The organism is Kitasatospora sp. NPDC059577, from assembly GCF_042735475.1.
In the GTDB taxonomy this organism is placed as follows: Bacteria; Actinomycetota; Actinomycetes; order Streptomycetales; family Streptomycetaceae; genus Kitasatospora.
Genome location: NZ_JBHWBZ010000031.1, coordinates 1 through 56,880, shown reverse-complemented (window position 1 = coordinate 56,880; position 56,880 = coordinate 1). Strand labels below are relative to the sequence as shown.

At 75.7% G+C, this 56,880-nt stretch carries 46 protein-coding genes and 1 pseudogene (1 of these 47 only partly in view); 26 read left to right on the top strand and 21 right to left on the bottom strand.

Going from position 1 to position 56,880, the window contains the following annotated elements; genetic code table 11:
* From ACFV0O_RS23490 to ACFV0O_RS23480, 3 genes are all read right to left on the bottom strand, one after another.
* Positions 1-98: the start of an RICIN domain-containing protein gene (locus ACFV0O_RS23490; RefSeq protein WP_380344960.1), read on the bottom strand. Its footprint begins 451 nt before the window's first position; the window shows 98 of its 549 coding nt (coding positions 1-98); it begins with the start codon at positions 96-98; its stop codon lies off the left edge, out of view.
* A gap of 80 nt (positions 99-178) precedes the next feature.
* The gene (locus tag ACFV0O_RS23485) at positions 179-949 is read right to left on the bottom strand and encodes a dienelactone hydrolase family protein (protein ID WP_380344959.1); all 771 of its coding nucleotides are present in this window, start codon (positions 947-949) and stop codon (positions 179-181) included.
* Positions 950-1,042: 93 nt separating this feature from the next.
* Positions 1,043-2,284 carry an MFS transporter gene (locus ACFV0O_RS23480; protein WP_380344958.1) on the bottom strand — a complete coding sequence of 414 codons (1,242 nt, stop codon included), beginning with the start codon at positions 2,282-2,284 and terminating at the stop codon, positions 1,043-1,045.
* 243 nt (positions 2,285-2,527) lie between these two features.
* On the opposite strand from ACFV0O_RS23480, the gene ACFV0O_RS23475 reads away from it, so the two are divergent.
* The 6 genes from ACFV0O_RS23475 (at position 2,528) to ACFV0O_RS23450 (ending at position 8,294) form a co-directional block, all read left to right on the top strand.
* Positions 2,528-3,712: an ROK family transcriptional regulator gene (locus tag ACFV0O_RS23475; protein ID WP_380344956.1), complete on the top strand. Its 1,185-nt coding sequence runs from the start codon at positions 2,528-2,530 to the stop codon at positions 3,710-3,712.
* Positions 3,713-3,835: 123 nt separating this feature from the next.
* Positions 3,836-4,252, top strand: coding sequence for a molybdopterin-binding protein (locus tag ACFV0O_RS23470; protein ID WP_380344955.1), 417 nt, complete (start codon positions 3,836-3,838; stop codon positions 4,250-4,252).
* 23 nt (positions 4,253-4,275) lie between these two features.
* Complete coding sequence (locus ACFV0O_RS23465; protein WP_380344953.1) at positions 4,276-4,986, top strand: glycerophosphodiester phosphodiesterase; 711 nt, start codon at positions 4,276-4,278, stop codon at positions 4,984-4,986.
* Complete coding sequence (locus tag ACFV0O_RS23460) at positions 4,983-6,143, top strand: winged helix DNA-binding domain-containing protein (RefSeq protein ID WP_380344952.1); 1,161 nt, start codon at positions 4,983-4,985, stop codon at positions 6,141-6,143. The genes ACFV0O_RS23465 and ACFV0O_RS23460 overlap by 4 nt, the downstream gene beginning before the upstream one ends.
* 85 nt (positions 6,144-6,228) lie before the next feature.
* The gene (locus tag ACFV0O_RS23455; RefSeq protein WP_380344951.1) at positions 6,229-7,311 is read left to right on the top strand and encodes an AI-2E family transporter; all 1,083 of its coding nucleotides are present in this window, start codon (positions 6,229-6,231) and stop codon (positions 7,309-7,311) included.
* A 71-nt stretch (positions 7,312-7,382) separates the two neighbouring features.
* A complete protein-coding gene (locus ACFV0O_RS23450; RefSeq protein WP_380344950.1) occupies positions 7,383-8,294 on the top strand; it encodes a virginiamycin B lyase in 912 nt (303 codons plus the stop codon).
* A 108-nt stretch (positions 8,295-8,402) separates the two neighbouring features.
* Here the strand turns inward: ACFV0O_RS23450 and ACFV0O_RS23445 are convergent, their stop codons facing one another.
* From ACFV0O_RS23445 to ACFV0O_RS23435, 3 genes are read right to left on the bottom strand one after another with little or no spacing between them, the layout of a single operon-like run.
* Positions 8,403-8,960 carry a GAF domain-containing protein gene (locus ACFV0O_RS23445; protein WP_360254482.1) on the bottom strand — a complete coding sequence of 186 codons (558 nt, stop codon included), beginning with the start codon at positions 8,958-8,960 and terminating at the stop codon, positions 8,403-8,405.
* Positions 8,944-9,816, bottom strand: a complete 873-nt coding sequence (locus ACFV0O_RS23440; RefSeq protein ID WP_380344949.1) for a S8 family serine peptidase — start codon at positions 9,814-9,816, stop codon at positions 8,944-8,946. Before ACFV0O_RS23440 ends, ACFV0O_RS23445 begins: the two co-directional genes overlap by 17 nt.
* Positions 9,813-12,929 carry an adenylate/guanylate cyclase domain-containing protein gene (locus ACFV0O_RS23435; RefSeq protein WP_380344947.1) on the bottom strand — a complete coding sequence of 1,039 codons (3,117 nt, stop codon included), beginning with the start codon at positions 12,927-12,929 and terminating at the stop codon, positions 9,813-9,815. Before ACFV0O_RS23435 ends, ACFV0O_RS23440 begins: the two co-directional genes overlap by 4 nt.
* A 385-nt stretch (positions 12,930-13,314) precedes the next feature.
* Here ACFV0O_RS23435 and ACFV0O_RS23430 point away from each other — a divergent pair, with 385 nt between their 5' ends.
* From ACFV0O_RS23430 to lanKC, 3 genes are all read left to right on the top strand, one after another.
* Positions 13,315-13,488 carry a hypothetical protein gene (locus ACFV0O_RS23430; RefSeq protein WP_380344945.1) on the top strand — a complete coding sequence of 58 codons (174 nt, stop codon included), beginning with the start codon at positions 13,315-13,317 and terminating at the stop codon, positions 13,486-13,488.
* A 162-nt stretch (positions 13,489-13,650) separates the two neighbouring features.
* On the top strand, positions 13,651-14,871 hold the full coding sequence (locus tag ACFV0O_RS23425) for an MFS transporter (protein WP_380344943.1): 1,221 nt from the start codon (positions 13,651-13,653) through the stop codon (positions 14,869-14,871).
* Between the two features lie 48 nt (positions 14,872-14,919).
* Positions 14,920-17,451 carry a class III lanthionine synthetase LanKC gene (gene lanKC, locus ACFV0O_RS23420; RefSeq protein ID WP_380344941.1) on the top strand — a complete coding sequence of 844 codons (2,532 nt, stop codon included), beginning with the start codon at positions 14,920-14,922 and terminating at the stop codon, positions 17,449-17,451.
* A gap of 160 nt (positions 17,452-17,611) precedes the next feature.
* Here lanKC and ACFV0O_RS23415 read toward each other — a convergent pair whose 3' ends face one another.
* Positions 17,612-19,453, bottom strand: coding sequence for a BTAD domain-containing putative transcriptional regulator (locus ACFV0O_RS23415; RefSeq protein WP_380344939.1), 1,842 nt, complete (start codon positions 19,451-19,453; stop codon positions 17,612-17,614).
* 756 nt (positions 19,454-20,209) lie between these two features.
* On the opposite strand from ACFV0O_RS23415, the gene ctaD reads away from it, so the two are divergent.
* The 6 genes from ctaD (at position 20,210) to ACFV0O_RS23385 (ending at position 24,744) form a co-directional block, all read left to right on the top strand.
* Positions 20,210-21,967: a cytochrome c oxidase subunit I gene (gene ctaD / locus ACFV0O_RS23410; RefSeq protein WP_380345000.1), complete on the top strand. Its 1,758-nt coding sequence runs from the start codon at positions 20,210-20,212 to the stop codon at positions 21,965-21,967.
* A gap of 98 nt (positions 21,968-22,065) precedes the next feature.
* A complete protein-coding gene (locus ACFV0O_RS23405; protein ID WP_380344937.1) occupies positions 22,066-22,599 on the top strand; it encodes a hypothetical protein in 534 nt (177 codons plus the stop codon).
* A 107-nt stretch (positions 22,600-22,706) separates the two neighbouring features.
* Entirely contained in the window at positions 22,707-23,426 is a 720-nt protein-coding gene (locus tag ACFV0O_RS23400) for a response regulator (protein WP_380344935.1), read from the top strand.
* Between the two features lie 103 nt (positions 23,427-23,529).
* The gene (locus tag ACFV0O_RS23395) at positions 23,530-23,934 is read left to right on the top strand and encodes a pyridoxamine 5'-phosphate oxidase family protein (protein ID WP_360254464.1); all 405 of its coding nucleotides are present in this window, start codon (positions 23,530-23,532) and stop codon (positions 23,932-23,934) included.
* A gap of 140 nt (positions 23,935-24,074) precedes the next feature.
* Positions 24,075-24,485 (top strand): hydroxyphenylacetyl-CoA thioesterase PaaI, encoded by a 411-nt coding sequence (gene paaI, locus ACFV0O_RS23390; protein WP_380344932.1) that lies wholly within the window; start codon positions 24,075-24,077, stop codon positions 24,483-24,485.
* Between the two features lie 100 nt (positions 24,486-24,585).
* Positions 24,586-24,744 carry a hypothetical protein gene (locus tag ACFV0O_RS23385; RefSeq protein ID WP_380344931.1) on the top strand — a complete coding sequence of 53 codons (159 nt, stop codon included), beginning with the start codon at positions 24,586-24,588 and terminating at the stop codon, positions 24,742-24,744.
* Positions 24,745-25,421: 677 nt separating this feature from the next.
* Here the strand turns inward: ACFV0O_RS23385 and ACFV0O_RS23380 are convergent.
* The 9 genes from ACFV0O_RS23380 to ACFV0O_RS23340 form a co-directional block, all read right to left on the bottom strand.
* Positions 25,422-26,372 carry an SDR family NAD(P)-dependent oxidoreductase gene (locus ACFV0O_RS23380; protein WP_380344930.1) on the bottom strand — a complete coding sequence of 317 codons (951 nt, stop codon included), beginning with the start codon at positions 26,370-26,372 and terminating at the stop codon, positions 25,422-25,424.
* The gene (locus ACFV0O_RS23375; protein WP_380344928.1) at positions 26,369-27,709 is read right to left on the bottom strand and encodes an MFS transporter; all 1,341 of its coding nucleotides are present in this window, start codon (positions 27,707-27,709) and stop codon (positions 26,369-26,371) included. Before ACFV0O_RS23375 ends, ACFV0O_RS23380 begins: the two co-directional genes overlap by 4 nt.
* Positions 27,706-28,932, bottom strand: a complete 1,227-nt coding sequence (locus ACFV0O_RS23370; RefSeq protein WP_380344926.1) for an AMP-binding protein — start codon at positions 28,930-28,932, stop codon at positions 27,706-27,708. Before ACFV0O_RS23370 ends, ACFV0O_RS23375 begins: the two co-directional genes overlap by 4 nt.
* Positions 28,929-29,978 (bottom strand): RimK family alpha-L-glutamate ligase, encoded by a 1,050-nt coding sequence (locus ACFV0O_RS23365; RefSeq protein WP_380344924.1) that lies wholly within the window; start codon positions 29,976-29,978, stop codon positions 28,929-28,931. The genes ACFV0O_RS23370 and ACFV0O_RS23365 overlap by 4 nt, the downstream gene beginning before the upstream one ends.
* A complete protein-coding gene (locus tag ACFV0O_RS23360) occupies positions 29,975-31,432 on the bottom strand; it encodes a KamA family radical SAM protein (RefSeq protein ID WP_380344922.1) in 1,458 nt (485 codons plus the stop codon). Before ACFV0O_RS23360 ends, ACFV0O_RS23365 begins: the two co-directional genes overlap by 4 nt.
* 6 nt (positions 31,433-31,438) lie before the next feature.
* The gene (locus tag ACFV0O_RS23355; protein ID WP_380344920.1) at positions 31,439-33,145 is read right to left on the bottom strand and encodes a class I adenylate-forming enzyme family protein; all 1,707 of its coding nucleotides are present in this window, start codon (positions 33,143-33,145) and stop codon (positions 31,439-31,441) included.
* 196 nt (positions 33,146-33,341) lie between these two features.
* Complete coding sequence (locus tag ACFV0O_RS23350) at positions 33,342-34,796, bottom strand: flavin monoamine oxidase family protein (RefSeq protein ID WP_380344918.1); 1,455 nt, start codon at positions 34,794-34,796, stop codon at positions 33,342-33,344.
* Positions 34,793-35,059, bottom strand: a complete 267-nt coding sequence (locus tag ACFV0O_RS23345; RefSeq protein WP_380344916.1) for an acyl carrier protein — start codon at positions 35,057-35,059, stop codon at positions 34,793-34,795. The genes ACFV0O_RS23350 and ACFV0O_RS23345 overlap by 4 nt, the downstream gene beginning before the upstream one ends.
* Positions 35,049-36,605 carry an AMP-binding protein gene (locus ACFV0O_RS23340; protein WP_380344914.1) on the bottom strand — a complete coding sequence of 519 codons (1,557 nt, stop codon included), beginning with the start codon at positions 36,603-36,605 and terminating at the stop codon, positions 35,049-35,051. Before ACFV0O_RS23340 ends, ACFV0O_RS23345 begins: the two co-directional genes overlap by 11 nt.
* 347 nt (positions 36,606-36,952) lie before the next feature.
* Between ACFV0O_RS23340 and ACFV0O_RS23335 the strand changes: the two are divergent.
* The 5 genes and pseudogenes from ACFV0O_RS23335 (at position 36,953) to ACFV0O_RS23315 (ending at position 44,628) form a co-directional block, all read left to right on the top strand.
* A pseudogene (locus ACFV0O_RS23335) lies at positions 36,953-37,683 on the top strand (class I SAM-dependent methyltransferase).
* 404 nt (positions 37,684-38,087) lie between these two features.
* The gene (locus ACFV0O_RS23330; protein WP_380344912.1) at positions 38,088-39,359 is read left to right on the top strand and encodes a cytochrome P450; all 1,272 of its coding nucleotides are present in this window, start codon (positions 38,088-38,090) and stop codon (positions 39,357-39,359) included.
* Positions 39,360-39,489: 130 nt separating this feature from the next.
* On the top strand, positions 39,490-41,490 hold the full coding sequence (locus ACFV0O_RS23325) for an ATP-binding protein (protein ID WP_380344910.1): 2,001 nt from the start codon (positions 39,490-39,492) through the stop codon (positions 41,488-41,490).
* Between the two features lie 167 nt (positions 41,491-41,657).
* Positions 41,658-43,163: an MFS transporter gene (locus ACFV0O_RS23320; protein ID WP_380344909.1), complete on the top strand. Its 1,506-nt coding sequence runs from the start codon at positions 41,658-41,660 to the stop codon at positions 43,161-43,163.
* Between the two features lie 100 nt (positions 43,164-43,263).
* Entirely contained in the window at positions 43,264-44,628 is a 1,365-nt protein-coding gene (locus ACFV0O_RS23315; protein WP_380344907.1) for a carotenoid oxygenase family protein, read from the top strand.
* Between the two features lie 117 nt (positions 44,629-44,745).
* Here ACFV0O_RS23315 and ACFV0O_RS23310 read toward each other — a convergent pair whose 3' ends face one another.
* A complete protein-coding gene (locus ACFV0O_RS23310) occupies positions 44,746-46,443 on the bottom strand; it encodes a GAF domain-containing protein (protein ID WP_380344998.1) in 1,698 nt (565 codons plus the stop codon).
* Positions 46,444-46,773: 330 nt separating this feature from the next.
* On the opposite strand from ACFV0O_RS23310, the gene ACFV0O_RS23305 reads away from it, so the two are divergent.
* Both ACFV0O_RS23305 and ACFV0O_RS23300 read left to right on the top strand, forming a co-directional pair.
* Positions 46,774-47,649 carry a universal stress protein gene (locus tag ACFV0O_RS23305; RefSeq protein ID WP_380344905.1) on the top strand — a complete coding sequence of 292 codons (876 nt, stop codon included), beginning with the start codon at positions 46,774-46,776 and terminating at the stop codon, positions 47,647-47,649.
* Positions 47,650-47,781: 132 nt separating this feature from the next.
* Entirely contained in the window at positions 47,782-48,867 is a 1,086-nt protein-coding gene (locus tag ACFV0O_RS23300; RefSeq protein ID WP_380344904.1) for an Acg family FMN-binding oxidoreductase, read from the top strand.
* Positions 48,868-48,891: 24 nt separating this feature from the next.
* On the opposite strand, the gene ACFV0O_RS23295 is transcribed toward ACFV0O_RS23300, so the two are convergent.
* From ACFV0O_RS23295 to ACFV0O_RS23285, 3 genes are read right to left on the bottom strand one after another with little or no spacing between them, the layout of a single operon-like run.
* On the bottom strand, positions 48,892-49,377 hold the full coding sequence (locus ACFV0O_RS23295; RefSeq protein ID WP_380344902.1) for a copper chaperone PCu(A)C: 486 nt from the start codon (positions 49,375-49,377) through the stop codon (positions 48,892-48,894).
* On the bottom strand, positions 49,374-51,680 hold the full coding sequence (locus ACFV0O_RS23290) for a heavy metal translocating P-type ATPase (protein ID WP_380344901.1): 2,307 nt from the start codon (positions 51,678-51,680) through the stop codon (positions 49,374-49,376). The genes ACFV0O_RS23295 and ACFV0O_RS23290 overlap by 4 nt, the downstream gene beginning before the upstream one ends.
* Positions 51,677-51,868 (bottom strand): hypothetical protein, encoded by a 192-nt coding sequence (locus ACFV0O_RS23285; protein ID WP_380344899.1) that lies wholly within the window; start codon positions 51,866-51,868, stop codon positions 51,677-51,679. The genes ACFV0O_RS23290 and ACFV0O_RS23285 overlap by 4 nt, the downstream gene beginning before the upstream one ends.
* 376 nt (positions 51,869-52,244) lie before the next feature.
* Between ACFV0O_RS23285 and ACFV0O_RS23280 the strand changes: the two genes are divergently transcribed.
* A complete protein-coding gene (locus tag ACFV0O_RS23280) occupies positions 52,245-53,948 on the top strand; it encodes a TROVE domain-containing protein (protein WP_380344897.1) in 1,704 nt (567 codons plus the stop codon).
* On the opposite strand, the gene ACFV0O_RS23275 is transcribed toward ACFV0O_RS23280, so the two are convergent.
* The gene (locus ACFV0O_RS23275) at positions 53,949-54,347 is read right to left on the bottom strand and encodes an NTP pyrophosphohydrolase (RefSeq protein WP_380344895.1); all 399 of its coding nucleotides are present in this window, start codon (positions 54,345-54,347) and stop codon (positions 53,949-53,951) included.
* Positions 54,348-54,492: 145 nt separating this feature from the next.
* Here ACFV0O_RS23275 and ACFV0O_RS23270 point away from each other — a divergent pair, with 145 nt between their 5' ends.
* From ACFV0O_RS23270 to ACFV0O_RS23260, 3 genes are all read left to right on the top strand, one after another.
* Complete coding sequence (locus ACFV0O_RS23270; RefSeq protein WP_380344893.1) at positions 54,493-54,987, top strand: hypothetical protein; 495 nt, start codon at positions 54,493-54,495, stop codon at positions 54,985-54,987.
* An 88-nt stretch (positions 54,988-55,075) separates the two neighbouring features.
* Entirely contained in the window at positions 55,076-55,624 is a 549-nt protein-coding gene (locus ACFV0O_RS23265) for a hypothetical protein (RefSeq protein WP_380344891.1), read from the top strand.
* Complete coding sequence (locus ACFV0O_RS23260) at positions 55,621-56,793, top strand: MAB_1171c family putative transporter (protein WP_380344890.1); 1,173 nt, start codon at positions 55,621-55,623, stop codon at positions 56,791-56,793. The genes ACFV0O_RS23265 and ACFV0O_RS23260 overlap by 4 nt, the downstream gene beginning before the upstream one ends.
* Positions 56,794-56,880 lie beyond the last annotated feature (87 nt).

The following is a 56,880-nucleotide window of genomic DNA, read 5'->3' as shown; positions in this document are numbered from 1 at the left end:
TCGGCGCCGGCCGGGGCGGTCGGCGCGAGCGCCAGGCCGGCTGCGGCGAGGGCGCCGGCGATGGTTCGGAGGCGGGTTCGGTCGGGTACGGCGGTCATGCGTTCCCCCCTGGGAATGGTGAGCGGGTGCCCGTCGGCGGACGGACGTCCGGTGGCGGGCCCGGTGGCGGACGGGCGGTTCAGCGCGGCCCGGCGAGGAACGTCAGCAGGCGTTGCCAGGAGTCCCGGGCCGCGACGGAGTGTTCGACTGCGGACAGTTCGAAAAAGTTGTGCGGCGCGCCCGGATAGGTGACGAACTCGTGCGGACAGCCGGCCTCGGTGAGCGCCGCGTCGAAGGCGTCGACGGCGGCGGGCGGGATGTGTTCGTCGGCGCCGCCCCAGAAGGCGAGCACCGGGGCGGTGAGGCCGGCCGCGAGCTGGGTCGGCCCCGGGGCTCCGTTGACGGCGTCGGGGTAGCCGTAGTAGCCGACCGCGCCGGACAGGCCGAAGCGGGGTGCGGCGGCGCGGAAGGCCTGGCGGCCGCCGAAGCAGAAGCCGAGCGCGACCACGTCGGACGGCCCGGCGGCGCGCAGCCGTTCCAGGGCGGCGGTGAGGTCGGCGTCCAGCCCGTCCGGGGTGAGCGCGAGCAGGTGGGGGAGCAGGTTCGGCAGCTCGCCGAATTCCGGCGGGCGGTTCTCCGGGTCGGCTCCGGCGGTCCGGCCGTAATAGTCCGGGACGAGGGCGGGATGCCCCTGTTCGGCGAGCCGGACGGCCGTCCGCCGGTAGAAGGGGGAGAGCCCCTTGTTGTCCGGCAGGACGAGGACGCCGACGCCGGTCGCGACCTCCGGCCGGGCCAGGAACGCGCCGAATCCGGTGCCGTCGGCCGAGGTCAGGGTGAGCGGTACGGCCTCCGCCAGGGGCTGCCGGGTGGGGGAGAAGGCGGGTGGGGCGGCATCCGGGTCGTAGCACACGGGAATCCCTCTCGCGGATCGCGAAAAACCGCCGGGCGCGGCTGCGCCCGACGGTCGGAGACATTAGCGGGGAATTCCCTGAAGAATCCCCGATCATATCGTGGAGAGATCTTTTCCGGAAGGCTCTTTCGATTCCGGTGCGGTCACGGTTGCGCCGGCGGAATTCCGTTCGGCCAGGCGCAGCGCCCCGGCGCTCAGCACCAGCGCGAAGGCGAGCGCGGTGACCAGGCCGAACGAGACGGTCAGCGAGGTGGCCTGGGCGAGGGCGCCGATGACCGCGGGGGCGATCAGGCCGGAGGTGTAGGTGACGGTGGCGACGCCCGCGATGGCCTGGCTGGCGTTGCTGCCGATCCGGCCGGCGGCCGCGAAGGCGAGCGGGACGATGACCGCGATGCCGATGCCGATCAGGGCGAAGCCGGGGATGGCCAGCGCCGGGCTGTCCGCGGCGACCACCAGCAGGCCGCCGAGGGTGGCGACGGCGCCGCCGATCCGGGTGGTGCGGACGGCGCCGAGGCGGCGGATCGCGGCGTCCCCGGCGAGGCGGCTGACCGCCATGGTGAGCGAGAAGGCGGTGTAGGAGGCGGCGGCGAAGGTGGCCGAGGCGCCGGTGACGTCCCGCAGGTAGATGCCGCTCCAGTCCATCGAGGCGCCCTCGGCGAAGACCGCACAGAAGCCGACCAGTCCGATCACCAGGGAGCTGCGCGGCGGCAGCGCGAACCGCGGAGGCTCCTCCGCGCCCTCGTGGGCCCGCAGGTCGGGCAGGCCGCGGCAGACCGGCTGGGCGAGGGCCAGCAGGACCAGCGCGGTGACGGCCAGCTGCAGCCGGGCGTCGAGGTCGAGGTGGGCGGCGAGGATGCCGAAGCCGGAGGCCAGCAGGCCGCCGGCGCTCCACATCCCGTGCAGGCCGGACATGATCGAGCGGCCGAGCCGTTCCTCGATCTCCACGCCCTGCGCGTTCATCGCGACGTCCGCCATCCCGGCCGTCGCCCCGTAGGCCAGGAGCGCCACGCACAGCACCGGCAGGGAGGGGGCGAGCGCGGGCAGGGCGAGGGCCAGGCACCAGAGCGAGATCAGGCCGCGGACCGCCGCCCGTCCGCCGTGGCGGTGGACGAAGCGGCCGGCCAGCGGCATGGCGAGCGAGGAGCCGATGGCGGGCATGACCAGGGCCAGCCCGAGCTGTCCGGTGGAGAGGTCGAGGCGCTCCTGGATCCACGGGATGCGGGTGACGAAGCTGCCGCTGACGGCGCCGTGCACGCCGAAGACCAGGGCGATGCTCGCCCGGGCCCGGCGTGGGGCGGTCAGCGGTTCCGGGGGTGGTGCGGTGGTGCGGTTCATCGGCGTTTCCCTCCCGGTCGCGCGAGGCGGGCGCGACAGTGCCCTGTGGGTGCCCCTGTCGGCAGTCAAGCGCAGGTGTGTCCGGTCCGTGCGGTGCCTGCGGCGGGTGGTGCGTGTGGTCCGTTCGCCCGGTCCGGGTCTCGTGGTCCGGGTCTCGTGGTCCGGGCGAGCGGTTCGGCCGGACGGTTCAATAAACTATCAGGAAGGGACCCTGATAGAAACACTCTGGAAGGATGAGCTGCCATGACCACCGCGCGTACGGCCACGCCGAGCACCGCCCGGGCGATCAACGACCGGCTGGCGCTCAACCTCCTGCTCGAACAGGGCCCCCTGACCGCGACCGAGCTGCGCGACCTCACCGGCCTCTCCCGGCCGACCGTCGCCGACCTGCTCGAACGCCTCCAACGCACCGGACTGGTGGCCGTCATCGGCGAACGCGGCGAACAGCGGCGCGGCCCCAACGCCCGGGTCTACGGACTGGTCGCCTCCCGCGCGCACATCGCCGCCTTCGACGTCCGCTCCGGCGGCGTCAGCCTGGTCGTCGCCGACCTCGCCGGGCACACCCTCGCCACCGCCGAGGTCCCGGTCGAGGGCGACGGCGGACCCGGCACCGCCGCGGCCATCACCGCCACGCTGCTGGAGACCGCCCGCGGCGCCGGCGTCGAACGGCTGCACACCGTCGCCGTCGGCGCCCCCGGACTGGTCGACCCCGCCACCGGACGGCTGCAGAGCACCGGCAAGCTCCCCGGCTGGCACGCCGAACTCCTCGCCGCCCTGGAGGAGTTGCCCGGCACCGAGGTGATCCTGGAGAACGAGGTCAACCTGGCCGGGCGGGCCGAGTACCGGGTCGGCGCCGCACGCGACCGCGACACCTTCGTGCTGCTGTGGCTCGGCCACAGCGTCGGCGCCGCCGTCATCCTGGACGGGCGGCTGCGCCGCGGCTTCTCCGGCGGCACCGGCGAGATCTGCTTCCTGCCCGTCCCCGGCACCGTCGGACTGCCCAGCGCCGACAGCTGCGAGGGCGGCTTCCACGGTCTGGTCGGCAGCGCGGCGGTCTGCGCGCTGGCCCGCGAGCACGGCCTGCCCGCCGACCCCGCCGGGGACGCCCCCGCCGCCGAGGCCGCCGTCCGGGCGGCCGTCGACGCGGGCGAGGCGGGCGGACGCTTCCTGGACGAGCTGGCCGAACGGATCGCCGTCGGCGCGGCGAGCGTCTGCGTCGTGCTCGACCCCGGCTGCGTGGTGCTCGGCGGCGAGGTCGGCCGGGCCGGCGGCGCCGGGCTGGCCGGGCGGGTGGAGCGCCGGCTCGCCCGGCTCTCCCCGCTGAGCACCGAGGTGCGGGCCGGCACCGCGGGCGGCGGCGCGGTGCTCGCCGGGGCGGTGCTGACCGCCGGGGACGCGGTCCGGCGGGACCTCTTCGGCGAACCCTAGGGTCCGTCCTCGAACCCGCGGCAGCCCTCGCTTTCCCCTCGCCGCGCCCGGTACGGCAGGATGGCCGTCGGGGGTGCGCACTGCCGAGACCCTTGTCCCTCGAACCACCGTCAGGAGTCGCTCATGGGCCAGCCCGAGGTGCCGGCGAACCCGTACCGCATCGGCGAGGCCGCGGCGCTGCTCGGCGTCAGCGCCGACACCATGCGGCGCTGGGTGGACGCCGGGCGGCTCGCCGCCGCGCGGGACGAGCACGGGCACCGGATCATCCCCGGAACCGAGCTCGCCGCCTTCGCCCGCGAGCTGGCGCGGCCGGAGAACGCCGAGGCCGAGGGCCGCCCGTCCTCGGCCCGCAACCGCTTCCCGGGGATCGTCACCGACGTGCTGCTCGGCGACGTCGCCGCGCAGGTGGAGATCCAGGCCGGGCCGTTCCGGGTGGTGTCGCTGATCAGCCGGGAGTCGGCGGAGGAGCTGAACCTGGTCCCCGGCGCACCCGCCACGGCGGTCATCAAGTCCACCAACGTGATGATCGAGCGGCGCTGACGCCCCACCGACCAGAGGAACCCATGAGCACCGACCGCAGCCCCCGGGTGCTGGCCGTCGCCCACCGCGGCGACCCGTACCGCCACCGCGAGAACACCCTGCCCTCCGTCGAGTCCGCGCTCGCCGCCGGCGCCGACGCCGTCGAGGTGGACGTCCAGCTCACCCGCGACAAGGTGCCGGTCCTGCTGCACGACCGCACCCTGGAACGGCTCTGGGGAGACCCGCGCCCGATCGACCGGGTCACCGCCGAGCAGCTGGACGAGCTGCGGCAGGGCCCGCTCGCCGTCCCCACGCTCGCCGAGGCGATCAAGGCGGTCACCGCCGTCGAGGGCCGCCGGCTGCTGATCGACCTGGACGAGCCCGGGCCGGCAGCCGCCACCTGGTCCGTGGTCACCGGACTCGGCGCCGAACGGCAGGTCGCCTTCTGCGGGCCCGTCACCGCGATGCTCGCCGTGCGCGCGCTGACCCCGGACGCCGAGATCGCGCTCACCTGGAAGCAGCCCAGGATGCCCGTCCGCAGCCTGTTGGACGACCTGCGCCCGCGCTACCTCAACCCGCCGTTCGGCCTGGTCACCCCCGAGTTCACCGCCGCCGCCGCGGACGCCGGACTCGCCGTCTCCACCTGGACCGCCGACCGGCGCCGCACCATGCGCCGCCTGCGCGACGCCGGCGTCGCCTCCATCACCACCAACCGGATCGCCCTGCTGCGCGCGGTGCTGGACGGCCGCCGGTGACGGCTCCGGAGCCGGTGCTGGGGCGGCGGGCGCTGGGCCGGGCCCTGCTGGCCCGTCAGCACCTGCTCGCCCGCACCGACCGGACGGCCACCGCGACGATCCACCACCTCGGCGGCCTCCAGGCCCAGGCCGCACCGCAGCCGCCCTACCTCGGGCTGCTCGCCCGGCTCGACGGCTTCACGCCCGAGCGGTTGAGCACCCTGATCGAGCAGCGGGCGGCGGTCCGGATCGCCCTCCAGCGCGGCACCATCCACCTGGTCACCGCCGAGGACTGCCTGACGCTGCGCCCCCTGCTCCAGCCCGTCCTGGACCAGGGGCTGCGCACCACCTACGGCAAACGGCTGACCGGGCTGGACCTGGACGCGCTCGCCGCCGAGGCCCGGGAGCTGGTCGAGGAGCAGCCGCGCACCTTCCAGCAGCTGGGCGCGCTGCTCGCCGCGACCCGCCCGGACCGAGACCCGGCCGCACTCGCCCAGGCGGCCCGCTGCCTGCTGCCGCTGGTGCAGGTGCCGCCGCGCGGCCTGTGGGGGCGCGGCGGGCCGGCCGCGCACACCACCGCCGAGTCCTGGCTCGGCCGCACGCTCGACCCGGCGCCCGCCGTCGAGGACCTGGTGCTGCGCTACCTCGCCGCCTTCGGGCCGGCCACCGCGGCCGACCTCAAGAAGTGGTCCGGCCTCGGTGGGCTCGCCCCGGTGGTGCGGCGGCTCGCGCCGCGGCTGCTGACCTTCCGCGACGAGCAGGGCCGAGTGCTGTACGACCTGCCGCAGGCGCCCCGGCCGGAGGAGGACACCCCGGCACCGGTGCGGCTGGTCGCGCCGTTCGACAACCTGCTGCTCTCGCACGCGGACCGGACCAGGGTGCTGCCGGAGGAGTACCGCGCGCGGGTGATGACGCAGAACGGGATCGTGCTCGGCACCCTGCTGGTGGACGGGCTGGTCGCCGGTTCCTGGCAGCTGACGGCGGAGCAGGAGGTCGTCCTGCGGCCCTTCACGGCGCTGCGGCGGGCCGACCGGCAGGCGGCGGAGGCCGAGGCGGAGCGGGTGCTGGCCTTCGCGGCCGAGCGCGGCGACCGCGGCGGCGACGGGGGCCACGGCGACCGCGACGGGGGCCGGGGCCGGAACGGCGGCGGGACGGTCCGCTTCGAGGCGGTCGAGTAGGGGCACGACGGGCGGACCGTCACATTCTCTGCTGAGCTGGATCGGTTCGGACTCATCGACGATCCCGGCGGAGGTGGCCTTGTCCGTGGAGCGCCCGCCCGGCGGACCGCAGCGGCCCGACGACCGCCGGCCGTACCTGATGCTGCCGCCCGTCCTGCGGCGGGCGGCGGCCTGGTCGGCGGCGGTGATCCTGCTGATCGCCGTCGCCTCGCTGGTGGTGTTCGCGCTGGTCGAGCTGCGGGCCGCGACGGTGCCCTTCATCCTGGCGCTGCTCGGGGCCTCGCTGCTCTACCCGGTGGTTCCGTGGCTGGTGCGGCACGGCGTCGGGCGGGGCCTGGCCGCCGGGCTGACCTGCGCGGTCCTGGTCGTCGCGGGCGGCGGGGTGATCGCCCTGCTGGTCAACTCCCTGGTGCACAGCGCCCCGCAGATCGCCGAGGCGCTGCCCGCGGCCGGGCGGCGGCTGGAGCAGTGGCTGGGGCCGCTCGGGCAGAAGATCCAGCACGCCCTGAACAACGCCAAGGGCGAGACCAACTCGCTGGTCTCGACCCTGACGACCAGCGTGCTGTCCGGACTCGGGCTGCTCACCCAGCTGATCACCGGCGGGGTGCTGGCGCTCGCACTGGTCTTCTTCTTCCTCCGCGACGGGCACCGCACCGGCGACGCCATCCGCTCCTACCTGCCCGGGCGCGGCGCCGAGACCGTCATCGCCTGTGCGGAGCGGGCCTTCGCGGCGATGGCCGGCTTCATGCGCGGCACCACGCTGATCGCCCTGATCGACGCGGGCTTCATCACCATCGGCCTGCTCGCCCTCGGGGTGCCCGGCGCGCCCGGCCTCGGCGCGCTGGTCTTCATGGGCGCCTACATCCCCTTCGTCGGGGCGTTCCTGTCCGGCACGGTGGCGGTCCTGGTCGCCCTCGCCGACGGCGGTCTCGGCACGGCGCTCTGGGCCCTCGGGGTGGTGCTCACCGTCCAGATGATCGAGGGCAACGTCCTGCAGCCGGTCATCCAGAGCCGCACGGTCGAGCTGCACCCGGCGACCATCATGGTCGCCGTGGTGGCCGGCTCCGGCATCGCCGGGATCATCGGCGCCCTGCTCGCGGTGCCGGTCTGCGCGGCGGCCACGGGGGTCATCTCGGTCCTGCGCGGTCTCCCGGGGCGGGACGCGTAATCCGCTTGTGGTGGGGGTGCGGGCATGGCAGCATCTCTAACGCGACAGGAGTCGCGATAGCAAAGGGAGGGGTGTCCGTGGAACTGATCGAGGTGTCCGACCGGGGGGCAGGGCCGTACGGGGTGGCCGTGGGGCCGGACAGCGGCGTGTGGTTCACGCTGGTGCACAGCGGGGAGATCGGGCGGCTGGCAGCGGACGGGACGGTGCGGCACCACGGGCTCGGGGCGCCGGACTGCGGACCGGCGGTGATCGCGGCCGGTCCGGACGGGGCACTGTGGTTCAGCCGGATGCGGGACCACCGGATCGGGCGGATCACGGTGGACGGGCGGGTCGACTCGTTCGCGGTGCCCACGGCGGACGCCGGGCCGTACGGCATCGCCGCCGGGCCGGACGGGGCGCTGTGGTTCACCGAGACGAACGCGGACCGGATCGGGCGGATCACCGTGGACGGCGAGGTGACCGAATACCCGCTGCCGGTCACCGGGGCCTTCCCGGCGCTGATCACGGCCGGTCCGGACGGCGCCCTGTGGTGCACGCTCAACCGGGCGGACGCGGTGGCGCGGATCGGCACGGACGGGGAGGTGACCGTCCACCGGCTGCCGACCCCGGGCACCGCGCCGGTCGGGATCACCGCCGGGGCGGACGGCGCCCTCTGGTACGTCGGCATCGGCGGCGGGCTGGTCGGGCGGATCACCGTCGACGGCGAGGTGAGCGAGCACCCGCTGGCCGACCGGGCCGCCAAGCCGCACGCGATCGCGGCGGCGCCGGACGGCCGACTCTGGTTCACCGAGTGGGGCGCCGGCCGGATCGGGGTGCTCGGCCCGGACGGGCGGCCGGACGGGTACCCGGTCCCGGGCGCCGGCGCCGAGCCGCACGGCATCGCCGTCGCCCCCGACGGCGCGGTGTACGCGGCGCTGGAGCGCGGGCAGCTCCTCCGCCTGGCGCCGGGTCAGGGCCGACGGGCAGCTCCGGGTCAGGGCTGACGGCCGACGGCCCGGCGCCGGGTCACGGCTGGCGGCCGACGGCCCGGCGCCGGTCACCGCTGGCGGCCGACGGCCCGGCGCCGGTCACCGTTGGCGGGCAGCGCCGGGTCACGGCTGACGGCGCAGCAGCTCCTCCAGGTCGGCGAGGAGGCCGAGGGCGGCGGCGCGGTCGGGGGCCGGCTCCGGGGCGGGGGCCCGGTCGGCGAGGACCCGCAGGGCGGCGGCGGCCTGACGGGCGAACATGGCCAGCAGGTCCAGCTCGGGCAGGCTCGCGCGGGCCTGCGGGGCCGGGTCCAGCACCTCCAGGACGCCGAGGACCCGGCTGCCGTGGGTGAGCGGCGCGGCCATCAGGGCGTTCGGGACGTAGGCGGTGGACTCGGCGAAGTCCCGGTCGAAGGTGCGGTTCGCACCCAGGTCGTCGACCACCATCGGCTCGCCCGAGGCGGCGACCCAGCCGGCGATGCCCCGGCCGGCCGGGAAGCGGCGGCCGACCAGGGACTCCTCGCCGCGCCCGGAGACGGCCTGGAAGACCAGCTCCCCGGCCGACTCGTCGAGCAGGCAGACCGAGCCGGCCTGCGCGTCGAAGATCGCCCGGGCGACGTCCACCACGGACTGCAGCAGCTCGCGGGCCAGCGGATCGACGGCGGGGTCAGTGCTGAGCGTCATCGGGCGCCTCCGGGGTGGGGGTGGTCGGGACCTGGACGTTGGCCGCGGTGAGGTAGAGCGCGCTCTTGAGCTGGAAGGTGGTCAGCCGCGGCCGCCGGGACAGGATGCGGGCGCAGAGCCCGGCCACGTAGGGGGTGGCGAAGCTGTTGCCGGTGGTGCGGATGGTGGCGCCGCCGAGCCAGGGCACCCGGACGTTCTGGCCGGGGGCGAAGAACTCCACCGGCGGCGCCGGGTTGTACAGGTGCAGGGCCGGGTCGTCCTCCTGGTGGCTGCCGACCGAGATGACCGAGGAGAAGCGCCACGGGAAGCTCTCCACCGGGGTGTTGTGGGCGGAGGCGACGATCGCGGTGCGGGCGAAGTAGGCGTCGTCGGCGATCGCGTGCAGCTCCTCCAGGAAGCGGGTCCGGGTGGTGGAGAGGCTGAGGTTGACGACGTCGAAGCCCTGCCGGACGGCCCAGCGCAGCCCGGCGATCAGCATGTCGCCGGTGCCGGTGAAGCGCTCGCCGAGGACCCGGACGCTGTAGAGCTCGCAGTCCGGGGCGGTGCGGCGGATGATGCCGGCGCAGGCGGTGCCGTGGCCGCAGGTGTCGCCGGCGGTGTCCGGGCGGACGGTCAGCTCCCGGGTCACCGGGTCCTTGACCACCGCCCAGGACCCCTGCAGCGGGCCGACCAGCGGGTGGTCCGGCTCGACGCCGGAGTCCACCACGCAGACCCGCACGCCCTTGCCGGTGCCCGCGTCGCCGGCGTCGGGGGCCCCGGACGCGACCGCGTCCGCCCCGAGGGCGTCGGCCAGCACCGGGAGGTCGGCGGGGGAGCGGTCGCGCAGGCTCCAGGTGAGGCCGGCCGGGCCGCTCACCGGGTGCCCCCGAGCCGCTCGGCCCGCCGCACGCCGGGCAGGTGGCCCTTGGCGGCGAAGCGGTCCCGGGCGGTGGCGGCGGCCTCGGCGGCCTCGGCGGGGCGGCCGAGCAGCAGCAGGGCGTGCGCGCGGTCGACCGCGGTGAGCGCCTGGAGCAGCAGCGATTCGGTGGCCCCGGCGGCGTCCAGGGCGGCCGCGGTCAGGTCCAGCGCGGGCTGGACCTCGCCCCGGGCGGCGGCGAGCCGGCCGCGCAGCGCGTCCAGCTCGATCGCGAGCACCGGCGGCAGCGCGGCGGCGGCGTCCGCGCCGTCCAGGTGCTGGGCGGCCTCGGCCGGACGGTCGGTGTCCAGCAGGACCCGGGCGGTGGTGAGGGCGAGGCGCGGCAGCGGCGCGGCGGTGCCCTGGTGACGGGCGATCTCGGCGGCGTCGGCCAGCAGGTCCAGGGCCTGGCCGCACTGGCCGGTGGCGGCCGCCGCCTGGGCGGTCAGCGCGGGCAGCGCCACCATCGCCTCGGCCAGCGACAGCTCCCCGGCCAGGCCGTTGGCCTCGGCGAGCAGCAGCTCGGCCTCGTCGGGGCGGTCGCGCAGGGCCAGCAGGACGGCCAGCGGGCCGTTCAGCGCGACCCGGACGGTCCGGCGCCCGGCGCCGTGCTCGGCGAGCAGGGCCCGCAGCCGGAAGGTGGCGTTCGGGACGGGCTCGGGGCCGGCCAGCAGCGAGGCGGCCAGCGCCGCCAGCACGGCGGCCCGGTCCAGCTCGGCGTCGGTGCGCGAGACCCGGTCGAGGGCCTGGTCCAGCAGCTGCTCGGCCTCGGTGTGCCGCCCGGCCAGCAGGTGCTCCTCGGCCAGCCGCAGCAGGGCGCGGGCTCGGCCGAGGTCGTCCCCGGTGTCGGTGAACAGCGGCAGGACGGCGCGCGCGGTGGCGGCGGGCTGGTCCTGGCCGGGCGGCAGGCCGCGGGCGGCCAGGGCGAGCCGGGCGTGCGCGGCGTCCAGCGGGTCGGCGGCCGCGTCGCGCACCTGGGCGAGGACGGGCAGGGCCTCGTCGGCGCGGCCGAGGGCGAGGCGGGCCTCGCCGAGGCGGCGCAGCACGGGGCCGGCGGCGCGCTCGTTGGGGTAGTGCAGCCGGACGGCGCGCTCCAGCAGGTCGGTGGCGGTGGGCAGGTCGGCGCCGGCCAGGGCCCGGGCCCCGGCGGCGCCCAGGGCGGCGGCCGCCCGGGTGCGCAGGGTGTCGGTGCGGGCGTCCAGCAGGCCGAGTTCCAGCCGGTAGCGGTGGGCGCGCTCCAGGTGGCCGCCGACGGCGGCGGGCCCGGTGGAGCGGACGGCCGGCAGGTCGGCGGCCCGTTCGTGGCGCTCGGCGCGGGCCCGCTTGGACATCGACTGGTAGACCGACTCCTGGACCAGGCCGCTGCTGAACCGGTAGCCGGTGCCGGTCGGTTCGACCAGGCGGCGCTCGGCCAGCCGGGCGAGCGCGGCGTGCAGCCGGGGCGGGGTGCCGTCCGCCTCGGCGGGCGGACCGACCGGCAGGCCGTCGATCGGGCCGGTGAAGACGTCGTCCTCGGGATCGGCGAAGGCGTCCTGATCGGAGCCGCCGTGCGCGAGTTCGGCCAGTTCGGCGGCGGTGAAGGCGCGTCCGAGGACGGCGGCGAGGTCCAGCGTGGCGCGCTCGTCGCGCTCCAGCCCGTCGATCTGGGCGCTGAGCAACGCCCGTCCGGTGGGCGGGAGTTCGTCGGCCAGGGCGGGGCCCTCGGCCTCGGTGAGGGCGGCCAGCAGCTCCTCCAGGTGCAGCGGGTTGCCCTCGGCGCGCTCCAGCAACCGGGTCGGAACGGTGTCCTGGTGGGCGCTCAGCTCGGTCAACTGGGCGGCCAACAGTGCCGATTCGTCCCAGGACAGGCCGCCGACCGGCAGCGTCGGCAGCTCCGGGCGGGCGGCCTGGAGCTCGGGCCGCGCCAGACCGAGCAGCAGCACGGGAGCCGAGCCGAGCAGCTCGACCAGCCGCTCGGCGGCGTCCAGCAGGACCGGGCCGGCCCACTGGCAGTCGTCCAGGACGAGGACGGCGGGGCGCTCCACGGTGCGGCCGCGCAGGATCGCGGCCAGCAGCTCCAGCGACCGCCCGGCGCCGATCCCCGGCGCGGTCGCCTCGTCCAGCCGGGCCAGCGCCTCGGCCGGGGCCGCGCCCTCGGGCTCGTCCAGCAGGGTGCGCACCGCCTCGGCGAGCGGCGCCAGCACGCCCTGCTCGCCGAAGCTGCGGCACCGGGCGGTGCCGCAGCGCGCGGTGCGCCGGCCCACCCGCTCGCGCCACTCGCGCACCAGGCGGGTCTTGCCGATCCCGGCCTCGCCCGCCACCAGCAGCAGCTCGGCCCCCGAACCGCCTGCCACCCGGGCCAACGCGGCGTCCAGGGCGGCCAGTTCGCGATCCCGGCCGACCAGCGGAACGTCGAAGCGGCGCAGCAGCTCCGGGTCGTCCTCGTCCAGGCCGACCAGGCGGTAGGCGGTGACCGGCTCGGCCTTGCCCTTGAGCCGCAGCGGGCCGACCTCGTCCACCTGGGCGGCCGGGCCGGCCGCGCGCAGCGTCTGCGGGCCGATCAGCACCTGGCCGGGGGCGGCCTGGGTCTGCAGCCGGGCGGCGATGTTCACGGTCTCGCCGGAGATCAGCGCCTGGCGCGCCGAGGCATCCGAACCCGCCACCACCTGACCGGTGTTGACGCCGATCCGGACGTCCAGCCGGACCCCGAGGGTGGCGTCCAGCTCGGTGTTGAGGTCCTCCAGGTCCTCCAGCATGGCGAGCGCGGCGGCCAGCGCCCGGTGGGCGTCGTCCTCCCGGATCACCGGCACGCCGAAGACGGCCATCACGGCGTCGCCGATGAACTTCTCCAGGGTGCCGCCGTGCGCCTCGATCCGGTGGTGCATCCGCTCGAAGTAGCGCAGGATCACCTCGCGCAGGGTCTCCGGGTCGAGCGCGCCGGACAGCGCGGTGGAGTCGACCAGATCGCAGAAGACCACCGTGACCAGTTTGCGCTCCTCGGCGGCCAGGTCGAGGGCGGCCGCCCGGGGCGTGCCGCAGGAGGGGCAGAACTGGTCGTTCGTGGCGACGAGTTGGGCGCAGAGTGGGCAGGGCATGGGGGCCGTCCTTCGGTCGTCCTCCGCGGTGCGGGGCGTACGGGGCGCGGGCGGTGCGGATGCTCGGGCGCGGGGCTGTCCGGACGCCCGGACAGCCGGGCGCAGGGGGTGTTCGGGTACTCGGGCCAGGGTTGCGGCGGCGGCTTCGGGCCCGGTTCGGGAACGCCCGGCGATCGGTATGGCCGCAGGCCGCGCGGGGTGCTGCGGGGCCGGAGGGCACCCCGCGCCGCCGGGCGGGCGCCGCCGGCGGGGCCCCGGCCTGCGGCCATACCGGTGGCCAACCGCCGCCGAAGCCGGGCGCAGCCGGCCCCTCCCACCATGGTCGGTGCGGCGGGCAGCCGCCCGCCGTCACCGTGACGGCCCACCTGTGGAAGGGAGTTCGACCATGGCTGAGAACATCGACCAGAACGTCGGCGAGAACGGCGAGGAGACCCCGGAGGTCGAGGCGCACGCCGCCAACGTCCTGGACCTGCAGTCGATGAAGGTCCTCGCCGAGGCCTCGGACGGCAACTGCTTCAGCCTGATCAGCTACGTCGGCGGCGCCGAGACCTCGGCCTGACCGACCGGTCGCGGATCGAACCACCGGGCCGGACGCGGGGACGGGCGCACCCTCGCCCCCGGCGGCCGGCCGGCGCAAGGCTTCCGGGGCGGTCCCGTCGACACGGGGCCGCCCCGGCCCGATGTCACCCCGGCCCGATGTCACGCCCTCAGGAGGACGGCCATGGAGCCCACCCCGCTCGCCCGCAACCGGGACTTCCGGCTGCTCTGGGCCGGCGGCCTGCTGGCCTCGCTCGGCTCCCAACTCGCCTCGATCGCCCTGCCGTTGCTCGTCCTTCGGGAGACCGGCTCGGCCGCCCGGGCGGGCGCCATCGGCACCGTCTCGGTCGGTGCGCTGCTGCTCACCATGCTGCCCGGCGGCGTGCTCGCCGACCGGATCGAGCGGCGGCGGCTGATGCGGATCTGCGACGTCGGCAGCCTGCTCGCGGTCTGCGCCCTGGTCGTCGCCGTGCTGCGCGGGCACACCCCGCTGCCGCTGGTGCTGCTGGTCGCCGCCGCCGGGGCGCTGATCTCCAGCGTCTACGGGCCCGCCGCCGGCGCCCTGCTGCGCGCGGTGGTGCCGCGCGACCAGGCCCGGGAGGCCTCGTCCCGGATGCAGGCGCGCGGCGCCGCGGCCCGGCTGGCCGGACCGATCGGCGGCGGCGCCCTGTTCGCCTGGCACCCGGTGCTGCCGTTCCTCGCCGAGGGCGTCGGACTGCTGCTGTCCACGGTCTGCGTGGCCCTGATCCGGACCCGCTCGAAACCCGCCGAGAAGAGCGGATCGGTCTTCAGCAAGCAGGAGTTGACCGCCGGGCTGGCCTTCATCTGGCAGCAGCCCTACCTGCGCACCCTGCTGCTGATCTTCGGCCTGGGGATGAACTTCGCCTTCAGCGCGCTGATGTTCGCCACCTTGGCCGTCGCCTCCGACGGCGGCCGCTCCGGCGTCGGCGGCGGCACCGTGGTCTCCTGCACCGCGGCCGGAGCGCTGGCGGGTGCGCTGCTCGCCCCGAGGCTGGGCGCCCGGGCGCGCGACGGCAGCCTGGTGGCGCTCGCCTGCTGGGCCTCCGCGCTGACGGCGGGCGTGCTGGCGGTGACCCGGGTGCCGCTGGTGATCGGGCTGCTCTGCGCGGCCTGCATGTGCCTGTCCACCGTCGCCAGCATCGGCTTCGTCTCCGGCATGCTGCTCGCCGCGCCGCCGGACCGGATCGGGCGGGTGCAGAGCGCCGCCGGCTTCCTCTCCACCCTGATCCAGCCGTTCGGCCCGCTGGTGGGCGGCACCCTGCTCGGCGCGGTCGGCGGCACCCGGACCTTCGGGCTGCTCGCCCTCGCCATCGCGCTGTGCGCGGCCGTGGTCACCTGGGCGCCGCCGGTGCGGCGCGGACCGGTGCCGGTGCCCGCCGTCTGACCCGCCCCGCACCACCCGCCCCGGAGCGACCGGAAGAGGAGGCGCGCCATGGCCGGCGCCCACGAGACCCAGCTGTACTGCCTCGCCGACCCGATGTACTACGACACCCCGGGCCGACTGCGCGACCGGGCGAGCCGCTACGCGCCGGGGCTCGGCGAACCGCCCGCCGGCTGGCGACGCGAGCAGCGGGGGCTGTGGACGGTGCTGCGGCCCGACGGCGTCCCGCTGCCGGAGCAGGGCTGGAAGCTGCACGTGTCGGCGGTGGAGGACGGCGCCGAGGAGACGCTGGACGTCGTCCACCGGATCTGCGCGCAGCGCCGGGTGGCGTTCAAGTTCCTGCGCAGCGCGGCGGCGCTGCGGGTCGCCAACGGCAAGTTCACCGGGCGCGGGAGCAGCGGCAAGTTCATCACCGCCTACCCCCGGTCGGACGCGGAATTCGCCGCACTGGCCGAGGAGTTGGCACGGGAACTGGACGGCCGCCCCGGACCGTACGTGCTGACCGACCTGCGGATCGGCACCGCCCCGGTGTACGCGCGCTACGGCGCGTTCGTCGAACTCTGGTGCGAGGACGGGGCCGGACGGCTGGTGCCCGCGCTGCGGGACCCCTCCGGCACCCTCGTCCCGGACCCGCGCGAGCCGGTGTTCCGGCTGCCGGAGTGGGTCGAGCCGCCCGAGGTGCTGCGCCCGCACCTGGCCGCGCGGGACGCGGCCGTCGGGGACCTGCCGTACCGGATCCTGGAGGTGCTGCAGTTCTCCGCCGCCGGCGGGATCTACCTCGCCGAGCGCCCGGGCACCGGGGAGCGGGTCGTGCTGCGCGAAGCCCGTCCGCACGCCGGACTGGACGCCGCCGGGGCGGACGCGGTGACCCGGCTGCGGCGCGAACAGTGGGCGCTGGAGCGGCTGGCCGGACTGGACTGCGTGCCCCGGCTGCACGAGGTGCGGACGGTGTGGGAGCACACCTTCCTCGTGCAGGAGCACGTCGAGGGCGTCCAGCTGTTCGACGAGGCGGTCCGGCGTTACCCGCTGGTGCACCAGGACTGCACGGCCGAGCAGCGCGCCGAGTACGCGCAGTGGGTCGACGGGGTGGTCGCCGGGCTGGAGAAGGCGCTCGGCGCGCTGCACGGGCGGGGTGTGCGCTTCGGGGACCTGCACCCGGCCAACGTGCGGCTCCGGCCGGACGGTTCGGTGGTGCTGGTGGACTTCGAGTACGCGGCGGAGGCGGACGACCGGCTGGTGCCCGCGGCCGGCGCGGCCGGGCTGCGGATCCCGCCGGGGCTCGACGGCACCGACGCGGACCGGTACATGCTGTGGGCGACCTGGCTGATGCTGCTGATGCCGGTGCTGGAGCTGGCCGACCGCGACGAGGGGAAGCTCACGGCGCTGGAACGGCGGGCGCGGGAGTGGTTCGGACTCGGGCCGGAGGAGGGGCCGGTGCGTCCAGGGGTGCTGACGGCGCGGACGGAGTCGGTGAGCGAACGGCGGGGCCGGGAGCTGCTGGACGGCCCGTCCTGGACGCGGGCCCGCCGCGAACTGGTCGCGGGCATCCACGCGGGAGCCACCCCCGACCGGCCGGACCGGCTCTTCCCCGGGGACGTCGCCGGGTTCGCCGACGGCGGCACGGGCGTCGCGCACGGCGCCGCCGGCGTGCTGTACGCGCTGCACCGGGCAGGCGCCGACTGGCCGCAGGAGTACGCCGACTGGCTGGTCGCGGCACTGCGCCGGCGCGGGGCCCGGCCGGGCACGGGCGGGCTGTACGACGGCCCGCTCGGCACCGCCGTGGTGCTGGCCCGCACCGGGCGGGCGGAGGCGGCCGCGGAACTGCTGGCGGCGGCCCGCACCGCCCGTCCGGCGCGCCAGGTCGGCCTGTTCGGCGGGCGGGCCGGTGCCGCGCTCGCCCGGCTGCGGCTGGCGGAGGCGCTGGGCGGCCGGCGGGAGGAGGCGGACGCGCTGGCCGACGCCTGCGAGCTGGCGGCGGTGGTCCGCGGCGAGCCGGTGGACGGGCTGGACGCGCCCTCGGCGGCCGGGCTGCTGTACGGGCTGGCGGGCATCGCCCTGCTGCAGCTGCGGCTCTACCGCCGGACCGGCGAGCCGTGGCTGCTGGACGCGGCGCGGCTGGCGCTGGAGCGCGCCGTGGCGCAGTGCGTACGGGTGCCGGACGGGTCGCTGCAGGTGCTGGAGGCCGGACGGCGGCTGGCCTACCTGGACCGGGGGAGCAGCGGGATCGCGCTGGTGCTCCGGGAGTACCTGGAGACGGCCGCACTGCCCGGCGGGCAGGAGTTCCTGGCCGACGTCCGGACGGTCTGCGGGCCCGGGTTCGTCCGGGAACCCGGGCTGTTCCGGGGACGGGTCGGGCTGACCCTGGCGCTGCGGGGGCTGGGCGGCGCGCCGGAGGCCGTGGCCGGGCAGGTGGCGCGGCTGCAGTGGCACCTGGTGGCGCGGCCCGAGGGGCTGCTGGTGCCGGGGATGCGGCTGCGCCGGTTCTCGGCGGACCTGCACACCGGGGCGGCGGGTGTGCTGCTGGGGCTGTGGGGGCTGGAGGAGGAGCGGGGGGACGTGCTGGACCTGCTGACCCTGGGGTGAGGCCGGGGGCTGGGGGGCCGGGCGGCCGGGTGGCCGGGGGGCCAGGCGGCCGGGAAGGCCGGTGACTCGGGGGCTCGGTGGCCCGGCGGCCCGGGGGCAGCCGTCCCCGGGCCCTTCGCGGCTGCCTCCGGCCCCGGCGCGGCGTCAGGAGATCGCGGCGTCAGGAGACCACGGTGAGCGGGTCCGCGGCGTGCTCGCGGGCGTGCAGGTGGGTGAGCCGGGGGAGCGCGTAGAGCGCGGCGTGGGCGGTGACCTCCCCGGTGGGCGAGGTGACGGCCCCGGTGTCGGTGAGCGCCTCCAGGGTGCGCAGGGCCAGCCGCTCGGGGCGGCCGAGGGCGGCGGCCGCCTCGGGGAGGGTGAAGAGCAGGGACAGCGGCAGGGCGGCGAGCCGGGCGAGGGCGAGGCGGCCCTGGTCGGTGAGGTCCCGCCAGCCCGAGTCGAGCCGGTCCCGGACGGTGACGTCCCCGGCCTCCAGCTCGTCCAGGGCGCCCGCCGGGTCCTCCAGCCGGGCCGCGTACTCCGCGAGCGGCAGGTGGCGCAGCACGGCCAGCCGGGTGCCGGCCACCCGGACGGCGAGGGGCAGCAGCCCGCAGGCGTCCACGATCCGGGCGGCGGCCGCGCGGTCGGTGCCGATCCGGCCGGTGCCCACGATGCGGCCGAGCAGTTCCAGGGCCTCGGCGGGAGTGAGCGGCGGGACGGTGGTCCGGTGCACCGAGGCCAGCCCGGCGAGCTGGCTGCGGGAGGTGACCAGGACGGCGCTCGGGCCGTGACCCGGCAGCAGTTCCCGGACCACGGCCTCGTCCGGGGCGTCGTCCAGGACCAGCAGCATCCGGCGGCCGGCGAGCGAGGCGCGCCAGAGGGCGGTGGCCCGGCCGGGGTCGGCGGGGGCGCGATCCGCCGGGGAGGCGCCCGGCCGGGCGGTGAGGGAGGCCAGTTCGGCGAGCACCTCGGGCAGCGCACGCGGGGTGCCGTCGCCGGTGCGCAGCCGCACCAGCAGCCGGCCGTCCGGGAAACGGTCGGCGAGCAGCCGGCCGGCGTGGACGGCGAGCGCGGTCTTGCCGCTGCCGGCCGGCCCGGAGAGCACCGTGACGCGGCCGCTGCCCTCGCCCAACCGGTCGACCAGTTCGCGCAGTTCGGCCGTCCTGCCGGTGAAGTCGGCCGTGTCGGCGGGCAGCAGGTCGCCGTGCGGGGCGGTGCCGCGCTCCGGGCGGGCCGCGGCGGGCCCGGTCCGGCCGCGGGCGAGCAGCTCGCGGTAGCGGGCGGTCAGCGCGGGGCTCGGCTCAAGGCCCAACTCGCGTGCGAGCAGCTGGCGGTGGGTGTCGTAGACGGCGAGCGCCTCGGCCTGGCGGCCGGAGAGGTGGAGGGCGTTCATCCGGGCCGCCTGGAGGCGTTCGCGCAGCGGGTGGCGCTCGGCGAGCTCGGCCAGCTCCTCCACGACGTCCGCGGCGTTGCCCAGCTCCAACTCGGTCTCCGCCCAGTCCTCGTGGACGCCCAGGCAGCGGGCCTCCAACCGGCGTGCCTCGGCCTCGACGGCGGGTGAGGAGCGCAGGTCGGCGAGCGGCGCGCCGTGCCACAGGTCGAGGGCCTGGCGCAGCAGCCGGGCGGCGGGGGCGAGCGCGCCGCCGTCGGCCGCGGCCCGGCCGGCCCTGGCGAGGGCGCGGAACTGCAGCAGGTCGAGCTCGGGTTCGGCCGCCCGGAGCAGGTAGCCGCCGGCCGAGTGGACCAGCCGGTCGGGCCCCTCCTCGCGGCCGAGCAGGGTGCGCAGGGTGCAGATGTAGACCTGGAGGTTCTTGCGGGCGGTGCGCGGCGGCTCCTCCGGCCAGACGGCGTCGGTGAGCAGGTCGACCGGGACGGCCGTGTTGGCGCGGCTCAGCAGGACGGCCAGCACCAGCCGCTGCTTCAGCGGCCCGAGGGCCAGCGGCCGGCCGGCGGCCTCGCCGGTGAGCGGGCCGAGGACGGAGAAGCGCAGCCGGGTGGCGGCGGCGGGCTGGGCCAGGGGCATCGGCGTACCTCCGGGGCGAGGGCGGGGCGTGACCGTCCGGCGAGGGTGAGGGCTGTGCGTGGGCGGGCTGTGCGTGGGCGGGTGCGGTGCGGTGCGGTGCGTATTGCGGTGCGTGGTGCGGTGCGCGGTGCGACCGACGGTTCGACCGCGGTCGTCGCTGCGCGCAGGCTACTTGACGGTCGATCGGGGCTGAAGGGCACGGAATCGGGCCGGTTCGCGCACGCCGTCCTCACAACCGGGGCGTCCGGGGGCCGGACCGGCGGGGTGTTCCGCACCGCGGTGCGGACGGTGTTCCGGCAGGTCGGGCCGGGTGCGCGACGGCGCCGGGGCCCGGTGCGCGGCCGGCGTACGGGCGTTCGCCGGCCGGGTGTTCGGGTGTGCGGGGAGGGCGGTGCTCCGGTGGTTCTCGACCGGGGCTCCGCAGTCGGGCGAGCACGGCCCGAGTGGACGGGCCGACGGCCGGGAGGTCCCGGCTCACCGGTCGGGAAGTCCCGGTCCGGCGCCGGGAACTCGGGTCCAGCGGCCCCGGGCGGGCGGGCCCAAGGGCCCTGGGGCCGGGGGGCGGCCTGTTCGGATCATGGAGCGCCAATCATTCGTACGACGTTCCTAAGGAGTGGGTCCTTGAGCGCCATCCAGGCACAGGGCGACCCCACGCGACCGCCGACGGCCGTACCGGCCGCGGCGGTTCGGGCCAGGAGGCCCGGTTCGGCCCTGGTCAGGCTGTTGACCACCACCGATCACAAGACGATCGGCACCATGTACCTGGTGTCGTCGTTCGCGTTCTTCCTGATCGGCGGCGTCCTCGCCCTGGTCATGCGTGCCGAACTCGCCCGGCCGGGGACCCAGATCCTCTCCAACGAGCAGTTCAACCAGGCCTTCACCATGCACGGCTCGGTGATGCTGCTGCTGTTCGCGATGCCGCTGTTCACGGGCTTCGCGAACTGGATCATGCCGCTGCAGATCGGCTCCCCGGACGTGGCCTTCCCGCGGCTGAACATGCTGTCCTTCTGGCTGTTCATGTTCGGCTCGCTGATCGCCGCCGCCGGCTTCGCCACCCCGCAGGGCGCCGCCGACTTCGGCTGGTTCCTCTACGCGCCGCTGTCCGACGCGGTCCACTCGCCCGGCGTCGGCTCCGACATGTGGATCATGGGCGTGACGCTCTCCGGCTTCGGCAGCATCTTCGGCGCCGTCAACTTCATCACCACGATCATCTGTATGCGCGCCCCGGGCATGACGATGTTCCGGATGTCCATCTTCTGCTGGAACGTGCTGCTCACCTCGGTGCTGGTGCTGATGGTCTTCCCGGTGCTGGCCGCCGCGCTGCTGGCCCTGGAGTGCGACCGCAAGTTCGGCTCGCACGTCTTCGACCCGGCCAACGGCGGGGCGATGCTGTGGCAACACCTGTTCTGGTTCTTCGGGCACCCGGAGGTGTACATCCTGGCGCTGCCGTTCTTCGGCATCGTGTCGGAGGTCATCCCGGTGTTCAGCCGCAAGCCGATGTTCGGCTACGCGGGACTCATCGCCGCGACGGTGGCCATCGCGGGCCTGTCGGTGACGGTGTGGGCGCACCACATGTACGTCACCGGGCAGGTGCTGCTGCCGTTCTTCTCCTTCATGACCTTCCTGATCGCGGTCCCGACCGGTGTGAAGTTCTTCAACTGGGTCGGCACGATGTGGAAGGGCTCGCTGAGCTTCGAGACCCCGATGCTCTGGACGGTCGGCTTCCTGGTCACCTTCCTCTTCGGTGGTCTGACCGGCGTGCTGCTCGCCGCGCCGCCGATCGACTTCCACGTCTCGGACTCGTACTTCGTCGTCGCCCACTTCCACTACACGCTCTTCGGCACCGTGGTGTACGCGATGTTCGCCGGCTTCCACTTCTGGTGGCCGAAGATGACCGGCAAGAAGCTCGACGAGCGGCTCGGCAAGATCACTTTCTGGACGCTGACCGTCGGCTTCCACGCCACCTTCCTGGTGCAGCACTGGCTCGGCGCGGCGGGCATGCCCCGCCGCTACGCCGACTACCTGGCCTCGGAGGGGTTCACCACCCTGAACACCGTCTCGACCATCGGCTCCTTCCTGCTCGGCCTGTCGATCCTGCCGTTCCTCTACAACGTCTGGAAGACCGCCAAGTACGGCGAGAAGGTCACCGAGGACGACCCGTGGGGCTGGGGCCGGTCCCTGGAGTGGGCGACCTCCTGCCCGCCGCCGCGGCACAACTTCGTCAAGCTGCCCCGGATCCGCTCCGAATCCCCGGCCTTCGACCTCCACCACCCGGACATCGCGGCCCGCGACGTCCTGGTGCACAGCGGCAAGCCCGCCGCCCACCTGGGCGACGTGGAGCCGGTGAAGTACGACCGGCCGCTGAGCCGGGCGGACCGGGCGCGGGTGTCCTCGGGCCCCGCCGCCTCCTCGACCGCACCGGCCGCACCGGCCGCACCGACCGTGGCGTCCGGCGCCCCGGCGTCGTCCACCGCGACCGCCGCGACCGACGACCCGCCCCCCTCGGACGGCTGAGGCCGCCCCCCGAACGCCGTCCCCGCCCGCGTCGCTGCCCCCGGGCGGGCGGGGACGGCCCCGCTCCCTCACCCCTTCGTGACCAGGAAGGCCGGGTCGTGAACCACACCGTTCTCGCCATCGGCACCGCTGCCCTCACCGCGAGCGGCTGTGTCTGGTACCTGCCCGCCATCGCCGACCTCCAGGCCGGTGCCGACCGCCCCCGCTCCACCCGGACCGCCGCGGCGGCCTGCGTGCTGTGGTGGGCGGCGCTCGCGCTGGCGGGCGGACTGCTGCTCGTCGTACCGGACTGGCGGCCCGCCGCGCAGATCGCCCTCGCCGGTCTGGTCGGCGGCACGGCGCTGCGGGTGCGGGCGCTCCGGGACCGCCGGCGCGAGGTGCGGGAGACGGCGGCGCGCTGGGCCGCGCTGGACACCGGCCCGGCACCGCGCACCGGCCGGCCGCTCGCCGTCGCCCTCGCCGGCTGGCTGGTGGTCGGCGCCGCCGTCGCCTCGCTGGGCGCGGCGGCGATCCTGCTGTCGGGCGGCGGCGGGGCCGGCCCGCGCGTGGTCCTGGCCGCGGTCAGCGGCGCGGCGGTCGCCCTCGCGTTCCTGCTGATGGGGCTGGGGAACGTCCGCCGTCCGGGGCGCTGAACCCGGCGCAATGGGGCCGTTCGACCCTGGGACCCGGCCGCGCCGCGGGTGATGATGCCCTGGGCCCCGCTGGGAGTGTGCGGGGGTGACGAAGGTGGAGCCGCGTGATGGCGACCAAGACGGAGGGGGCCGGGACCCCGGCCCCGGTCCGGGTGTTCCTGCTGGACGACCACGAGGTGGTGCGCCGCGGGGTGCACGACCTGCTGGACGGCGAGCCGGACCTGGAGGTGGTCGGCGAGGCCGCGACCGCCGAGCAGGCGCTGGTCCGGGTGCCGGCGCTGCGCCCCGACGTCGCCGTGCTGGACGTCCGGCTGGCCGACGGCGACGGCGTGTCGGTCTGCCGTGAACTGCGCTCCCGGATGCCCGACCTCGCCTGTCTGATGCTCACCTCCTTCGACGACGAGGAGGCACTGCTGGACGCCGTGATGGCGGGCGCCGCCGGCTACGTGCTGAAGCAGATCAGCGGCACCGACCTGGTCGCCGCCGTCCGCACCGTCGCCTCCGGCCGCTCGATGCTCGACCCCGGCGCCGCCACCCGCCTGCTCAACCGGCTGCGCAGCGACGCCGAACCCGCCCAGCCGGTCACCACCGGCCCCGGGCTGACCGTGCGCGAACAGGAGGTGCTGGCGCTGATCGGTGAGGGCCTGACCAACCGGCAGATCGGCGAACGCCTCTACCTCGCCGAGAAGACGGTGAAGAACCACGTCTCGCGGCTGCTCGCCAAGCTCGGCGTGGAGCGGCGGGTGCAGGCGGCCCTGATCGCCACCGAGCTGCGCCAGGCGTCCGCTGCCGCGCAGTCCTCCCCGCTGCGCGGTGGCCGGGGCTGACCGGCCCGGGGGCCGGTGGTACCGCGGTGCGGGGCCCTCGGCGGGCTCCGCCGGGACCATCGGCCCTCGTGATCGGACCCGGCCCCGGGTGAGCATCGCTCGCATGAACCACGATCAGGTCCGGGACCCCCGGCACTCCTCGTCCGACCGGCCCGCGCTGCCCGAACTCCGCGAACTCGACCGGAACCGGGCCCTGGAGCTGCTGGGCCGGGCCGACGTCGGACGGGTGGTCTACACCGTCGACGCCCTCCCGGCCGTCCTGCCGGTGCCGTTCCGGCTGGTGCCCGGCGGCGTGCTCGTCTCCGCACCCGCCGAGGCCGGACTGGCCCGGGCGGTCGACGGCGCGGTGATCGCCTTCGAGGCCGACGAGGTGGACGGCCGGGACGGCTCCGGCTGGTTCGTCACCGTCCTCGGCCACGCCCAGGTCCGCCGGGGCACCGCCGACGCGGCGGACACGCTGCGGATCCGGATCCGCCCGGAACTGGTCATCGGCCGCTGCCTGGCGTGAGGCTGCCGGACTGCCGGACTGCCGGACTGCCGGACTGCCGGGCCGCCGGACTGCCGGACTACCGGTCCGACGGCCCGTGACCGGAGGCGGTCCGTCCCCTACGCTGGGCCGGACACCGCCGACGGAGGGACCGCGACGCCATGTTCGACCCCGTGATCGCCGCGCTGTACGAGCGCGACGAGACCAGCCGGACGCTGGGCATCGCCCTGGAGGAGGCGTCCACCGGCCGTGCGGTGATGCGGATGACGGTGGCCGCGACGATGGTGAACGGGCACGGCACCGCGCACGGTGGCTTCCTGTTCCTGCTGGCCGACGCGGCGTTCTCGTACGCCTGCAACAGCCACGGTCCGGTGACCGTCGCCCAGGCCGCGCAGGTGGCCTTCCTGGCCCCGGCGGCCGTCGGGGACGAGCTGGTCGCCGAGGCGGTGGAGCGTTCGCGGGCCGGGCGCAGCGGGATCTACGACGTGACGGTGCGCCGGGTGGACGGCAGGGTGATCGCCGAGTTCCGGGGGCAGAGCGTCGTCATCGGGGGCCGGCCGCAGTCGGGTTGAGCGGCCGAGCAGGCGGAAGCGGCGGCACCCGTCGTCCGCCCACTCGGCGCGGTCGCCGGTCGGGTAGCGCAGGATCGGCATCAGGGTGCGGAAGAGGTTGGTGACCACGACCCGGCCGGGCGTGCCGGGCGTGGTGATCGCCTCGCCGGTGACCTCGTCGAGGAGTTCCACCACCGTGCGGTCGGCGAAGGCCTCGTGGACCCGGACGTCGTCCCCGGGGACGGGCGCGCCCACCAGCCCGGCGTCGTTGGAGGCGTAGCCGACGGAGGCGACGGCCGCCTTCGGGAAGGCGCGGGAGAGCAGCGGGCGCAGGTCGGTGAAGAGCAGGTCCCCGCCGAACAGCAGCAGTTCCACCCCCTCGGCGCTCTCGCCGCGCCCGATCAGGCACTCGGCGACGGCGCTGAGCTTCATCGGCTCGCCGGCCAGCACCTGGACGCCGAAGCCGGTGATCAGGTCGGCGACGTACGGGTTCGGGGCGGCGCCGCCGACGCCGAGGCGGACGTTGTCCACGGGGGCGTGGTGCAGGGCGTTCTCGATGTACAGGAAGCCGCCGTAGAGTTCGCCGGCGGTGAAGAGGTTGGCCACCCGGTGCCCGGGCCGCAGCCCGGCCCGGACGAGTCCGGCGCCGAAGGCGGTCACCGAGTCGGCGTGCTCGGTGCGGGTCCACGGCGAGAACTTGGGGACGCCGGTGGTGCCGCCGGTCTTGTAGACGCCGGCGTCGGTGAGCGGGCCGGTCAGCACCCGGTTGTCGGGCCACGTGTTGGCGGCCCAGAACGCGGCCTGGTCGATCACGGGGAGCAGGTCGAGCCGGTCGACGTCCGGGGGCAGGTCGCGGTAGAGCTCGGCGTAGAACGGCGAGTCGGCGCGGGCGATCCGGATCAGCTCGGCCAGGGGTTTCGCGGGCATGGGCGGACTCCGTGGATGGGGAGGGAGACGTCAGACGGCGGGGGCGGGCTGCCCGAGCCAGGTCCGGGCGAGGGTCTGGACGGCGGAGCCGTCGGGGTCGGCGAGCTTGGCGGCCAGGTAGTCGGCGGCCCACGGGCCGGTGGGCACCCGGAACGGCGGGCGCCGTTCGCGCAGGGTCCGGACCACGACCTCGGCGACCTCCCGGGCCGGCTGGCCGGCCGACTCCCAGCCCTGTCCGCCGACCCAGTCGAGGTAGCCGGCGAAGGTGGGCGCGTACGGGCCGGAGGCGGCGCCGAGGGTGGTCCGGTCGATGTCGGGGAAGACGCCGAACCGGGTGTCCGGGACGAAGCCGGGCACCACCACGGAGACCAGGACGCCGTGCGCCGCCACGACCGGGGCGAGTGCCTCCATGAACCCCTCGACGGCGAACTTGGCCGCGCAGTACGCCTCGTTGAAGGGCTGGCCGACCACGCCGTGCACGCTGCCGAGGGTGACCAGCCGGCCGCCCGAGGCGCGGAGCAGCGGCAGTGCGGCCCGGCTGACCGCGGCGACGCCGAAGAAGTTGACCTCCAGGTTGGCGCGCAGCGCCGCGTCGGTGGACATCTCCACGGTCGGGTCGGAGTTGGACACCCCCGCGTTGTTGACGACGGCGTCGAGCCGCCCGTGCGCCGCCCGCACCGCGTCCAGGCAGGCGGTGACGGAGGCGGGGTCGGTGACGTCCAGTCGGCGGACGTCCAGGGTGACCCCGGCGGCCTCGGCGGCGGCGCGCAGCGGCCCGGCCCGGTCGGGCTCGCGCAGCGTCGCGACGGTGGTGTACCCGGCCCGGGCCGCGGCGACGGCGGTGGCCAGGCCGATGCCGGAGGAGGTGCCGGTGATCAGCAGGACCCGCCCGGCGGGGTCGGTGAGATCGGTAGGGGCAGCGGGGTCGGCGAGGTCGGTGGGGCTGGTGAGGGCAGCGGGGCCGGTGTGCGGGTCGGTCATGCGCCGGCCTCCGGGAGCGCTGCGGGAGCGGACGCGGCGGCCTCGGCGGCCCGCTCGCGTTCGGCCGCGTCGAGCAGCGGCTGGAGGCCGAGGGCCGGGAGGAAGGAGCAGGCGGCGAGCAGGGTGCCGCCGGCCATCACCACCCGGGCGGCGTCCAGGATCCCGAGCGGGCCGGTGAGCAGCGAGACGGCCAGGCCGCCGACCAGCGCGGCGAGCGGGATCACGCCCCAGGTGACGGTGCGGAAGGCGGCGTGCATCACGCCCTGGTTGCGCGCGGACATCCGGGACTGCCGGGCGGGGGCGCTGCACACGTTGATGCAGGACATGAAGAAGCCGTAGCAGCCCATGGTCACCGCGATGACCGGTCCGGCGGGCAGAGCGGGCGCGGCGAGCACGCCGAGTCCGACCAGGCAGTGCAGCAGCAGCGACCAGGCCATCGTGCGGCCCAGGCCGAAGCGCCGGGAGAGCCGGGGCGCGACCAGTGCGCCGGCCAGCGCGCCCACCGCCGCGACCGACATGGCCGCGCCGAAGACACCGACCCGCACGTCCAGGCCGCGGTAGGCCAGGACGGGCAGCACGGTGACGAACACCGGCCCGCCGCAGTTGAGGGTGACGGCGGCCAGCACCACCCGGCGCAGCACCGGGTCGGCCCAGTTGAGCCGGAAGCCCCTGGTCAGCCGCTCCCGGATCGACCCGGCCTCGACCGTCCGCTCGCCCCACGGGCGCATCGAGCGGAAGCAGGCCGCCGAGACGAGGTAGCTGGCCGCGTCGACCAGCAGGGCGGCCACGCCGAGCGCGCCGTAGAGGGCGGCGGCGACGGAGGGCCCGGCGACCTCGGCGACCGAGCCGCTGCCCTCCAGCCGGGAGTAGGCGCGGACCATGCCGTCCTCGGGCACCACGGCGGGGACGGCGACCAGGTAGCCGACGTTGAAGACGATGGTCGCGCCGCTGATGACGGCCACGCAGCCGAACAGCAGCGGGGTGGAGAGCACGTCCAGCGCGTAGGCGAGCGGGATCGCCGCCACGGCGACCAGCCGGACCAGGTCGCAGACCAGCATCGTCCGTCGCTTGTCCCAGCGGTCGACCAGCACCCCGGCGACCGGCCCGAGCAGTGGGATCCCGAGGTACTGGGCCATCGCCACCACACCGACCTGGAGGGCGGAGGCGTGCAGCACGAAGATCATCAGGGTCGGGACGACGAACACGGTGACCTTGTCGCCGACCAGGCTGACGCTCTGTCCGGCCCAGAACACCGAGAAGCTCCGGCCGAGCGGCGCCGGGCGGGCGGGCGGCTGCGTGCCGCTCCGGGCGGCGTCCGCCGCGGGTGCCGCCGTCACGACTCCTCCCGTACGACCAGCGCCGCCGTCTTGCCGGTGCGGCCGTTGCTGACCAGTTCGCCGACCGGTCGCACCCGGAAGGACCCGGGGTCGTGCTGGAAGGCGGTGCTGAGGGTGAAGGTGGCGCCGAACAGCTCCTTGCGCAGCCGCTCGACGTCGGGGGCGGCACCGGGGCCGGCGGCCAGCACCAGCACCTCCACGGAGGCGGCCCGGCCGCCCTGCTCGGTGAGCACCACCTGGGCCCGGGCCACGCCCGGCTCGCGCTCCGCCCGGGCGATCAGCTCGTCCACGTCCAGCCCGAGGCCGCGCACCTGGACGACGCTGTCGCGCCGGCCCAGGACGCGCATCGCCGGTTCCGGCCGGCCGCACGGGCAGGCGGTCAACTCGCCCGCGTCGCCGGTGCGGTAGCGCAGCACCGGGTTGAGCATCTCCGGGTCGAGGGTGGTGAAGTCCAGCAGGCCTCCGGCGTCGGCGTGCACCAGCTGGGACGGCAGCGGGTGGAAGACGTCCGCCGGGCAGTGCGGGGTGTTGGTGCCCACCACCCAGGTCTCGGTGCTGCCGAACATGCCCCAGCGGCGCGCCTGCGGCGCCACCGCCGCCAGGTCCTCCGTCAGCTGTTCCTGCCAGGCCTCGCCGAGCCACAACACCTTGCGCAGCGACGGCAGTTCGACCCCGGCGGCCCGGGCGTGCGCGAACCAGAGCCGCAGCACGCTGGGGGTGCCGCCGATGGCCGTCACCCGGCGCGCGGCCAGGAAGGCCAGCCAGTCGCCGTACTCCTCCCCGGCGACCGAGCCGAGCGCGATGATCCGGCAGCCGGAGAGGTCGGCGAGCGCGGCGGCGAGGAAGTGCGCGCCCCACATCCGCCCGGCGCCCCAGGCGTTGACGAACACGTCGGTGCGGTCGAGCGGCTGCCAGTGGGCGTGCACACCGGCCATGTAGAAGCCGGTGGGGGCGTAGCCGACCTTGGGGGCGCCGGTGCTGCCGCCGCTCTGGAACAGCCAGGTGGCGGAGTGCTCGGCAGCCGGTTCCAGGTGGGCGAGGGCGGTGTTGAGATCGTCCTTGGCGAGGGGCGGCAGTGCGGCGAGCTGCTCCAGGGACCCGGCGTCGAGGTGGCTCGGGTAGCGCGGGGCCAGTGCGGGGACGCTCCGCAGCCGCTCCAGGGTGCGGCGGGCCACGGGCAGCCGGGGCCCGGCGGCCTCGGGGGAGAGGGAGAAGGCGGTCATCGGCGGTCCGTCCGGTGGGCAGGGGAGGGGGTGAGGTCGAGGGTGAGCGGGCGGGCGCCGTCGGCCAGCCACTTCGCGTGGCCGTCCCGGCAGGCGGCGAAGCGGGCCCGGGTGACGTCCCGTTGCAGGGTGCGCTCCGGGTCGGTGAGGTCCGGGGCGATCACGCCGTCCGGCTCCAGCTCGGAGAACCAGTACCGCTCGCCGTCGTACAGGAAGTCGACGCAGAAGAACGGGATCGGCAGCCGCTCGGCGAACCAGGCGGTGGCGGCGGCGAGTTCGAGGGGCACCGGGGGGAACTCCATGGTGCCGCCGCGGCTGGCGTTGGCGACCGGGGAGCCGGGCTCGGGGGTGCGCTTCATCACCGCGTACGGCTGTCCGTCGACCACGTACACCCGGTAGTCGACGGTGCCGTCGCCCAGGTACGGCTGGACCACCAGGGTGGTGTCGCCGCCCTGGGCGAGGCTGGCCAGCCCCCGGACGTCCTCGGGGCCGCGGGCCAGGTTGATCCCGCCGCCGCCGCACCAGCCCGAGGGCTTCACGATGGCCGGGTAGGTCATGGTCCCGAGCGCGACCTCGTAGACGTGCTTGCCGGTGTCGCGCCCGGTCCCGATCCGCACGGTCGGGACGGTCGGCACCGGAGAGCCGGCCAGGAACAGCAGGGTGGCCAGCTTGTCGTTGCCGATCAGCGAGACCTGCGGCGGGAACGGCAGGTAGAAACCGGCCTGTTCGAGCACCGCGTAGAGCGCGTACTGGTTGAAGACGTCCATCGACTGGTACGGCAGCGAGTACAGCGCGGTGATGAAGAGGGTGTCCTCGGGCGTGACGGGCTCGTCGTCCACGTACACCCGGGGGCGCCCCGGCCCGGTGGCGTCGACCGAGACCGCCTCCGGGGCGTGCCGGCTCCAGCGCAGTCCGAGGTCCGCGGCGCACTCGGCGTAGAGGTCCCAGAAGAACCCGTGCCACATCTCGGCCATCCGGGAGGACTCCCGGTCGGGGAAGATCCAGCACATCCGGCGCAGTCCGCCGGTCGGGGGGTGGGCGCTCATCGTGCTCCTCGGGCCGGGTCGGGCGTGCGGGACGGGCCGGCCGGGTGGGCCGGTCCGGCCGGGTGGGGTGCTGCGGACGACCCGGCCCACCAGCGGCGGCCGGACTCGGGAAGGGTGTCCACCGGGTCGTAGTAGGGGTGCCGCCGGTCGAGCGCGGCCTGCGGGCCGTCGCCGTCGCCGTCGGGCGTCGCGTCCAGGCCGGTGCGGTAGTTCTTGGTCCAGTAGGAGATGCCGCGCTCGCGGTCGTACTCCACCGCCTGGTGCACCCAGCGCTTGCCGACGCGCGGGACGTCGCACACCAGGCGCGGGGTGGCGTACCCGGGCAGGTAGCCCATGATCGCCTCCTGGAGGTGCTGCGCCCGGTGCAGCGGGGTCCGCCAGTGCTCCGCGCCCGGGACGAGGTCGCAGAGGTAGAAGTAGTACGGCAGGACGTTCGCCTCGCCCTGCAGGGCGAAGCAGAGGTCCAGCAGGTCCTCCGGGGTGTCGTTGACGCCGCGCATCAGCACGCCCTGGTTGCGGACGTCCCGGACGCCCGCGTCCAGCAGGGCCCGGGCCGCCTCGGCGACCAGCGGGGTGACCGACCGGACGTGGTTGGCGTGGGTGTGCACCGCCAGGTTGACGGCGCGGCCGGCGGCGATCCCGGCGACCTTCGCCACTCCCTCCAGCACCCGGGGCTGCAGCCAGTGCTGCGGCAGGCCCACCACGGCCTTGCTGGCGAGGCGGATGTCGCGCACCGAGCCGAGCTCCAGCAGCCGCAGCAGGAAGGACTCCAGGCGCGGCCAGGGCACGTTGGCGACGTCGCCGCCGGAGACCACCACGTCGCGCACCGAGGGGGTGCGCTTGAGGTAGTCGAGCATCTGCTCCTGCCGGTCGGCGGGGCGCAGCAGCAGCCGGGTCTTGGCCACCTGGGGGGTGGAGGTGCCGACCAGGTCCATCCGGGTGCACTGCCCGCAGTACTGCGGGCAGGTGGCGGTCAGCTCGGCCAGCACCTTGGTGGGGTAGCGGTGGGTCAGGCCCTCGACCGCCCACATGTCCGCCTCGTGCAGCGAGTCCCGCTCGGCCAGCGGGTGGCTGGGCCACCGCGGGTGGCGGTCGGCGCGCACCGGCAGCATGTAGCGGCGCACCGGGTCGGCCAGGAACGCCTCGGTGAAGGCCGTCGGCGTGGTGGGGGCACCGGGTGCCATGGTGTTCAGGACCTGCGGTGGCAGCAGGATCGGCATGGTGGCGAAGTCGGCCTGGTCGGCGACGAGTTCGTCGTAGAACCGGTCGGTGAGCAGGTCGCCGACGACCGCCCGCAGCTGGCGGGCGCTCTTGACGGAGTGGGCGCGCTGCCACTGGGCGTCGCGCCACTGCGCCTCGGTGACCTGCCGCCAGCCGGGCAGCCGGCGCCAGTCGGGCTCGACCAGCGCCGTCCGCGCGTACTGGTAGGGCTGGCGGATCACGGGGTGGTCCATGGTGGTCTACTGGCCGGTGAGGAGGGTGGCGTAGCGGGTGCGCAGCTCGCGCTTGAGCACCTTGCCGGTCGGGCCGAGCGGGAAGTCCGCCGCCGTCCGGGCGATCCGGACGGCGGCGAGCGCCGTCAGCCCGGCCGCGGCCAGCGCCCCGTTGGCTGCGGCCCGCACCGAGTCGGCGTCGGTGTCGGCGGTGTCCTCCTGCAACTGCACCACGGCGATGGGGTGTTGTCCCGTGCCGGGGCCTGCCGGGACGCCGACCACCGAGCAGTCCCGGACCAGGTCCGCGCAGTCGGCCAGCAGCACCTCCTCGATCGGCAGGCTGTAGACCGGGCCGGCGGCGGTGTCGATGACGTCCACCGTGCGGTCGAGGTGGTAGTAGCGGCCGTCGGCGTCGCGGCGGGCGACGTCGCCGGTGAGCCAGTAGCCGGACAGCTCGAAGCTCGCGGTCAGCCGTTCGTCGTTCCAGTAGCCCGGGGTCAGGGAGGGGGAGTCCACGGCGAGCAGCCCGACCGTCCCGTCCGGGACTTCGGAGCCGTCGAGGTCCAGGACGGCGGCCTTGCGGACCACCTCCAGCGGCTTGCCGACACAGCGGTCGTCGCGCGCGCTCTCCGGGGTGGTGACCTGACCGAACAGTGCCATGCCCATCTCCGAGGAGCCCAGTCCGTCGACGAACTGCGAACCGGGCAGGGCGGGTTGCTCGGCCTTCTGCTGCGGCAGCAGCCAGGGGCGGATCAGCCCGGCGGGCCGCTCCCCGAGGGTGACCAGCCGGCGGACGTGCCCGAAGTGCGCGCTGTCGCCGGTGTTGAACCAGGAGTGGACCCGGGCGGCGCCGCGCACCGGCAGCTCCCCGGTGGCCAGTTCGACGAAGGTGCGCGGGAAGGAGGCGACCATGGTCGGCTGGAACGCCTCCATCACCGGCTCCACCACGGTGCGCCGCCAGTCCGACATCACCACGACCGGCAGGCCCAGCAGGACGGCGGTGAGGAAGTAGCTCAGGCCGCCGGCGTGGGTGTGCGGCATCAGCGACATCAGCCGGTCGTACGGCTCGGCGGGGAAGCGCACCATGCGCGGCTGCTTGCCGTCCCAGAACCCGCGGTGCGCCAGCATGGTGGACTTGGGGGTGCCGGTCGTTCCGGAGGAGTGGATCAGCGCCACCACGTCGTCGGCGCCGTGCCGGTACGGGTGATCGGCGGGCAGCTCGACGGCGGCGGCGTCGAAGGCCCGCACCTCGGCGGCGAGCGCGAGGAAGCGCGGACGGCGCCCGGGGTCCTCGCGGTAGGCGGCGGCCAGTCGGGTGGTGTCGTCGGCGACGACCCCGACCACTCCGACGTGGTCCAGGTAACGGACCATCACGTCGTGCCGCATCGCGTCGTTGACCAGCGCGGGGACGGCGCCCAGCGAGGTGAGTGCGAGGAAGTGCAGCAGCGGCTCCAGGCCCTCGGCGATGACGACGGCGACCGGCTCGCCGGGGCGCACACCGTTGGCGTGGTACCAGGCGGCGTAGCGGTCGCGCAGGGCGACCAGGTCGAGCAGGCTGTGGCCGCGCAGCACGACCTCACCGCGGTGGTCGGTGCGGTGGGTGAAGACGAACGGGACGGACCGGTGGGGGTTCGCCGCGACCGCGTGGTCGAGGAAGTTGCCTGCCCCGAGGGCGGGTTCGGTCATCAGCCGCTCCCGGGCGGCGAGGGGCGCGATGGGACTCTGGTCGCTCATGGCGGTCTCCGGACGTGGGGTGCCGGGCGCGGGGTTCTCGTGGAACCGGCGCCTGGGGGAGGGGTGGGGGGAGCTGCCCGCGGGCCCGTCGGGGCGTGCGCGTGCGCGTGCGGGGGTGTGAGGGGGTGCGGGGGTGAGGGAGTGCGGAGGTGCGGAGGCGGGGAGTGGTGCGGAGGTGCCGGTGGGTGCGGTCGGGCTAGCCGCGGTCGAGGACCTCGGCGACCACCCGGTGGCCGGAGCGGATCGCGCCCTCCATCAGCCCGAAGAACGCGGTGCTGGTCTCGGTGCCGGCCCAGTGCACCCGGCGGTGCGGCGCGGTCAGCGTGGGGCCGAGCCGGGTCCAATCCCCGGGCCCCAGCAGCGCGGCGTAACAGCCCCGGCTGAACGGGTCGTCGAGCCAGTCCGTGACGTGGAAGCCGACCGGCTCGGGGAGCATCGGGAACAGCCGCCCGGCTTGGGCGAGGGCCTCGGCGCGCTGCTGCTCCGGGGTGAGCGCGCCGAACCGGTGGGCCTCGGCACCGGTGACGAAGCCGGTCAGGACGCCGATCCCGCCCTCGGGGGAGTCGTCCACGGTGGAGAGCAGCGGACCCCGGGCGTTGACCGACCAGCCGGAGAGGCCGTGGTCGCGCCAGACCGGCGCCGGGTACACCAGGTGGACCTTGACGGCGCAGCCGCGCGCGGTGCGCTCCCCGGCCCGGGGCACCGGCAGGGCGGGCTCGTACGCGATCGCGTCGGCGAGCAGTGGGGGCAGAGCCATCACCGCGACGTCCGCCCGGTACGCGCTCCGGTCGGTGCGGACGGTCACCGCGCGGTCGTTCTGGTGGACGGCCAGGACCGCCTCGCCCAGCCGTACCCGGTCACCCAGCCGCTCGGCCAGCCGCTCGCACAGCCGGTGGGCACCGCCGTCGATCCGGTCCTGCTGGGCGCCTCCGGCGAAGGCGTTGAGGTAGCGCAGACCGCCGCCGGAGCGCAGGTAGAAGGCGAGGTGCAGGACGGAGACGTCGGCGGGGTCGGCGGCGCACATCTCGCCCAGGAAGAGCGGGAAGAAGAGCCTGGCGTCCGGGTGGGAGAGGTGTTGCTCGGCCCACTCGGCGGCGGTCAGGGTGTCCAGCCGTTCGGCGTCCGGGGTCAGCCAGGGGGCCTCCGGCCTTACGGCGGCGGTGAGTTGGGCGAGGCGCTCGAAGAGGTCGCCGAGGGCGACGGCGTTGAGCGGCGGGAACCGGCCGTCCCGGGTGGCGGTGCCGGTGGCCGTGCCGGTGCCGGTCCGGTCCGCCGGGGCGCTGTCGGGGTCGGGATCGGGGTCGCGGTCGAGTGCGAAGCGGCTGGCGCCGAGCATCGTGGTGGGGGTGGTCTTGAGACCCAACTCCGAGGCCAGTGAGAGCAGTTCGGTGTGCCGGTCGCCCAGGTAGGCGGCGCCGCCGTCCACCCAGGCGCCGGGGGCGGCTTCGATGCCGTGGGTGCGTCCGCCGACCCGGTCCCGGGCCTCCAGGACGGTGACGTCGAATCCGCGCGCCGCCAGTCCGGTCGCCGCGGTCAGCCCGGCGAGTCCGGCGCCGACCACCACGGCGGTGCCCCGGCGGTCCTGGCGTCCGTGGCCCTGACGTCCGTCGCCCTCGCGTCTGTGGTCCTCGCGTCTGTGGTCCTCGCTCATGCGACGGTCGCGATGCGGTGCGCCAGGCGGGCCGGAGTGGGGGCGAGCAGGAAGTCGTCGAAGGTCAACTCGACGCCGTGGGTGCGGGCGACCGCGCTCAGCACCCGGGTGGCGACCAGGGAGTCCCCGCCGAGGTCGAAGAAGTCGGAGTCGGCGGTGACGTCCTCGCGTTCCAGGACGCGCCGGAAGACGGCCACCAGGTCGTCCGCCGTGGAACCGGTGCCGGTGTTCGGGCCGGCGGGGGTGGTGAGGTCAGTGCTCATGGGAGGTCTCCTTCGACCTGTCGGGGGAAGCCGCGTAGCGCAGGTGGCAGCCGGCCCGGTCGATCTTTCCGCTCGGGGTGTGCACCAGTCGGGGCACGAGGGTGATCCGGCCCGGTACCAGGTGGCCGGGGACCCGGTCCCGCAGGTAGGACAGCAGTTCGCGGTCCAGCTGCCGGGCCCGGGTGTGCGGGCGCGCCACCACGTACGCCACCAGGGTGGTGCGGCCGGCCGCCGTGGTGCCGGTGACGGCGGCGGCGGTGACCTCGGGGTGGCCGGTGAGGTGCGCCTCGACCTCGGCCGGGTCCACCCGGATGCCGCGGACCTTCAACTCGCCGTCCAGGCGGCCCTGGTGGGTGAGCAGACCGGCCGGGTCGCGGCTCATCCGGTCGCCGGTGCGGAAGAACCGCCCGCCGTCCAGGGTGGTGAACCGCGTCGAGGTCGCCTCGGGCAGGCCGAGGTAGCCGAGCGCGAGGGCCGGCCCGCCGATCAGCAACTCGCCCTGTTCGTCGAGGCGTTCGACGACGTGGGGCAGGGCGCGGCCGATCGGCGCGCGGGTGGTGCCGTCCCAGGTCCGCCCGGGCGCCAGTGGGCCGGCGAGGTCCACGGCGTGGGTGATCTGGGTGGTCTCGGTGCAGCCGTACGTGTTCAGCAGCCGGACCGCTCCGGTGGGCAGCCGGGCCCAGTCGGCCAGTCGGGCCGGTCCGGCGGCCTCCCCGCCGATCACCAACAGGCGCAGGCAGGACGGCAGTCGGTCGCCCGAGTCGACCAGGTGGTGGACCAGTTCGTGCCAGAAGGCGGTCGGCAGGTCCAGCACGGTGATCCGTTCGCGTTCGACCATCCGCAGGAACCGGGGGAACGACCCGCTGTGCGCATCCCGGTCCAGGACGAGGGCCGCGCCCGTGGTGAGGGCCGGGAGGATCTCCTCGAAGCAGGTGTCCCAGTTGAGCGAGGCGAACTGGAGCACCCGGTCCTCGGGGGTGAGGCCGAACAGATCGCCCAGGGCCCGGGCGGTGGTCGCGACGGCCCGGCGGGGTGTCACGACGGGTTTCGGCTGCCCGGTCGAACCCGACGTGAAGAGAATGTAGGCCGGTTGTTCCGGGTCGTTCCCGGCGGGGTTCGCCGGGGGCCGTCCCGGGGGGTCCCCGGTGAATTCGGGTGGTTCTGGTAACTCCCGTAATGGGAGGTCGAGTCGGAGGACGTCACCGGATCGTCCGGACACCGCGGAACGGCACCGTGCGGCCGCCGCCATGGCTTGTCGGCGGGCCGTCGGGAATGCCGGATCGACGGGGCAATAGGTGCCCCCGGCGGCCAGCACGCCGAGAAGTGCGACCACCGTTTCCGGGGTGTGGAGTGCCGGCACGGCGACCGTGCCGGGATCCGGGCCCAGGCGTGTGGCCAGGGCGTTCGCCGACTCCAGGAGCCGGCCGTAACTCAGGGCGTGTCCGTTGTGGACGATCGCCGGACGACGGGGATTTCGACGTGCGATTTCGCTGAACACGTCGATCAGGTCGGGGACGACCCGGAGGGAACCACGATTATTTGACATGCCCGCCCCAAATGGAGCCGAGAAGTGCTCATCCGTGCTCGGCGAACGGCGACTCTACCTTCGAACATGCGTGGCGACAATGGATGTTGAGGGTGTTCTTCCAAGGGGCCGTGACGGAACTGTGAACCACCTGCGGCCGCTGTGGTCGTTCGGGTGAGGACGGTGCCGTAGAAGCGATCTGACGAGATGTCACGAAGTGCCGTTGCGTCAAACCACCGATCACGGAACGTCAGCCGGGCATCCCCGACGCCCTCCCCGTCCGCACCGCCCGCCGGGCCGAACACAAGCGGAGGGCTTGCCCCGGCGTCCGCCGGTTCGCTTCACTACCGCACGGAAGGGGGCGCCACCTGCTCGACTACGACACCGAGGCACGGGCGTACGACGCCTCGCGCGGCGGTGAACCCCGGGCGGCCGCCGCCGCGACGGCCGTCGAACGACTGCTGCCGCAGGGCGTCCGAACACTGCTGGACGTGGCCTGCGGCACCGGCATCGTCACCGCCCGGCTGCGGCGACCCGGCCGCGCCGTCCTCGGGATCGACCGTTCGCCCGGGATGCTGCGGCTCGCGGCGCGGCGCCTCCCGGGCGCGGCGGCCCGCGCGGACGCCACCCGGCTGCCGGTCCGGACCGGCAGTGCGGACGCCGTGGTGCTGGTCCGGCTGCTCCACCTGCTCCCGGCGGCCGGACCGGTCCTGGCGGAGGCCCGCCGAGTGCTGCGCCCCGGCGGGGTGCTGATCACCACCGTCGACAAGGACGCCGCCGCTTCGCCGAACCGAGCGACCTCGCCGAACTCACCGCGCCCCTGCGCCGTCGGCACGCGCCGCGGACGACCGACGATGCCGACCGGCTGACGGGGCAGGCGGCCGCCCTGGGCCTGCGCCCCGCGGGCGGGACCGGATTCACCGGCCTCGGGCAGGGCCGCAGCCCGCGTGCCTGGCGGGAGGCGGTCGAGCGCGGCCGCCTCCCGTGGTGCGCCGACCCGGCCGACGTGACGGCCACCGTCCGGGCGCCGGCCGCCCTGCCCGGCCAGGACGCACCGCGCCCGGACCCGCGCTACCGCCTGCTGTCCTTCCGGACCTGAGCGGGCCCGGCCTCGCCCCGACCGGAGCCGTCCTCGCCCCGAGCGGGCCCGGCTTCGCCCCGAGCGGGACGACGGACCGGCGCCGGCCGTCCTGGGCCACCTCGTGGTCGAGCCCGAGGCGGTCCACGAACTCCACCGAGTCGGCTCCGGCCCGGCCGCCCACGGTGCGCCCGGCCGCCCACGGTGCGCCCGGCCGCCCGCGGTGCGGAAACTCGGCTGGTACGAACGGTCCTTGGTGCGGAAGCAGTGCCTCCGGGGCGCCCGGAGCGTCGGGTTATAGTGCGCACGACAATCGTCAGGGGCGGGCGCCGACCCGCTCCGGCGATGACCTCGTCGGCCGCCCCGACGCAGGAACCGGCACCTCGTCACCGCGGTGCTCCCGCACCCCGAGAGGTCCGCCGCCCATGGCCGAAGCGCGCTTCAGCGTCCTGTCCGAGGAGTTCGACGCCGCACCCGAGCGGTACTTCGGGTGGCTGCGGGAGCACGCGCCGGTGCACCACGAGCCGACGGTGGAGGCCTACTTCGTCTCCCGCTACCGGGACGTCCGGCGGGTGCTGGAGGATCACGAGGCGTTCACCACCGAGACGTTGCAGCAGCGCGCCGAGCCCGTGATGCGCGGGCCCGTCCTCGCCCGGATGACCGGAGCGGAGCACACCGCCAAGCGGAAGATCGTCGTGCGGTCCTTCACCGGACCGGCGCTGCAGGACCAGGTGCGGACGATCCGCGCCAACGCCGCCGAACTGGTCACCCCCTTCCTGCCCACCGGACGGATCGACCTCGTCAACGACTTCGGCAAGCCCTTCGCCGTCCAGGTGATGCTGGACGTCCTCGGCCTGGACAAGGAGGACCGGCCCCGGGTCGCCGCCTGGCTGGCCGGGGTCGGTGAGTTCATCACGAGCGTCGGTCTGACCGACGAACGCCGCCGGCACTGCCTCGCACTCGCCCTGGAGCTGGAGGCCCACCTCGTCCCGGTCATCGAGCAGCGCCGCCGGCACCCGGGCACCGACCTGATATCGACGCTGTGCACGGCCGAGTTCGACGGCGTCGCCATGACCACCCGTGACGTCACCGCGCTGGTCGTCAACGTCCTGGTGGCCGCCGTCGAGCCCGCCGACAAGACCCTCGGCCTGCTCTTCCGGCACCTGATCGACCACCCGGAGCAGCTCGCGCAGGTCCGCCGGGACCCGGCCCTGCTGTCCGCCGCCGTCGCCGAGACCCTGCGCCTCACCCCGCCCGTCCAGCTGGTGCCCCGCCTGGCGCAGCACGACACCGAACTCTCCGGCACCGTCGTCCCCGCGGGCGCCACCGTCTTCTGCATGACCGGTGCGGCCAACCGCGACCCCGAGGCCTTCACGGCCCCGGACGTGTTCGACCTCCACCGGCCGGACCTGGGCACCGCCCGTTCGTTCACCGCCGCTGCCCGGCACCTGGCCTTCGGCACCGGACTCCACCAGTGCGTCGGCGCCGCCTTCGCCCGCGCCGAGATCGAGACCGTCGCGGCGCTGCTGCTCCCGCTGTTCGACCGGGTCCGGCACAGCCCCGGCTCCCGCTACCGGGAGACCGGCCTGTACACCCGCGGCCCCGTCGCCCTGCCGCTGGACTTCACCCCCGTCCACCACGGCGTACCCGGCCACGACGGCGTACCCGGCCACGACGGCGTACCCGGCCAGGTCTGACGCCCGGAGCGGCCCGACGCCCGGCAGGCCCGACACCCGGCCGCGCGGATGACCGGAATCCGGGCCTCGACTCGTGAAACCCGACGGACACCCACAGGTCCGGCACCGACACACGGAGAAGGGAGCCGTCATGGCGTCCGTCCAGGAGAGACTGAGCAACGCACGGGTCCAGGCCTTCATCGGCCGCGACGACGAACTGGAAGGCTTCGCGCGCGCCCTGGCCGGCGATCCGCAGTCCCCGTTCGTGTTCCACGTGGTCGGCCCCGGCGGCATCGGCAAGTCGACGCTGCTGCGACGGATGGCGGACCGCGCCCGGGCGACGGGCCGACCGCTGCTGGAGCTGGACGGCCGCTTCGTGAGCCGGGACCCGGCCGACTTCGAACGGGCCGCCGCGCCGTTCCTGGAGGTGCCCGGGACGGTCCTGTTCGTCGACTCCTTCGAGCACTGCCAGTGGCTGGAGACCTGGCTGTGGCAACGTTTCCTGCCCCGCGCCGCCGACGACACCCTGGTCGTCCTGGCGGGCCGGCTGGCACCGCAGCCTCAGTGGACCGCCGATCCCGCCTGGGCCGGGCTGCTGCAGGTCCGTGAACTGCAGCCGTTCTCCGCGGAGCAGGCGCGGAGCCTGCTGGCCGCGGCGCAGGTCCTGCCGCAGCTGCGTGAGCGGGTGCTGCGCTTCGCCGGGGGCAACCCGCTGGCGCTGTCGCTCGCGGCCGCCGCCAGGGCGTCGGACTGGAGCCGCGAGGACGTCTGGGCGCCCTCGGCCGACGTCCTGCGCACCCTGCTCTCCGGCCTGATCGGCGAGGTGCCGACGGCCGCCCACCGTCGCGCGCTGGAGCTGGCGGCGCAGGCCTACTCGACCTCCGAGGAACTCCTCGCCTCGGTGCTGCCCGAGGAGGACGCCCACCAGCTGTTCGGCTGGCTGCGGGGACTGCCCTTCATGGAGTCCACCCACCGCGGGCTCCACCCGCACGACGCCGCCCGCGAGACCCTGGCCGCCGACCTGCGCTGGCGCGCCCCCAACGCCTTCGTCGCGATGCGCCAACGCCTCGCCGAGGAGTACCTGCGCCTGCTCCGGGAGGCACCCGAGGAGCAGGTCTGGACCGTCACCGACGAGCTCTTCTACCTGTTCCGGGAGGGCGAGATCGTGGCCCGCCTGCGCACCTGGTCCCGCGAGGACGAGGTGCACGACCGGCCGCTGCAGCCGGACGACCTCGACGTGGTGCTGCGCATGGCCGAGCAGACCGAGGGCCCGGCCTCGGCCGAGCTGGTCCGCTACTGGGCGCGGCGTCAGCCGCAGGCCTTCAGCGTCTACCGCCTGGTGAGCACCGGCCGCGTGGTGGCGTTCACCGCCCGCCTCGCCCTGCCCGCCCCCGCCGACCCCGAGGACGTGGCCGCCGACCCGGTCGTGGCCGCGGCGTGGGCGTACACCGAGGCCACCGCGCCGGTGCGCCCCGGCGAGCACATCGGCATCAGCCGCTTCACGGTCTACCCCGAGCGGTACCAGGTGCCCTCCCGGGTCATCGACCTGAGCAGTTCCCGCGCCCAGGCCGAGTCCGCCCGGGCCCGCGCCCGTGCCTACGGCTTCGCGGTCTGGCAGGACGCCGACGCGTGGGCCGAGCGGGTCAGGGGCAGCCTCACCGACACCGGCGCGCGGCCGCGGGTCGGCGATCGCACCTACGGCGTGTTCGGGGTCGACTGGCGTCACGTCCCCGTCGAGACCTGGCTGCGGCACTTCATCTCGGCCACGGCCGTGCCCGTGCAGGAGGCGCCGTCGGCGGTCTCCCGCAGCGCCTTCGAGCAGGCCGTGCGGGAGGCCCTGGCGCACTGGCGCGACCCCGGGGCGTTCGCCGCCTGCGCGCTGCTGCGGGCCCGGCTGGCGGCCGACTCGGCCGATCCCGTCGAGGACCTGCGGGCGCTGCTGCGCGAGGCCGTGGACGATCTCGCCCGGGACCCGCGCGGCGCGCGCGCCCGGGAGGCCCTGACAGCGGGTTACTTCTCCGGCGCGCCCACCCAGGAGGCGGCCGCCCGCCGGATGGGCCTCCCGTACGGGACCTACCGGCGACACCTGCGCCAGGGCCTGGACCTGCTCTGCGAAGCGCTCTGGCAGCGCGAGCTGCACGGCGCCGACTAGGCACACGGGGCCCGGGGCCCGGCACGCGGGGCCCGGGGCCGGGCACCGGGCCGGGCGTGCCGCCGGCCGTGCCCGACGGCGCGGTGGACAGGTGTGGACAGCGGTGGACAGTGCCCGTCCCCGTCAGCCCTGGCAGGTGGACAGCGCCCGCCCGGAAGCTGTGCGGCATGAACCTCGTACGGACACCGAAGGGGTCGGCGACCGGCCGTTCCCCGCGACCGGGAGCGGCGCTCGCGGCACTCGCCGCAGCCCAGTTCACGGTCATGCTCGCCACCTCGATCGTGAACGTCGCACTGCCCCAGATCCGCGCCGGGACCGGGCTGTCGGACGGCGCGGTCACCTGGGTGGTCAACGCGTACGGCCTGGCGTTCGGCGCGCTGCTGCCGGCCGGCGGACGGGCGGCGGACCTGCTCGGACGCCGCCGGGTGCTGATCGCCGGGGTCGGGCTGTTCGCGGCCGCCTCGCTGGCGGCGGGACTGGCCGCCACCCCGGAGGTGCTGATCACCGCCCGGGCCCTCCAGGGCCTCGCCGCGGCGGCGATCGCCCCGGCCGCGCTCGCCCTCGCCCTGGCGCAGGACCCGTCCGGGCCGGGGCGCGGCCGGGCCCTGGGGGTGTGGGGCGCGGTCTCCGGCGCGGGCGGCGCGGGTGGCGTGCTGCTGGGCGGGGTGCTCACCGAGGCGTGGGGCTGGTCCTGGATCTTCCACGCGGTCGCCCTCGGGTCGGCGCTGGTCCTCGCCGCCGTGGTCGTCCTCGTGCCGGCGGACGCCGGACCGGCGGCCGACCGGGGCGCAGGGCGGTTCGACCTGGCCGGCACCCTCACCGGGACACTCGCCCTGACCTGCCTGGTCTGGGGCCTGACCACCGCACGGAGCGAGGGCTGGGGCGACGGCCGGGTCGTGGGCGCGCTGGCCGCCGCGGGCGTCCTGCTCGTGGCCTTCGCCGTGATCGAGCGCCGCCGGCCGAACGCGCTGATACCGCCGAGACTGCTCACCACCGGGCGGGTGGCCACCGGCAACCTCCTGATGGCCCTGCTGGGCTCCGTGTGGATCGCCCTGTTCTTCTTCCTGCCGCTCTACCAGCAGCAGGTCCTCGGATCGGGGCCGCTCGCCACCGGGGCGAGTCAACTCCCGCTCGCCGGGGCCAACATGCTCGGCGCCTCGCTGGCGCCGCGGATCGCCCGGCGGTTCGGCGCCACCACGACCGCGGCCGCCGCGCTGCTCACCGAGGCCGCCGGCCTGCTGTGGCTGTCCCGGATCGGCGCCGAGGGCAGCTACGCCACCGACGTCCTCGGCCCCAGCCTCCTGATCGGCCTGGGCCTCGGCACCGCCTTCGTCCAGCTCACCGCGCTGGCCGTGGAGGGCGTCCCGCCCCGGGACGCCGGGCTGGCCGGCGGACTGGTCAACACCACCCGCCAGGTGGGCGGCGCGATCGGCCTGGCCGTCCTGACCACCCTCGCCGGGTCCGTCACCGCCCACGCGGCCGTTCACGGGTCCCACCCGGAGGCGCTCACCGCCGGCTACCGCGCCGCCTTCGCGGTCTCGGCCGCCGTGCTGACGGCCACCGCGCTGCTCGCGCCGCTGCTCGTCCGGTGCGCCGGCGGGAAAGCGGTCGCGGACGCCGCCCCGTCGCTGCCCGATCACCGCGAACCCCGGGTCGGACGGACCGCCGCCTGACCCGGCCGACCTCACCGGCTCGCACCGCACCCCGCCGACCCGCACCCCACTGCCCGGAACCCGTCCGGACAACCGTCACATCCATCGAGAGGAAGCCGCCATGACGGCCCAGAAGCCTTACCTGACCGGCCACTACACCCCCGTCGTCGACGAGGTCACCGCCACCGGGCTGACCGTCGAGGGCACCCTGCCCCCCGAGCTCACCGGCCGGCTCGTCCGTAACAGCCACAACCCGAAGCCCGGTGTCACGCCGACGCACTGGTTCAAGGGCAGCGGCATGGTCTACGGCCTGCGCCTGCGCGACGGACGCGCCGAGTGGTACCGCAACCGCTGGGTGCGCACCCCCGCCCTGGACGGCGCCCCGTACATGACGGAGCACGGCCCGGACCTGACCGCCAGCGCCGCCGGTACCCACGTCATCGAGCACGGCGGGCGCCTGCTGGCGCTGTGCGAGGCCAACCTCCCCTTCGAGCTGACGCCCGAACTGGAGACCGTCGGGGCCTACGACTTCGGCGGGAAGCTGCGCACCGCGATGACCGCCCACCCCAAGGTCGACCCCGTCACCGGCGAGCTGCACTTCTTCGGCTCCTCGCCCGTCCCGCCGTTCCTCACCTACCACGTCGCCGACGCCAAGGGCCGGATCGTCGACAGCGTGGAGGTGCCCGGGGCGAGCGCCTCGCTCAAGCACGACTTCGCGATCACCCGCGGCCACGTGGTGTTCGTCGAGGGTTCCGTCACCTTCGACCCCACCGAGCACTCGGGGATCCCGTACGGCTGGAAGGACGAGCAGCCGTCCCGGATCGGCGTGATGCCGCGCGGCGCGGACGGCGCCCGGAACATCCGGTGGTTCTCCATCGAGCCGGGCAACATGCTGCACGTCTCCAACGCCTACGAGGACGCGCGCGGCCGGATCGTCCTGGAGGGCCCGACCGTCGACCGCGAGGGCTTCGCCCTGTCCTGGAACTGGTGGACCGGGGCGCCGGGGCGCGGCAGCGAACCCGTCTCCCGTTCCTACACCCGCCGTTGGGTCATCGACCCGGTGGCCGGCACCGTCGACGAGCGGATCATCGACGACCTGCCGGTGGAGTTCCCGACCCTCAACGAGGAGTACCTGGGCGCCGAGAACCGCTACCAGTACGCCGTCTCCTTCCCCGACGAGACGGGTCAGGGCAGCTACGGCGTCGTCAAGTACGACCGGGTCACCGGCGCCCGTCGCATCCGCCGGATCGGCGACGCCCGGATGCCCAGCGAGGCCCTGTTCGTCCCGGCCGCCGACGCCACCGGCGAGGACGACGGCTACCTGCTCACCGTCGTGACGGACCTCAAGCAGGACGCCTCCCAGCTCGTCGTCCTGGACGCCGCCGGCCTCGACCAGGTGGCCACCGTCCACCTGCCGCACCGGGTGAGCGCGGGCCTCCACGGGTCCTGGATCCCGGACGACGGCCCGGGCGCCCTGCGGGCCTGACCCTGCGCCGTCCGGCCTCCACCCGGTGGCCGGACGGCTCCCGGGTTTCCGCCCGGGACGCCCGGCCGGCTTCCCCAGCCCCGCCGCCGGGGCGGGCCTCGGCCACCGGGGCGGGCCTCAGGATCCGACCGGAGCCTCCCAGGACAGCCGGGTGCCGCCGCCCTCCGCCGGGCCGACCGTGAAGGACCCGCCGACCCGCTCGGCCCGCTCGGCGAGGTTGCGCAAACCGCTGCGCCGCCCGCCCTCGGGCACCCCCACGCCGTCGTCGGCGACGGTGAGCACCACCCGCCCGGCGAGGGCGCGCAGCGTCACCTCGACCCGGGAGGCGTGCGCGTGCCGGGCGGCGTTGCTGAGCGCCTCGGCGAGGACGGCGACCACGTGCTCGGCCAGTTCCGGCGGCACGTCGGTGTCCAGCAGGCCCTCCATGCTCAGCCGGGGCGCGAAGCCGAGCGTGCCCTGCGCCTCGGTGACCGCCCTGGTCGCCCGGGCGCGCAGCCCGCGGTCGGGCTCGCTGTGGGCGCGGAGGCCGAAGATGGTCGAGCGGATGATCTTGATGGTCTCGTCCAGGTCCGCCACCGCCCGGGCCACCCGGTCCGCAGCGGCCGGACTCTCGATCAGCCGGCCCGCGCTCTGCAGCGTCATACCGGTCGCGAACAGCCGCTGGATCGCCAGGTCGTGCAGGTCCCGGGCGATCCGGTCGCGGTCCTCCAACAGGTTCAACTGCTCGGCGTCACGCCGCCGTTCGGCCAGCTCCAGGGCCAGCGCGGCCTGATCGGCGAAGCCCAGCAGCGGGCCCGTCTCCTCCGGCCCGAAGGCCGGCTGCCCCTGCGCCCGGGCCAGCAGCAGCACACCCCGCCCGTACCCGGCACCGGTGCCCAGCGGCACCGCCACCGCCGCACCCAGCCCGTCGAAACGGCCCGCCGGACCGGCCGGGAACCGGGCGTCGCCGGCCAGCTCGTCACTGGTGACCGGCGAACCGGAGGCGTACGCGGCACCGGACAGCGTGCCGTCCACCGGCACCGTCACCCCCAGCCGCGCCGACGGCGCGCCGCCCAGCGCGACCTCCACGGCCAGCTCCTCGGCCCGCTCCTCCGGCCCCGCCAGCGCCACCGAGACGTCCGCCAGCTCGGCGCCGGATATCTCCCGGGCCCGCCGGGCGATCAGCTCGACGACCTCCAGCCGCGGCGCGCCGGACAGCAGACTGCGGGTGATCTCGGTGCTCGCCCGCAGCCAGCGCTGGCGCAGCTGCGCCTCCTCGTACAGCCGGGCGTTGTCGATCGCCACCCCGGCCGCGACCGCCAGGGTGGCGATCACCGCCTCGTCGTCCTCGTCGAAGTCCAGCCCGCCGCGCTTGTCGGTCAGGTAGAGGTTGCCGAACACCTCGCCGTGCACCCGCACCGGCACCCCGAGGAAGGTGTGCATCGGCGGGTGGTTCGCCGGGAAGCCGGCCGAGGCCGGGTGGTCCGACAGCACCGGGCAGCGCAACGGCTGCGGCTCGCGGATCAGCTCCCCGAGGATGCCCCGGCCGGACGGCGGCGGGCCGATCTCGGCCATCTCCTCGTCGGTCAGACCCACGGTCAGGAACTGCGACAGCGAGTGCCCGTCCGGCCCGATCACCCCCAGCGCCCCGTACCGGGCGTCCACCAGGTCCGCGGCCGCCTCGACGATCCGGTGCAGCGCCTGCGCCAGGTCCAGCTCACGCCCGACCGCGAGCACCGCCTCCAGCAGGCTGTGCACCCGGTTCTGCGTCCCGCGCGCCGCGTCGATCCGCCACTGGAGTTCCTCCAGCAGCTCGTCCAGGCGCAGCCGGGGCATCCGCGCGCCGCCGTCCGCTCCGCCCACCGTCGTCCTCCTCGTCGTCCCGCTCGTGTCCCGCCCCGGCGGGCCCCCGCCCCCGACCCGGCCCGGTCGGCGTCCGACCAGCGGGATTGCCCTGTTCACGGTAGTGGCAGGGTGTCGCCGGAGTGTACGGCGGGGTCGGTCGTAGGCTCCGCGGGCGGGCCTTTCGTCCCGTCGCCGAGGGTCCTGCGGCCTCTGTCGCGGCGCCGGACGCGGCTGCCAGGGTGGGGGAGGAGCGGACGGGGCGTCAGGACACCCCGCCGCCAGCGCCGAACCACCGAGTGCCGACACCGTGGAGGAACGCTCATGACCGAGCGAAGCGAGCTGACGTCGACCGTGCTGGCCGGGGTCGACGGGTCGCCGCAGAGCGCCGCCGCCGCCCACTGGGCCGCCGAGGAGGCGGTGCGCCGCGGCGGGACCCTGCGGCTGGTGCACGCCTGGCCGTGGCTGACCGACGGCGTGTCCACCTTCGCCGAGCCGGACGACCTGCCGGACGCCGTCCAGCGGACCCTGGCCGAGGCGGCCGAGGACATCCGCGGGCGCCACCCGGAGCTGGACGTGCGGACCGACGCGGTACTGGACGCGCCGGTCGACGGCCTGGTCGCCGCCGCCGCGGACGCGGGGCTGCTGGTGCTCGGCTCGCGCGGCCGCGGCGGCTTCACCGGACTGCTGCTCGGTTCGGTCAGCCGGTCGGTGGCCGGCCGCAGCGCCGTGCCGGTGGTCGTGGTGCGCGACACCGGGGAGAGCGCGCCGGGCACGGCCGAGGTGGTGGTCGGCGTCGACGCGCACGACCCGGAGGAGGAGGTGCTCGACTTCGCCTTCCACGAGGCGGTCCTGCGCGGCGCCCGGCTCCGGGCGGTGCACGGCTGGGAGCTCCCGCCGCTGTTCGGCTACGCGGGCGGGGCCGTCCCGGCGGGCGAGATCGGCCAGTTGGAGGCGCTGGAGACCAAGCTGCTCTCGCTCGCCCTGGCCGGGCCGCGCGAGCAGTACCCGGGCGTGGACGTGGTCGAGGAGGTCCGGCTGGGCGAGGCCCGCGCGCTGGTCGAGGCCTCCGCCGGGGCCTCGCTGGTGGTGATCGGCCGGCGCCGCCGCCCGATCGACGTCGGCCCCCGGCTCGGCCGGGTCGCGCACGCGGTGCTGCACCACGCCGGGGCGCCGGTCGCGGTCGTCCCGCACGGGTGAGGTGACCAAGGCCCCGGCGGGCGGGAGCCGTCCGGCCCTGTCGCCCGCCCGGGCCGGGCGCGCAGGCTCGGAGGTAGTGAGGACCACGCGGTCGCGCGAGTGGACCGCTCTCCGGCGAAGGAGTGGATCGTCATGACGCGCACCCCGGCACCGACCCCGACGCTCACCCCGGCGGACCTGCGGCTGCTCGCCGCCGCCGGCGGGGCGGCGCCGTCGCTGCACAACAGCCAGCCGTGGCGCTTCGCGCCGACGCCGGACGGGCACGGGCTCGCCGTGTACGCCGACCCCGGCCGGGCCGTGCCGCTGGCCGACCCGGTCGGGGCCGCCCGGCACGTCGCGGTGGGCGCGGCCGTGTTCAACCTGCGGGTGGCCGCCGGCCGGCTCGGCCGCGAGCCGGTGGTCCGGCTCCTCCCGGACGCCGCCGAGCCGGCCCTGCTCGCCGTGCTCGACCTCCCCCCGGCGAGCCCGGCCCGCGCGAGCGCCCCCTTCGGCCGGGACCTCTACCCCGCCGTGGCCGCCCGGCACTCCAGCCGCGAGCCCTTCGCCCAGCGCGACGTGCCCGAGGCCGTGCTCGGCGAGCTGATCACCGCCGCCCGCGAGGAGGGCGTGACGCTGGCCGCCCTGGAGGAGGACGGCGTGCGGAGGGTGCTGGCCCTGACCGCGGAGGCCGAGCGCCGCAACGCCGCCGACCCGGCCCGGACCGCCGAGTCCCGGGCCTGGCTGCGGCCGGACGGCGCCGCCTCCGTCGACGGCATCCCGCGGTCCGCGCTCGGCCCGCAGGACCACGACGCCCGGGTGCCGATGCGCGAGTTCGCCGGGCGGCCGCCGCAGGGGCCCGCGCAGCCCTCCCGCCGTTTCGAGGCGCTGCCGCAGCTGTGCACCCTCACCACCCCGGGTGACGGCCCGCTGGACTGGCTGCGCACCGGCCAGGCGCTGCAGCGGGTCTGGCTGCTGGCCACCGTGCACGGTGTGCGGTTGACGGTCTGGCACCAGGCCGTCGAGTGGCCGGACACCCGCTGGGCGCTGCGCGACCCGGACGAGGGGCCGGGCCACGTCCAGCTGGTGCTGCGGATCGGCTACGGCACGCCCGGCGCGGCCACGCCCCGCCGCCCGGTCGCGGAGACGCTGGGCGCGCTCGGCGATCCGGCCGGGGCCGTCCCGGAGACGTCGCCGGGGGTGGCCACGGCACCGCCGACCGGGCCGGTCGCCGCGTACTGAACGTCGTGCCCTGAACGCCGCGGCTCAGCGCGGCCGGTCCGCTGCCGCCAGCACCCGGGCGCTGAGCCGGAGTTCGGGGCTGTGGCGGAAGGTGAGGGTGAACCCCACCCACTGGCCGGCCCGCAGCGGCGGCGGGTCGGCGATCATCAGGTCCGCGTCCTCCGGGGACATCACCAGTTCGCCGCGGCCCGGGACGGGCAGCGCCGGGGCCGGCTCCCAGCGGCCCGCCGCGCCCTGGTGGAGGTGCCGCTTCAAGGTGACCTTCCCGCCGAACTCCCATTCGGCGCCGATGAGTTCGTCCGGTACGTCGCCCGGGTTGCGGATCGTGAAGAAGGCCGCCGTGGCCGGGGCGGCGCCCGCCGCCGGCAGCAGCACCCAGCCCGGTGCGGCCTCCACCGGGCGGGTTCGGCCGGCCCCGCCGACCGCCGTCCAGCCGGTGAGCAGGACCAGCGCCAGCGCCGCCGCGGCGACCGGTGGGCCGGCGACCTTCAGCCGTTCGAACACGCTCACCGCCGCCCGCCCTTCCGGCCGTCGAAGCCCGTGCCGCGCCCCGGGGCGCCCCGGCCGGGCTGCCAGGTGCGCAGCCGCAGGCTGTTGCCCACCACGAGCAGCGAGCTGAGCGACATCGCGACCGCCGCCAGCATCGGGTTGAGCAGCCCGACCGCGGCCAGCGGGATCAGCACCAGGTTGTACCCGAAGGCCCACAGCAGGTTGGCCCGGATCGTCGCGAGGGTCCGGCGCGCCAGCCGTACGGCGTCCACCACCGCCTCGACGTCACCGCGCACCAGGGTCAGCCCGGCCGCGCCGATCGCGGCGTCGCTGCCCGAGGCCAGCGCCACCCCGAGGTCGGCCGAGGCCAGGGCGACCGCGTCGTTGACGCCGTCGCCGACCACCGCCACCGTCCGCCCGGCGGCGCGCAGGTCGGCCACCACCTCGGCCTTGCGCTCCGGCGAGGCCGAGTCGTGCACCCGCTCGATGCCCAGCTCCTGCGCCACCGCCCGGGCGGCGCCCGGGCCGTCCCCGGTCAGCAGGACGGTGTCCAGGCCCATCCCGCGCAGCCGGTGCAGCGCCCGCCAACTGCCGGGGCGCAGCGTGTCGCCGACCGCCAGCACGGCCGCCGGTTCCCCGTCCAGCTCGACCGCGACGGCCGTACGGCCCGCGTCCCCGGCCCGTGCCACGGCCTCGGCCAGCACCGGCGGCAGCACGGCGCCGTCCGGACGGACCACCCGGACGGCCCGGCCCTCGACCGTTCCGGACACCCCGAGCCCGGCGACGGCCGCGAAGCCGTCCACCGGCGGCAGGGTGCCGCAGCGTTCCCGGGCCGCCGCCGCGACGGCCCGCCCGATCGGGTGCTCGGAGCGGTGCTCGACCGCGCCCGCGAGCCGCAGCGCCTCCCGCGTCCCGGCGCCGTCGGACGCGTCGGTCCGGTCGGGCCCGGCGCCGCCGGCGGCGGTCACCTCGGCCAGCTCCATCCGGCCGGTCGTCAGCGTCCCGGTCTTGTCCATCACCACGGTGTCCACCCGGCGCAGGCTCTCCAGCACCTCCGGGCCGCGCACCAGCACGCCCAGCTCCGCGCCCCGCCCGGTCGCCGCCAGCAGCGCCGTCGGCGTCGCGAGGCCGAGCGCGCACGGGCAGGCCACCACCAGCACCGCGACGGCCGCCGTCACCGCCGCCTGCGGGGCCGCGCCCGCGCCCAGCCAGAAGCCCAGCACGGAGGCCGCGACCGTCAGCACGCAGGGCACGAACACCCCGGCCACCGCGTCCGCCAGCCGCTGCGCCCGGGCCTTGCCGGCCTGCGCGTCCGCCACCAGGGCGGTGATCCGGGCCAGCCGGGTGTCCGCGCCGACGGCCGTCGCCCGGACCACCAGCGCGCCGCCGACGTTCACCGTCGAGCCCGCCACCCGGTCCCCGGGGCCGACCTCGACCGGCACGCTCTCCCCGGTCAGCAGGCTCAGGTCGAGCGCCGAACCGCCCTCCACCACCACCCCGTCGGTGGCCACCCGCTCACCCGGGCGCACCACGAACTCCTGCCCGGGCAGCAGCAGTTCGGCCGGCACCAGACGCTCCTCGCCGTCCGCCCCGCGCAGGCACACCTGCTTGGCGCCCAGCTCGGCCAGCGCCCGCAGCGCGGAACCGCTGCGCCGCCGTACCCGGCCCTCCAGCAGCCGCCCGGCCAGCACGAACAGCGGCACCCCGACCGCCGCCTCCAGGTACACGTGCGCCGCGCCACCGCCGTCCGCGGTCAGCGAGAACGGCATCCGCATGCCCGGATCCCCGGCCCCGCCGAACACCAGCGCGTACGCCGACCACCCGAAGGAGGCCACCACCCCCAGGCTGACCAGGGTGTCCATGGTCGCCGCCGCGTGCCGCAGCCCCTGCCACGCCCGCCGGTGGAACGCGGCCGAACCCCAGGTGACCACCGGGACGGCCAGTCCGAAGCACACCCACTGCCAGGCGGTGAACTGCAGCGCGGGCACCATCGACAGCACCAGCACCGGGACGGCGAGCAGCGCGGTCACCAGCAGCCGCAGGCGCTCGTCCGGCTCCTCCGCCGCCACCGCCCCGACCGGCACCCCCTCGGGCACCGGCTCGGCGGTGTACCCGGCCCGTTCGACCGCCGCCACCAGCTCGGCGACCGGCACCCCGGCCGGGTGCAGCACCCGGGCCCGGCCGGTCGCCAGGTTCACCCCGGCCGTCACCCCGTCGATCCGGCCCAGCCGCTTCTCCACCCGGCCCACGCACGCCGCGCAGGTCATCCCGCCGACCGCCAGGTCGGTGGAGACCAGGGCCGCGGGCTCCGCGACGGCGCTCACCGCATCCCGCCCATGCCGTGCCCGTCCATTCCCGGCGACGCCCCGCCCCCGCTGCCCGGCCGCAGGCCGGGCGACACCGGCCCCACCTGCCGGCCCACCCCGTAGGCCACCACGAACACCACCACCAGCAGCAGGGCGAACCCCGCCAGCACACTCGACGGCCGGACACCCGGCGATTTCGCACTCACCTCCCAGCAGTCGGACGGGCCCCGCGATCGGTTCCCGTACGGTCCGAAATCCCCGCGGCGAAGTCGCCGAACCAAATCGGATGACGGACCGCCACTCGGCCCGGTAGCGTCCGGGACGGCGCCTCCCGATGCGCCCGGCCCCGGTTACTTCCTCTGACAGCAACACAAGTGCCACCGGTGCCACTTCCGATCCCGGGAGGCGCCCGCTTCGGCGTGTGCCCGTGTCGGCTCGCGCCCGTCCGCGCGTGCGCCCGCACCGCACCCCGAACCACCGACCGCCGCACGGCGCCGTACACCGCCGACCGCGGCACCCCGACGCACACCGCCGACCGCCGCACCCCGCCCCAGCCCGACCACCCACCAGGGGGACCTCTGCATGACCCGGTTCAACCGCCAACGGACCAAGGCCGCCACCAGGGCCGAGATCCAGCGAGAACTACCGGGACTCACCAGGCGCGGGGTGTCCTCCCCGCTCGCCACCGACGGCCTCTGGCCGGTACCCGAGGTCGCCCACCTGCGGCTGCCGCCGCCTCCGGTCCTCTCGCTCCGGGCCGCCGCCCCGGGTGGCCGGCCCGGGCGGCGCGGGGCGGTCACCAACCACCAGGGCGGGGCCGGGTACGTCCGGGAGCCGAAGTCGGAGCTGTTCCTGCTCGCCGTCTCCCACCTGTACGGGCAGGGCAGCTTCTACGAGGGAGCCGCCGAACGCGACGAGCGCTACCTCGGGCTGATCCGCGAGCACGCCGTGAGCGACCCGCAGTGGACCCTCGGGCTGCTGCGCTGGCTGCGCGCCGAGGCCCGGATCCGGACCGCCGCGGTCGTCGGTGCCGTCGAGTTCGTCCACGCCCGGGCCGCGGCCGGTTGCGCCGGCTTCTCCCGGCAGGCCGTCGACGCGGTGCTCCAACGGCCGGACGAACCGGGGGAGTTGCTGGAGCACTGGACCGCCCGGTACGGCCGCCGGCTGCCCCAGCCGCTGCGCCGGGGCATCGGCGACGCCGTCCGCCGGCTCTACACCGGCCGCGCCCTGCTGAAGTACGACACCCCCTCGCACCGCTTCCGCTTCGGTGACGTCCTGGAACTCACCCACCCCGCGCCCGACCCGGCCAAACCCTGGCAGGGTGCGCTGTTCCGGCACGCCCTGGACCGGCGGCACCGCCCCGACCGGGCCGTGCCGCCGGCCGACGAGCGCCTGCTGAGCGCCCACCACGCCCTGCTCGCCGTCCCGGCGGACGACCGCCGCGCGCTGGTCACCGAGCCCGGCGGGGCGGACCGCCTCGCGGCGGCCGGGATGACCTGGGAGGCCCTGGCCGGCTGGCTGCAGGGCCCGCTGGACGCCGCCGCCTGGGAGGCCGTCATCCCCTCGATGGGGCCGATGGCGCTGGTCCGCAACCTGCGCAACTTCGACGAGGCCGGAGTGTCCGACGAGGTGGCCGCGGAGGCGGCCCGCCGGATCGCCGACCCGGAGGAGGTGCGGCGCTCCCGGCAGTTCCCGTTCCGCTTCCTGGCCGCCCACCGGGCGGCCGGCGCGCCGCGCTGGGCCGACGCCCTGGAGACCGCCCTCGGCCACTCGCTGGCCGGCGTCCCGGCGCTGCCCGGCCGGACCCTGGTGCTGGTGGACCGCTCGGGCTCGATGTTCGACCGGCCGTCCGCCCGCACCAAGCTCAACCGGGCCGACACCGCCGCCGTCTTCGGCACGGCACTGGCCCTACGGGCCGAGCGGGCCGACCTGGTCCAGTTCGGCTCCGGCAGCGGCGTGATCACACCGGAGCCGTCGGTGCTGCAGACCCTGCGGCGCTTCCGCAACCTCGGCGGCACCCGCACGGCCGCCGCGGTCCGCGCGCACTACCGGGACCACGACCGGGTCGTCGTGGTGACCGACGAGCAGGCCCACGGGCCGTCGGGCGACGTCTTCGCACCCGTCCCGGAAGAGGTCCCGGTCTACACCTGGAACCTCGCCGGGTACGTCACCGGCCACAACGCCCCGGGCCCGCACCGCTACACCTTCGGCGGCCTCGGCGACGCGTCGTTCGCGCTCGTCCCGCTGCTGGAACGCGGCCGCACCGTCGCCTGGCCCTGGGAGTGATCAGGGCCGCACGCTGCGCGGCCCGGTCACGGCCGCGCCCAGCGCACCGACGCGGGCGCGCAGTCCACGGTCGGCGGTGACCACCACGCAGGTCCGGTCCGGGTGTTCGGCACGGGCCGCCCGGACCACCTCCACGATCCGGTCGTCCCCGCTGCCGTCCGCCTCGACCACCCGCACCTCGGGCAGTCCGGTGACGCCCCGCGCCGCGCCCTCCACGACCAGCACCACCTCCAGCGGGCCCGGGTACTCCGCCAGCCCCCGCGCGGCGACGACGACCAGCCCGTCCCGCAGCCGCTCGGCGGCGCCCCGCCGGTCCCGCCACCAGCCGTCGGGTACCGACCCGACCACGTTCGCGCCGTCCACCACCAGCAGCGTCGGCGTGCCCTCGTTCGCTCCCATGGCCGCCAAGCCTGCCACCCCGTACGCTGCCCGGCCGAACCGGCACCGCACCCGGACCGTCCGGCGGAACTCGTGGCGAGATGGGTACATTGCCACCACATGGGAGGGATAAGCTCGACCGACTTCGAACAGGGGTGGGAACGCGATGGACGACGAGAAGGAACCGCTCTCCGGGGAGGACGCCGCGCATGAGGCGGACCCCGAGGCGGAGCTGCTGGGACGACGCGTGGAGTACCTGTTCGAGTACGTGCAGCCGCTGGGTCGACGGTTCACGCTGCAGGAGGTCGTGGACGGAATCCGGCAGAGCGGCCCCAACGCGCCGAAGCTCTCGGTCGGACGCCTGTGGGCGCTGGTCAAGGGCAAGGCGTCGAACCCCACGGTGTCGACCCTGCGGGCGCTGGGTGACTTCTTCGGCGTGCCGCAGGCCTACTTCATCGACGACGACGTCGCCGCCAGGGTCTCCGCCCAGCTGTCGCTGATCTCCGCCATGCGCGCGAACGACGTGCGGTCGGTGGCCCTCCGTGCCGCCGACGTGGCCACGATGTCCAGCCAGGGCCTGGACATCGTACGGTCGCTCGTCGAGCAGGGTGGCGCAACGGAGCGCGGGGCCGAAGAAGAGGAACCCGCGAAGCGGGGGTGACCAGAGTTCGTACGTCCGTGCCAGAACGGTCCGCCATAATGATCACGGCTGACGGCGGGTCAGCTCGTCGGATCCGGGGGGAACGGGCATGGACGTCGATGAATGCCAGCAGCAGGCAGGCAGGTTCGCGGAGTTGCTCCGGCGCTTCGATCTTCCGAGGCCGTTCCGCCTCGACGACCTGTGTGAGGCCGTAGCCGCGCTGCGAGGCCGTCCGCTCCGGCTGCTCCCGATGCCCCGACCGGCGGACGCCGGGGTGTGCGGCCTGTGGGTGGCGTTCGGGGCGGTGGACCACGTCTACTACGCGCCCGTCGCCAGTGGCGTCCACCAGACCCACATCATCCTGCACGAACTGGCGCACATGCTGCTCGACCACCGGCAGCCGTCCGGTGCCGCGCCCGAGATGCTGGCTCAGCTCTTCCCCGACCTGGACCCGGCCATGGCGGTGAGGCTGCTCGCCCGCAGTCAATCCGGAGCGGCCGACCGGCAGGAGAAGGAAGCCGAACTGCTGGCGTCCATGATGTGGCAGCACTTCAACGTCGCACCGCTGACCGCGGCGACCGCGCCGACCGAGGACGCGAACACGCTCAGGCGGGTCATCGACGCCTTCACCCGCTCGGGGATCGGAAGGTCGTCATGAGGCTGTTCGACCTGATCGTCGTCCCGTCGATCTCGCTGATCGCCCTGTGGAAGGCCAGGGGCCTGGCGTCGGCTGACCGGCGCGATCGGGTGCTCTGGTCGATGTGGGCGATGTTCGCCGTCTCGTTCGTGATCGGCGTGCCCGCCGTCCGGAGGGTGATCGACGCGGCCATCGGGGTCCGGAGCATCACCAACCTCCTCGTTCACATCCTGGCCCTCTGCGCTGTGACGGCCTTCTTCGAGTTCGTCCGGGAGGCCACCGAGGCCTCCGGTCGGCTCTCCCCGCTCCGCTGGGCCTTCCTGGCAGGTTCGGTACTCGGTCTCACCGGCACCTTCGCGGCGATGCCGCGCCCGGACGGCGAGGCGGACCTGCTGACGGCCAACGTGGGCCAGCCGCTGACGGACGCCTACTGGGCGATCTTCCTCGGATACATCTCCATCGGCTGTGTGATCGGGACCAGACTGTGCTGGCAGTACGGTCGGCACGCGATGCCCGGGTCTTCGCGAACCTTCATGACGCTCGTCGGGCTGGCCAAGCTGGCCGGATTGCTCTACGTCGTCCAGCGCTCGGTGTACCTGCTGGCCGGCACGCTGGGGTGGCCGAACCTCGAACCCGCGCTCGCGGTGGCCACGACCCAGGTGCTGTTGGCCGTCTGTGTCCTCCTGATGATCGTGGGGATGACGTGGCCTTCGCTCTCCGAACTGATCCGGCGCCGACGGGCCTGGCGGCAGGCGCGTGCGATCCGTCCCCTGTGGAGCATGGTGAAGGCGGCGACGCCCGCGACGGTGCTTCCGTTGCCACGGAAGCTCCGGTCGGAACCTGACCTCGTCCTCTACCGCTACGTGATCGAGATCCACGACGGCGTTCTGGCGTTGGACCGGCACCTCTCCCCGTCCGACCGGGACGAGGCCGAACGCGTGCTGTCCGCCGCCATGCCACCGGGAGCGGATCTGGACGCCGCCGTTGAGGCCGTCCTGCTCTCACTCGCGCTGCAGGCGAACCGCGTGGGTGCGGCACCGCGGGGCACCGGGGACACGCTGACGCTCGGGCGCATGGAACTCGCCGACGAGATCGACTGGTGCCGGAAGGTGGCGGCGAAGGTCCGGTCCGAGCGGGTGGCCCGTGCGGTGCGGAGCCTGCGATCCGCGGGCGACCCGCTGTGCCCGTGAGCCGGACGCGGGCGGGGGCGGGCGGGGGGGGGGGGCCGCCCGCGCCGGGGCCGGGGGCGCGCGCGGGCGGGGGCGGCGCGGGCGCGC

Bases quoted from the DNA above. Each gene is read 5' to 3' on its own strand.
- ACFV0O_RS23280 (WP_380344897.1), top strand. From the start codon at position 52,245: ATGACCCGGTTCAACCGCCAACGGACCAAGGCCGCCACCAGGGCCGAG.
- ACFV0O_RS23365 (WP_380344924.1), bottom strand. From the start codon at position 29,978: ATGAGCGCCCACCCCCCGACCGGCGGACTGCGCCGGATGTGCTGGATC.
- ACFV0O_RS23300 (WP_380344904.1), top strand. From the start codon at position 47,782: ATGACGCGCACCCCGGCACCGACCCCGACGCTCACCCCGGCGGACCTG.
- ACFV0O_RS23355 (WP_380344920.1), bottom strand. From the start codon at position 33,145: ATGAGCGACCAGAGTCCCATCGCGCCCCTCGCCGCCCGGGAGCGGCTG.
- ACFV0O_RS23360 (WP_380344922.1), bottom strand. From the start codon at position 31,432: ATGGACCACCCCGTGATCCGCCAGCCCTACCAGTACGCGCGGACGGCG.
- ACFV0O_RS23310 (WP_380344998.1), bottom strand. From the start codon at position 46,443: ATGCCCCGGCTGCGCCTGGACGAGCTGCTGGAGGAACTCCAGTGGCGG.
- ACFV0O_RS23305 (WP_380344905.1), top strand. From the start codon at position 46,774: ATGACCGAGCGAAGCGAGCTGACGTCGACCGTGCTGGCCGGGGTCGAC.
- ACFV0O_RS23480 (WP_380344958.1), bottom strand. From the start codon at position 2,284: ATGAACCGCACCACCGCACCACCCCCGGAACCGCTGACCGCCCCACGC.
- ACFV0O_RS23325 (WP_380344910.1), top strand. From the start codon at position 39,490: ATGGCGTCCGTCCAGGAGAGACTGAGCAACGCACGGGTCCAGGCCTTC.
- ACFV0O_RS23380 (WP_380344930.1), bottom strand. From the start codon at position 26,372: ATGACCGACCCGCACACCGGCCCCGCTGCCCTCACCAGCCCCACCGAC.
- lanKC (WP_380344941.1), top strand. From the start codon at position 14,920: ATGGCCGGCGCCCACGAGACCCAGCTGTACTGCCTCGCCGACCCGATG.
- ACFV0O_RS23400 (WP_380344935.1), top strand. From the start codon at position 22,707: ATGGCGACCAAGACGGAGGGGGCCGGGACCCCGGCCCCGGTCCGGGTG.
- ACFV0O_RS23395 (WP_360254464.1), top strand. From the start codon at position 23,530: ATGAACCACGATCAGGTCCGGGACCCCCGGCACTCCTCGTCCGACCGG.
- ACFV0O_RS23435 (WP_380344947.1), bottom strand. From the start codon at position 12,929: ATGCCCTGCCCACTCTGCGCCCAACTCGTCGCCACGAACGACCAGTTC.
- ACFV0O_RS23260 (WP_380344890.1), top strand. From the start codon at position 55,621: ATGAGGCTGTTCGACCTGATCGTCGTCCCGTCGATCTCGCTGATCGCC.
- ctaD (WP_380345000.1), top strand. From the start codon at position 20,210: ATGTACCTGGTGTCGTCGTTCGCGTTCTTCCTGATCGGCGGCGTCCTC.
- ACFV0O_RS23270 (WP_380344893.1), top strand. From the start codon at position 54,493: ATGGACGACGAGAAGGAACCGCTCTCCGGGGAGGACGCCGCGCATGAG.
- ACFV0O_RS23445 (WP_360254482.1), bottom strand. From the start codon at position 8,960: ATGACGCTCAGCACTGACCCCGCCGTCGATCCGCTGGCCCGCGAGCTG.
- ACFV0O_RS23345 (WP_380344916.1), bottom strand. From the start codon at position 35,059: ATGAGCACTGACCTCACCACCCCCGCCGGCCCGAACACCGGCACCGGT.
- ACFV0O_RS23475 (WP_380344956.1), top strand. From the start codon at position 2,528: ATGACCACCGCGCGTACGGCCACGCCGAGCACCGCCCGGGCGATCAAC.
- ACFV0O_RS23470 (WP_380344955.1), top strand. From the start codon at position 3,836: ATGGGCCAGCCCGAGGTGCCGGCGAACCCGTACCGCATCGGCGAGGCC.
- ACFV0O_RS23350 (WP_380344918.1), bottom strand. From the start codon at position 34,796: ATGAGCGAGGACCACAGACGCGAGGACCACAGACGCGAGGGCGACGGA.
- ACFV0O_RS23275 (WP_380344895.1), bottom strand. From the start codon at position 54,347: ATGGGAGCGAACGAGGGCACGCCGACGCTGCTGGTGGTGGACGGCGCG.
- ACFV0O_RS23370 (WP_380344926.1), bottom strand. From the start codon at position 28,932: ATGACCGCCTTCTCCCTCTCCCCCGAGGCCGCCGGGCCCCGGCTGCCC.
- ACFV0O_RS23265 (WP_380344891.1), top strand. From the start codon at position 55,076: ATGGACGTCGATGAATGCCAGCAGCAGGCAGGCAGGTTCGCGGAGTTG.
- paaI (WP_380344932.1), top strand. From the start codon at position 24,075: ATGTTCGACCCCGTGATCGCCGCGCTGTACGAGCGCGACGAGACCAGC.
- ACFV0O_RS23320 (WP_380344909.1), top strand. From the start codon at position 41,658: ATGAACCTCGTACGGACACCGAAGGGGTCGGCGACCGGCCGTTCCCCG.
- ACFV0O_RS23330 (WP_380344912.1), top strand. From the start codon at position 38,088: ATGGCCGAAGCGCGCTTCAGCGTCCTGTCCGAGGAGTTCGACGCCGCA.
- ACFV0O_RS23340 (WP_380344914.1), bottom strand. From the start codon at position 36,605: ATGTCAAATAATCGTGGTTCCCTCCGGGTCGTCCCCGACCTGATCGAC.
- ACFV0O_RS23315 (WP_380344907.1), top strand. From the start codon at position 43,264: ATGACGGCCCAGAAGCCTTACCTGACCGGCCACTACACCCCCGTCGTC.
- ACFV0O_RS23415 (WP_380344939.1), bottom strand. From the start codon at position 19,453: ATGCCCCTGGCCCAGCCCGCCGCCGCCACCCGGCTGCGCTTCTCCGTC.
- ACFV0O_RS23465 (WP_380344953.1), top strand. From the start codon at position 4,276: ATGAGCACCGACCGCAGCCCCCGGGTGCTGGCCGTCGCCCACCGCGGC.
- ACFV0O_RS23425 (WP_380344943.1), top strand. From the start codon at position 13,651: ATGGAGCCCACCCCGCTCGCCCGCAACCGGGACTTCCGGCTGCTCTGG.
- ACFV0O_RS23430 (WP_380344945.1), top strand. From the start codon at position 13,315: ATGGCTGAGAACATCGACCAGAACGTCGGCGAGAACGGCGAGGAGACC.